We start from the raw sequence: 57,671 nt of genomic DNA, 5'->3' as shown, positions 1-57,671 counted from the left end.
CTGTGCTATAATGCAAATAGATGTAGGCCAAGGTGACAGCATTTTCATCATTTCACCTACTGGCCTTTACCATGCTTCTTAGAGCACATTGAGGTTGCTGGAATTCAAGTTTCTGAAAGTGTACAAGAACATCTAATCAAAGAGCTAGAGGGAACAAAAGAATCACTCAAATGGCATGAAGATATTATTAAAAACCTCCACTAAATTTAAGCGATCTCGCTAAACTTGGCGAGATAGTTATTGTCGTCTAGTCTATGAGTTCAAAGCATTTGTGCAAGAAAATATTTGAGATTAAAGATAGTTGCCATTATTTACGAGTGATGATTTAATTATTTTAAAATTTAAAAGCACCAGAACTTGATTATCTGGCGCTTTTAACGCGACAAGCTAATGGCCGGGCGGCGTATCCGGCATCTCTGTTGACTCACCTAAAGGCAAGCGCGTGGGGAACCTTTCCCACCTCAAAAGCTTGTCAATATAAACGTATGTCGTTCAACTTAATTTTAGCACTGTAAAATTTACTTTACAAGAGGAATTATTTGTAAGGAACTATCCTGCCTGTTCTTAATCTTTTCTGTATCTTATGTTCAGCATTGTCTAGATCGTAAAAAGAAGATAGATACAGGTACCCTTTAGGTGATAGTTTAACCGCAACAAGCAAGGTAGGATTCAATCTTTTATAAAGCTCTATACTAGCAGGCTCTTTAGGATTTTTACCTATGTAATCAGGAGCTACGATAATTTCAGGTATAAAGAAGTAATGGATTTCAAAAATATCTGCATGCTTCTTCTTGATATGTTTAATAGCGCCTGGGTAGATATACACCGTAGCCTCAGGGAACTGCACACCTACAAGGCTCTTTACTTTTTCTAGATCAAGTTCACCGACTATTTGAATATCTCTCGATGATGGATCGAAAATTCTTTTTTTCATTGCTATAGCGTACCTTTCCATAACTACTTAAATTAGTATACCATAGCAACCATCTGTTAAGAGCCCAAAAATTTTTGTGTAGCTCCGTGACATGAAAACTTTAAAAATACGAATTTATGTTTTTAGCTCCTTATTAAAACCTAAATTGCTTTACAAAGAAACATATAATCCGATAGAATGAAACAAATTATATGTTTATGGAGGTTATCATGGACAACAACGCTATAAAATTTATTGCTCATAATGTACTTACCCTTAACGACGATGGATACATATCGGTTATGAATGCAGAAAAACTTCGGGAGTATTGGGTGTCTGGAGTTATAAAATATAACCCAGAAATTCAACGAGGAGAAAAAGTTGTAAAACGCCGAAATAAAAAAGAAGAAACTGTTCCCGTTTTCAGTAGAACCAACATTAATAAGATTGCCGAACGTATGAAGGCCGGAAAATACAAGCCCGACACCATCATTCTTAATATCATGAATGATGGTGCAGAGAAAATAGCAGTCGTAGACGGAACTCTCACCGTGGAATCCGGTAACGTAGAGGTACTAGACGGTCAACATAGACTCCGTGCTTTAGAACGTGTTGGAGAGGCTGCCGAAAACATTGTTGAACCTTTCCCTGTTATGATATTGAATCTTTCTAAAGAGAAGGCACAGGATGCTTTTTATCAGTTTACCCAGGGTTCAAAAATTAGCAAGACAAGAGCCGAATACCTTAACAACGATCAGGGTAAGTATGAGAATTTAATAGCAAAAGAGATTCTTTCATCCAGTGATCTAGGAAAATATGTTGAAGTGGTCAAAAACAACGTTAGCAAAAATGATAAAAAGGCTGTTGTAACATTCAGTACAATTGTTGCCGCAATACAAAGTTCTTTAAGATACATGCAAATAAGCATTGATGGAAAAAATGAAGCAAAAGAAATAGCTAATTTCTTTGTACGTTATTGTGATGTATTGGTTTCAGTTATTGAAGAGATTCGAAACCCAGAAAAACGTCTGGAAGGAAGAGATGATTCATTAATTTGCGAAAACTTTACTTTCTATGGTTATGTAGCAGTAGGGGCTTATCTATATCAGAATCATAGAAATGATTGGGAAAGATTTGTTTCAAATCTGCTAGACATGGACTATAGAAAAGATTCTCCATTATGGGAAAGCAAGATCGTTCGAAAAGGGAAAGAAAAATACAGTATCGTAAACAGTAGTGACTCTAGAAATTATCTCATAGAAACCTTTGTTAATGAATTTAATAAGATAACAAAACCGAATAGTCAAAATAAAGAATCTGCTTAAGAAAAGTAAAAGAAGGAATAATATTTCATAGCAAAGAAACACTCATCTTAACGTTAGAAGAGTGTTTCTTTGCTTGTTTGAATTATTTTTAATATTGTTATTGTTGAAGATACAACGTAGAAAAGATATTTTAGGAAGGGAAATTTGAATGAAGATTAAAGCAACCATTGATCGTTTTGAGGGATACTATGCTGTTTTATTAGTCGGTGAAGAAGAAGGTATTGTAGACTGGCCAAAAAACATGCTCCCATCTGAAGCTAGAGAAGGCGATATAATTACCATCAGCATGACTATCGATAAAAATGAAACTCAGAGACAACGAAAACGAGTAGAAGGCCTACTAGAAAAGCTAAAAAATAAGAATCAAGGATAGTTGAGATACACTATGTTATTGCCAAAAGTATGCCCTTATTGCGGTCAGTCGTTCGAACCTAAAAATCCAAAGCAAATCACTTGTAGTCGGCCAGAATGTCAGAAAGCTAGACATAAAGAGAACCAAAAAGCATGGTGGAAAAAGAAAGTCAAAATAAATCAAAACATAAAAGGTATTTGTCCTTATTGCGGAAAAGTATTTCTTCCACATCCTCAGGGAAAAATTAAATATACCTGTGGTGATAAAGCTTGTGTCTACTCTTATCAAAAGGAATGGCGACGAAAAAAGTCCGAGGAAGGCATTTGTATCCGGTGTTTTCAAAGAGAAGCTGTTCCAGGCAAAAGGTATTGCTCTGTTTGTGCTAAAGTGGAGACGGAACGAGGAAAGGCTTTATTTCACGATCCGTCTGGTATCAGACGAAGCCAATTGTATGAATGGCAAAAGAAAAAATATTGGGAGAGAGCCTCTGAAGGAGTTTGTGTCAAATGTGCTTCACCTAGACTTGCTAGCTTACGGCTGTGCTTGACATGTTTAGGTCGTATGAATCGTTATTGGAAACGTATGAGTCGATTAAAACAGAGATATCCTAAAAATAAAGTTTTCTAAAGCTTAAAATGGTTAAAAAAGTCCATTGCGTACATATTCAATACATACTTGAAACTAGAAGTAACTGTACCTGCCTTTTATAAGGCAGGATTTTTCTTAAGAATTATTAATGTGATGGAGGAATCTTTGTATGTCTAAGCTGGACAAGGCTGAGTTAGAAAAGGCGATTCAAGAAACAGAGAAAGAAATCAATGGGTTGCAGCAGGAATTTAAAGATGCTCCTTTGCATAAGCAAAATAAGATACAGCGAAAAATGAAAGAACTGCAAATTAAACAGCTGTGGTATTTAGATCAAATTGATTTTTGGAATAATAAGAAGTAGAATCTTTCTTGTTTGTAGGAAAGCTGTAACAAACAGAGAATGAACTTGAGAAAAAGCGGTACGATAAAGCACATCATAATTAATAACCATGTGCTTTTTTTCTTTCTAATGACGTTAGTCGGAATCCTATCAAACCAAGCATAACACAAATTTAAATGCTAATTTACTTTCTACGAGCTAGTGATAACTAGTTTCTTCCTAAGAAGGAAAAAGAGCTTTTATCTAGAAATGGTAGTCTATAGGCGAACCTTATCAAAGGAGGTAGTATTTATGAGAAGTTATAGATGGTTTCTGGTAGTGATGTTGGCCGTCTTTCTATTTGCTACGCCATCGATGGCAAGTGGTATTTCGGTTATAGTCAATGATAGTCAAGTTGACTTCGGAGATGTACCACCACAAATCGTTGATAACAGAACCCTGGTACCCTTAAGAGCTACTTTTGAAGCGTTAGGAGCAAGTTTAGAGTGGATCGGGGAAGAACAGAAAGTAATTGCATTTCGAGGAAACAATCAAATCGAACTTGTAATTGGTGCTAATAGGGCATTTGTTAACGGCAACACAGTAAAGTTAGATGTACCTGCAAAAATTATCAATGGGAGAACTTTAGTTCCTTTGCGATTCATAGGGGAAGCACTAGGTGACGATGTGCGATGGGATGGACAAAAACGAGCTGCAATCATTACATCAAAAGCAGTTTTCATTGAAGCTCCTTCTTCCGGTGAAAAAGATAAGCTAAAAGATATGACAGTACACTTTATTGACGTTGGTCAAGGTGATAGTATTTTCGTCATCTCACCAAACGGAGCTACCATGCTAATCGATACTGGTACTCAAACGGCTGGCCAAAAAGTTGTTAGCTACTTGAAGAAAGCTGGTATAACGTCAATCGACAAGATTGTTGCTACTCACCCACATGCTGATCATATCGGTGGAATGCAAGCCATATTTGATAACTTTGAAGTGAAAAAAGTCTACGATAGTGGGTTTCCCCATACTTCGCAGACCTACGAAAACTTCTTGATTACTGTTGATGAAAAGAACATACCTTTTGAGATTGCTCATCGTGGAAACAAAATCAATCTCGATCCTGACTTAGACATAATGATACTTCACCCAGGCACTACAATGGGAGATGCAAACAATAACTCTATTGTATTGAAGGTTACATATGGACAAGTATCATACCTTTTCACTGGAGATGCAGAGAAAGAAGCAGAAGAAATAATGCTAGAGTACGTAGGGAACCAATTGAACTCTACGGTGCTAAAGGTTGGTCATCATGGTTCTTCTACCTCGACGACAAAACTTTTTTTAGATGCTGTTAAACCAAAAGTGGCAGTGATTCAAGTCGGAGAAGGAAACAGCTACGGCCACCCGACAAACGAAGTTTTGAATCGCTTGTACAACGCTTCAGTAAACGTGTTCAGAAATGATATACATGGCACTGTTGTAATTGCTACGAATGGCCAAACCTATAGCGTCAAAACGGAGAAACAGATCACTCAACCAGTACTGCCTGTCCAAGCACCTATCGCTCAACCGATTATTAATACGGATAGTGTCAGTGTTCCTTCTACACAGGAAAGACTAATTAACATCAATACTGCGGACTATGAGCTGTTACAAAAGATTACTGGAGTAGGTCCAGCTATTGCGAAAAATATTATTGACTATAGAGAGAAGCATGGAGCATTTACTTCGATTGAACAAATTAAAAGGGTTAGCGGTATTGGTGATGCTCGGTTTGAGGCTATGAAACACCAAATAACGGTGAATTAAATCTTTTTCTTAAAACCAATTAACAAAACAAGCCGTTAATATTTAGATGGTTTATTAATTACTTGCTTAGTCATATTCGCAAACAATTCAACTAATCTACATAATTCCTTGCCACCTAGTCCTTGCTGGGTGGCTATTTTTATCGCTTCATTCCACTGCGCATCATATATTTCTTTTGTGACGAGCAGATTATTATAATCTTCTGATGATGGAGGCTTTTTCAGAAGCATTACAACTTGTCCGATTACTTTGTAATGTGGACATAGAGGAACATCTTTGTATTTCGGATGAGCAGCTCTAAGATAGGGTTGCTCATTTTCATTAATAAAAAACTTTAAAGCAGCTTTTTTTTCTACAGCCCCAGTTATAACGGCAACAATAGAACCATGAGTAGGTTCGGGACACTGTTTCAGCAATGCAATATCACCTTCATGTATGCCAACCCAACTCATTGAATCACCTGTAATTTGAATTGCAAAATCAGCATCGATGCTTGACGAAATTTCTAATTTTTCTTCCAAGTTTGCTTGTTCTAAAACAGGAATATCAGGCTCAATGGTCTTGAAGATTGGGATGTAACGTTTTTTTGAACCGTAAGTAGTATCGGGCTTTTCAGTAAAAACATAGGTTTCTGTGGGAGTGATAGTGCTTGTAGTAGAACGACCAAAAAGATAGTCCATAGAAACGTTATAAAAATTAGCAATCTTTAGCAAGGTAGCAGGATCAGGATTCCTGGTGCCTTTTTCATATCTATTATAAGTATTTGGTTCAATACCTATTTTCAAAGCGGCTTCTTTTTGAAGCAATCCATGTTTTTCTCTAATTTCTATTAATTTTTCACTAAATGAAATCAAAAGTGTCACCTCCCTCTAGAAGTATACCATATTGGTAATCAGAATAAACACGCAGATACCGAAGAGGGAATACCGTATTGACATTCCCGTAGTGGTAGCTTAAAATAAAATTAAATTACCACCACGGGAATAGAGGTGTTTAAGATGGTGAATATAGCAAGTAGAGTGCGAGATATCAGAATAAACAAAGGGATAAAACAAGCTGACATCGCTGAGAAAATGGGTCTTCGACATGCAACCTATAATCGGCTTGAGACAGGTGCAAGGAGATTAAGGGCAGAGCATATTCCTTTAATTGCAGAAGCTTTAGGCGTAACTATGGCGCAATTATTTGGGGAAAACACAGTTGAAAGTGAGGAAACAAATAAATCTTGATTTGGATTGGATTTTAATCGCATGAAAGGGGTGATAGTTGCGTTATCTTATCTCCGTTAAGAGACAGCACATGGTAAGAGCTGTCTCTTAACGGGGATAAGATAAGCATGGGCAGAGGTGCAGTGGGAAGTGACGAGGACTCTTAAACACTTTAGGTGGTGATTATTTGAACAGCACAACATGGTTCGAAATGTACCAGAGTCTCAGAAAAGAGGAATCACGACTTCGCTCTATTAAGTTACACAAAGAAAACGAGCGAGCCATGAAAGTGTACGAAACTGATGAATACGAAGACAACATAGCCCATCAGCAAATTCGGCAAATTAGTTTCCTGTTAAGCAATTCGAGATTACAGGCAGATAGTGTGAAACGTCATGTAATGACGGAAGAAGTATACATGCTAGATCTCTCATCACGACAAAGAAAAGTACTTAATTGGAGGTTGAGTGGTGGTGATGTTGATACTGCAGAAAGTTATTTAGGAATGAGTAAAAGCGACATTCGAAAAGCATTTTGGGAAGCAATTCAAAAGATAGAAGAGAATGTGGGACAGTTTAGGAAAGCTATTGATGAATATGGCTTAGAGTACGATGATGCGCTACTTTATATGAAATTATCGCAAAAGGAAAGAGAAGCATTTTTGCTGGACAAAAGGGGCTTAAAGAGTAGAGAGATAGCTGAAGCCTTGGGGATATCAGCAAGTAGAGTTAGAGATATCAAAAGTTCCATCCGCCAAAAAGCTCTCGTAACTTTGTAAAGGAGGGCATCGGGTGCAACTACATCTTGTTAGTAGGGCTGAAAACAATGTAGACTGGTACGCCTGTCGAGTGATGACGGGGCAGGAAAAAGCAGTGGCCTCCTTAATTGCAGGAATTGCAAAAGAGAATCAGGCTCTTGGGATTGTGACCGTCAACTCCATTTGCAAAAAAGCTCTCCAGACTGGTAGGCGCGCCCGTGTTGTGGTGGAGCCCATCATGCCAGGGTACATAATGATCTCTTTAGCTTCTACGACTGACCCTAATAATATTAATTCGTTTTTGAAGCACGTAAAAAAAATACCAGGCTTTATTCGAGTCAGCCCTGTACCTTTGCCAGAAAAGGATGTTTCTTTGTACTTGTGTTTATCACAAAAAGTGCATCATGAGTTCAAAGTCGAACGGAATACCATACCTCACATAGGGGACTGGATTTTTCTGACTGAAAAAGAAACAGGAATAGGAAAATTGAGAGGACAGGTGATCAAAATCCAAAAAGAAGTTTTGGCATTAACAGTATGGGTGGAAGTTCCTACAGCAATCGGTAAGATCGTCTTGCAGGGGCAGAGTGCTTAAGTAATTACCCTGAGATAGCCAACTACATTAAGGGGCTACAACAATGATAATTCGTAAAAAAAATACGTCCTTTACCCTAAACAGAGCAATACAGAACGTAAATAAAGAAGAGGATAGGGTTAATGATTACGGATTTTCCCTGGTTCGCTTCAAAAGAAAAAATAAAGCTTTATTTAGTCAAATTATATCAGAAAATGTTCACTATTTGTCAATAAATAATTATCTTTCATCTCCAGAGAGAGCATTTCTTTTTTTCCTTTCAAGTGTACTGGAGATGCACTCTAACGCTTTAATGATTCCAATAGATAAGACTAAATATAAAAAAGAAGATAAGAATTCGCTTTTAGGCAAGTATATGACAATCTCTGATATTTGCAGAATTTTCAAAATATCAAGAACTCAAGCTAGTAAAAATATAAATGCCTTGCTCAAAAAAGGTATCGTTTTGGAATATGTAAACTCAAGTATGAAAGAAAAGCATGGGCGTGTCGTAGGAGAACGCCCACTTTTTTTAAACCCTGAGATCATTTTTGCAGGCGACAGAAACAGGATAAACGCTATTTTGGCTAAGCTTGTAATGGAAGCGGATGTACTTGAGCGAGAGAGTATGAAGCTCCCTTGGAAAGTATGGCTATCTCCTCATGATAAGTACGCTAGGCTTGTTACTAGGAAGAAATACTTAGAGTACAAAAAAGTACAACTATAAAAAACAATCCAATAAAAGGGTGTTTGATGCAAAAAACACCTAAATTTTTTCTTGTAGCTCAGAAATTCTGCAGATCTGTCCTTTGGGTTGGACAAAAATGTCCAACATGTGTATCAAAAATAAGATACATGTGAATCAAAAATGATACACCTAAAAAGGGCCGCAAAGCCTTATATATCAAGGGTTTGAGCGATTTTGTCACTTCCCCTCTATTCTCACTCTTTATTATTAAAATCCAAATACATTTTTAACCAAAAAAACATAATGGAGCTTTACATGAAAATAACAAAGACAGTAACAATGCTGGGAGGCTTGAACCAAGGAATTGTACAAGTATCGGCAAATATTAAATTTCTGATTGAATCAAATTATCTCTCAAGTAAGGACTGGGGGTATTGCATACAGCTTTGCCCCTATTTGAGCCCAAGTTCTAATCTCTTGGTTAGCGCCGAAGAGTACAGCCACGGTTACGGAATGATCACGGCCTTATCTCTTAACAAAATAGCTAACATTTACGGAAAGTCTAGAAGACAAGTTACCAGGGTAGTCAGTCAATTGATTAAAAAAGGTATTCTGCTAGAGAAGCTTGATTCCGCTGCAGAAGAAGAGAAAGAAAGACTAGGCAAAGTTGTTCGACAAAGAGAGATCTATATGAATCCAGAGCTGATTTATGCAGGTGACTTGCAACAGATAAACATGGGAACATGTTTATTACTAAAACGTAATGATGTAATTGAACAGCACAACATAAAGATGCCTTTAAAAGTAATTGTGAAGCAGGAAGAGGAATATGGCGTTCTTGTTACTAGAAAGCAGTATGAAGAATTAATGGGCATGCAGTAGTTGTTTTTCCAGTGAAAAGAAATTATTTGCCTTCATTATTCGCAAAAACGAAAAATATTCGAACTTGAAAGATATGTATTCTTTTCACCGGAAAAAAGATGAATTAGGAGTGGTAGGATTGTTTGCAGAACAAATAGAACAACAAACAAGTCAAGTTTCCACTGCGATTATAAAAGGAATTATAAAAAGAATTATTTTTCAAAAAGATGACTTTCACATACTGTCTTTCATGGCCGAAAAAACAAAAGAGCCAATTACGATTGTTGGAGATTTTTTCAACGTAGCTCCTGAAGACGATCTTACCGTTTGGGGTGAGTGGGAGAGTCATCCCAAATTCGGACATCAGCTTAAAGTTTCAAAATGGGAAAGGCCATTGCCTTCAACGATGGAGCAGATTGAGAAGTACCTTGCTAGTGGTCATATAAAAGGCATTGGTCCTGTAAAAGCAGCCAGGATCGTTCGTGAATTTGGTGAGCGTACATTGGATGTAATTCAAACTGGCCCCGATGTATTGGGCAATATTAAAGGCATTAATCGAGAACAAGCCCAACATATTCATCAATCCATTGTGGAGCGCATGGAAGAACAACACCTTTTGCTTAATCTTTTACACTTAGGCTTTAGTGCTAGTATGGCTAAGAGAGCCTATAAGCACTTCAAAAGTAAGACCGTAGATATCGTAAAAACAAACCCTTACAGACTTACAGAAGTAAACTTATTTGGTTTTCACAAAGCAGATCAGATAGCCTCCCATTTAGGTTTACCGACTGATTCTTCAGAACGAATACAAGCAGCCATCTTACATGTAACAGAAGAAACAACTAAGTCTACTGGACACTGTTGGTTGACTCGTGACGAAACTTTAGAAGAAGCATTAAAGCTACTCAACAAAAACAGCAATGTATCCTGGGAAAGTGCCGAAAAAGAATTAACTTATTTAAGTACATTGGATTCTCAACTGGTACAAATGGGAGAGCAAATATATCCCGGCAGACTCTTTCGGGCAGAGTCCATTGTTGCCAATCGTATTTCAAGCCTCGCAAGCTCTGTGCATACCAACAGGCATTTTCCCCTTCACCGGATGATAGAGCTATACGAAAAACGAAGCAAAATCAAACTGGCACAAAATCAGAGAGAAGCAGTAGAAGCCATCTTTCAAACGAACCTGCTGATTCTAACAGGAGGTCCTGGTACAGGAAAAACTCAAACCACTCGTGCCATCATAGATATTTTTGAACAGGTCAATACAAATGCAAAAATTGTTTTATCAGCTCCTACAGGAAGAGCTTCAAGGCGAATGTCTGAGGTGACAGGAAGAGAAGCCGGAACGATTCATAGTCTTTTGAAAATCAACAAAAGCGGCAAGCCAACATACGACACAAACAATCCTTTACCGTGTGATTTGCTGGTGATCGATGAATCCTCAATGCTGGATATTTCTCTAGCGAGACGAGTTTTTGAGGCTATAAGCGACGATACAAAAATATTGCTTGTAGGAGACATCGATCAGTTACCATCGGTTGGACCGGGAAATGTATTAAATGATTTAATCAATGCTGGAGTACCAACAGTACGCTTGATAGAAATTTTTCGGCAGGGAAAAGAAAGTCAGATCGTAATCAATGCTCACAGGATAAACCAAGGGAAAAATATAGACATTGCTGTGAACAAAGATGACTTTTTCTTCATAGCAAAAGAAGATCCAGAAGAGATTGCTCATCTCATTTTACGCTCTGTTAGAAGGTTGCTACAAAAAGGCATGACCATGGAAGAAATACAGGTCTTATGTCCAATGAAAAAAGGACCAGCAGGAACAACGAATTTGAATCGACTTATTCAGTCAACAGTAAACCCAAAAATATACGGAATGCATGAACTAGCGAGTGGCAATGAAGTCTTTCGTATAGGTGATAAAGTCATTCAGACAAAAAACAACTATGGAAAACAAGTCTTTAACGGTGATGTTGGAATTGTACAGAATGTAGGTTCTTTCTACGACGAAGATGAAGGTAGAGAAGTTATGAGTCTAACAGCTAGCTTTAACGGCGAGACTGTCCGATATCAAGAAAACGAATTAGGGCAACTGTCTTTAGCTTACGCGGTAACGGTGCACAAAAGTCAAGGCTCAGAATACGAGGCCGTCATCATGCCTGTAACAACGCAACACTATGTTATGTTGGCGCGAAACTTACTTTACACAGCCGTAACACGAGCAAAGAAAATGGTCATTCTAGTTGGCACACAAAAAGCTTTGCATCTAGCAATTCGTAATAATAAGATAAGTCAAAGAAACACAGGGTTAATTCATAAAATAGTAACAAAAGGTTGACTTATCGCTTAATTATTAGTATGATCTTTATAGGTTTAGAAAATATTCTTTAGATTAAAAAAGCGTCTTAAAAACAAGTAACGTTTTGACCCCCTAATAAAAGTCTGCCCTTTTTGAGAAACAACCCACCTTGTGATTTGCAAGGTGGGTTTTCTGCATTTAAAGGCATAGGGTAAGGGGGTGACATACCAATCAAAAAAACAAAGGCTATGGCATTTGTTGGAGCTGCGATTTGTACTCTACTGATTGTTAGTACAGCTTTTGCAAATGCGCCAACAAGCATTACAGAGGGTCTTCAAGGTCAAAGTCTGAATGATGCAGGCAACAAAATACTCAATGTAGTTAAATGGGTAATGGCAATCCTAACAATTGTTTGTGCTGTTGCCATGGCTGCTATCGGAGCTAAAATGGCTGCATTAGGTTCTAATCCTCAAAAAAGAGCAGACTTGATGACTGGTTTTCTTGTTGCCATGGGTGGTACAGCGATTTGCGGTGGAGCATGGTTCTTAACCAGTGTTGGACTTGGAATCTTTCAATAAGGGGGTGACCTATGGGGGGGACCTATCATCTTCCTATGCAACCAGAGGGAGAAGATAAGATTATTGGCGGTATGCTTAGCCTTCGGCAGTTTACTTTTTTGCTCGTTGGATTTGTACCAGGCGCAATTTTAGGAGTAATTCTATTAAAGCTCACCAAACTTATTTTTGTTGCGGTACTAATCTCATTACTTCCGTCGATACTTGGAGCATACATGGCTTTTTGGCGAATCGAAAAGCATGATATGACAGCCGATCAATACTGGAGATTCCGATTGCTTTATCAATATCGTGATAGAAAGTATCCCTATCGACAAGACAGGCTTGTCTCACAAATAGGTCATTCAAAAGGGGTCTGATTTTCACTGACTTATGTATTGGGCTTACTTAGTTTGTTGGCCGCCGTCTTTGGCGGCTTTTTTTTCTACGAAAAACATAGGCAGAAAAAAGAGAAAGAAGAAACTTTGCCGAGTGCCCAAGAATTTTTAAGGGTTGAAGACATTCGGTATAACACAATCTGTTTGGGTGATGGAGAGTACAGGGCTGCCATCGAATGTGGTTCCATAAACTATTTTTTGCTCAGCATGAATGAGCAGTATGCCATAGAGCAATCCTTTTCCCGCTATATAGCTGGCCTAACTAGAAATGTTCAGTTTCAAATTCAAACTCGTCAAGTAGATATGCGCTGGGCAATCACTCAGATCCGCGGGAATTCACAAAAACAAAACAATGCAGTCTTGCAGGGCTATGCCGATAATCTTGCAAAGTTTCTAGAAGACTGGTCAGCCCAAAGGTCTACTTTAATCCGAAAAAACTACATAGTTGTTTCGTCGAAAAACGAAAAGCCTGAAGAAGCTTATGGAGAGCTGAACAGGCTTGCTCAGACGACCATAGACGCTCTTAGTCGAATGGGAGTCAAATGCAAGGTCTTGAATACACAAGAACTTTTGGATGTTTTATATGTATCTCAAAATAAGGAAAGAGCATCTTATGCGCCTGGTCCAAGTAAAGCCGAAGAACTGGGTTACATGAGCTTACTTGTTGAAGGTAACAACCAAAGTAGGTGACAGCAAACATGCTTGAGTGGTTCAGGAAAAAAGAAAAGAAACAAAACCAGCAAAAAAGTAAGCTTACAAAACCGAAAACGAAAGAGGAACTTCAGTTCTCGTTAGAAAGCGAAGAAGAAATAGTTTTCGGACAATCCCTTAAAGGCTCGGTACCGTCTATTAAGGATCTTGTTGCTCCTGATGGATACAAAGAAACAGAGAACTACATGCAAGTAGGCTCCAAAAGGTATTCTCGTGTCTTTGTAATCGCGCAATTACCTAGAATCGTACAGGTTGGATTTTTAGAAATTGTTTACGGCTTAGGTGATGTGGATGTATCCGTTCACCTGTACCCGGTAAACGGAAAAAGCGCGGTAGAGCAATTGACAAGGCAGATAACGCAGTTAGAATCACAAAGAATCATCGAAGAAAAACGTGGTGATATCTATAACCTATCTTTGCTAACGGCCACTAGAGATGACCTTTGGCAACTTCGAGAAGCGATTCAAACAGGTAGAGAAAAACTATATCACACGACCATTTTAATCAATTTATCTGCTCATTCACCGGAAGACCTTGACCGAAAATCGCTAATTCTTGAAGAACGACTTGCTGGTAGAGGGATGGAACTACGCTCTATGTTTCTCAGGCAAGCAGAATCTTATCGAAGTACCTTGCTTCTTGGTAGAAATGAAGTAATGGACATATATCGCACGCTGAACATGGGTGGAGCCTTATCACTTTTTCCTTTTCTAAATCCAGAACTAACACATGATTCGGGTATTTTCTTAGGACGAAATTTTCACACAGGAGCGCCGATCTTTTTTGATTCTTTCAAAGGACAAAACTATTCCATGGTACTTATCGGTACGGCTGGCGCTGGAAAGTCAGTGACCGTGAAAGCAGTGATTAACCGAGGCGCCATTGAAGGAATACGCTCTTTAATCGTCGATGTAGAAGGCGAGTACAAAAACACAACTCTTATGATAGGCGGTGCTCATATTCCCTTGTATCCTGATAGACCTGCAATGTTGAACCCCTTAGAGATCGAAGTAGATATTGACGATGATACAGGTGAAGAAGAAGTTAGGGTAAGGGAAAAGGTTGTTCAGGTAGCCGACCTACTCACAATCATGTGTATGGGTACTCATGGTGAGGCTATCTCTGCTGAAGAAAGGGCTATCATAGAAGAAGCCGTTTTAGAAACTTATAGGGATGACTTTGGCATTAGCGAAAAACCAGATAGCCTTTACGAGGAAATTCCCATTGAGTCCAGTGAAGCAGAAGAGATCAATTTGGGATATCGAAGAAAAGAGATGCCTACGATTTCTAACGTTTACAATCGAATCGTTCAAAAAGAAGGGGCAATAAGGCTATCGAGGATTCTCAAACCTTTTTTACGAACAGGCACTATGGGAATGTTTGATGGCCCTTCTCAAATCGACTTAAAAGATGTGCCTGTTATTTGTTTTAACTTAAAGCCTTTGGGTGAAAGTTTTTTAAGACCGCTTGCAATGTATATCGTATCTACCTGGGCATGGGAAACATGGATTAAAAGAAATCGTCATGTACGAAAACGCTTTATAGCTGATGAAGCTTGGGTCATGATGGGATATGAAGAGATGGCTTCTTTTCTAGAGCTTCTTTCAAGGCGTGGTCGTAAATGGAACATTTCGCTCATGGTAGCCTCACAATCATTTGTGGAATTTGTTGAAAACCCAAAAGGAAAAGCAATCTTAACCAATGCCATGACAAGACTTCTGATGAAGCAGTCACCGACAGACATAGATGCTGTATGCGAAGTCTTTAAGCTCACTGAAGGGGAGAGAGAATTTATTGCATCTTGTGGTCAAGGTGAAGGTCTTCTACAGTATGACAAAGAAAAATTGGCCGTAGAGGTGGTGTGTACGCCTGAAGAGTTGGAGTTCTTTAACACAACACCACAAATTGCTTAGTATCACCCTACTAACAGGTGCTTTTTTCTTTGTAATAACGCCAGCATGGGCAAATGGTCCAACGATGCTCGAAAAAATGCTTGCATGGGTAGTCGAGGCAGTGACGACACCACTTACATTAACTTGGTTTGGCTTCAAAACACTTGGTGAGTTAGTGACAAATCCAGAATGGTTTCCAAGCGGTGTAAAAACAGTGGCTACGCCAGTTGTGACCACTCTTGCTGCATTTGCTACAGTAATCATTGCTTTATCTCTCGCAAACCAAGGACGCAAACTGGCAACATCAGCAACAAGTAACCCCCAAGAAAGAGCGACAATACAACAGGTGCTTCTTAATCACCTGTTAGCGATTGTTTTGCTTTTTCTTGGGGGTATTATTTTTGAAATCGTTCATGCTTTGGACCAATACCTTGTCGCTGTTTTTTTACAAAATGTAGGCTCAGATTCCATTAGCTATGCGGCTATGATGGGAGAAAACGCAGCAACGTTACAAGCGGAAAGCCCTCTTCTATATGCGTTAACCAATCTAGTACTAACTGTCTTTGGAATCATAATGAACTTCCTCTATTTTAATCGCGACTTAATGCTCTTTACCTTGTGGGTACTAGCTCCTCTAGCGGCCATCGGTTGGGCAGGAGAATCTCGACAAGGATTTATTGTTTGGCTTACAGAGCTATTAAGTTACGGTTTAATGAGTACGGGTCATGCAGCTGCTATCGCTATACTGGCGATGTACAGTAGCGCAAGCGGCTCTCCTTTCTGGCATGTTTTTATCGTGATTCCCTCTTTGCTTCTGATTACAGCATTTATGAGAACTTTTACAGTTGCCTTTTTGGAAGTGGCTGGTGTATTTCCTCGAAAAGGATTAGGAGCTGCAACAGGCCTTGCATCGCTCATGGCAATTGGCGCAGGTGGACTTAGTGCCGTAGGTGCAATGGCAAGTGGTGGCTATGCTCGTTCTTACAGTCCCATAAGTCGATTTGGAATGGCTGGTACAAACACTTCTAGTTTCTCTCAAAATGGGAGTTCCTTAGATTCATCACATGGGACTGAGTTTTCAGGAGCAGGAACAGGAGCTACTTTCGGAGGAAAAGTAGGTGGAATGGTTGGTGCAGGTGTAGGTTCCATCATAGGATTAGGTCTTGGTCCCATGGCAGGTGGGGTTGCAAGAACTTTCGGTGCTGCCGGTGCTCGTGTTGGCGGTGGTATCGGTGGAACTGTTGGTGCAACAGTTGGTGTAGCTAATCGTTTTCGTCAAAATGTATCGGGCAAAAGTTTAGAACTAGGTTCAAGTGATGGCTCACAAGGAACATTATTTCAAGATCCTAAGCCTACAACAGGAGAGGCTTTTAAGGATGCTCTTGGTCTTGATAAAAATGCAAGTGTTACGCAGGCTACAACAAGGTTGTTTGGCACAGTAGCAGGCGCTGGTCTTGGTGGATTATCTAGCACAAGAGGGGCTGAATCGGGTGCCCAAATGGGTGGTCGATTGGGTCAATGGACAGGAAGCGTTGCAGAAATTCCTGTTTCTAAGGCAATGGAAGTCGGTCAGAGAATTTTCTCGGGTAGTCAAAGTGGTGCTACACAAAACGATTCTTCCATGAGCGCGGTTCCAGATTTCAACACAAGAGCTGAAACGATAGGACAAGAGATCCAAGAGCTAAGGCAGTCTATGCCTTCACCGATAAATCAAGATGAACTTTTTTCTAACAATATGGAAGCAAGGTTGCCTTCCTCTGTAACTTTTCATGGAGGCGGTAAAATTGAAAAGAAAAAGTATGAACCACCTACTCACAAAGTCGATAAGTCTAGATATATTCCTGCAAGCTCCCAATCAGTTACCTCTGTACCTCAAAAAACTGTGAACTCAAGCCATCAAAACCACCCAAAACCGCAACAAAGAACAGGACAGCAGAAACGACAAAACAACAAGGAGACAATCATAAAACAAGAAAGTAACTCCGGTGAAAGAGGAAGTGGCAACAGGCCTGTTCAGAATGCGCCCAATCTATTAGACGGATACCGTCATCGGTAGGTGGGAATACAGTGAAAGATGAACAACAAGCAGGTCAGGTTGCACAAGAACTAATAAAATCAGGCTTATTAGTAGGAGGCAAAGTTGCGAATAAAGTAAGGATAGTCGCAACAAAAGCCCTATGGTTGGCTATAAAAAAAGCATTATTGTGGCTGGTAGCTCTTCTTGGGTTACCAGCTATTTTAATGATGATGCTAATCTTTTTGCTTCTTGGTGTTTATGCTGTCGTTGCTTCAGGAGATTTAAATTACAGCAAGACTACACTTGGTGAAGATGATAAGGAAATCGCCAAACTTTACTTTGATGTGACAGACGAAATGAATAGGAATGCAGATAGGGATGGTTTCTTGAGAACGAAGCCACCTATCTCACAAGGAAGTTTAGAAGAGTACTACTACCTTGACTGGGAAATCGTCTACTCTGCCGATCTTTACGAGATGCAAATAAGCAATCAGGGATTCAATCAAAAAGCGTTACAAAAAGCAAAGGTGTTACGACCTTACTTTAGTTATGAAAAGTCTACAGTTGTTACTTGTTACCCCTGTGGAGATGACGGAAGTACTTGCTGTGATATCGAAACGGTATATCTCCTAAAACGAGCAGATACCTATAAAGCTACATATACCCACTATTACGAACGAGTGAGCGAGACTGTCGGAGAGTACACGATCACCTATGATAAGCTGAATCGCATTGAAGAACTACCAGAGACGCGCTGGAAACGATTCGATGAAGCCTTGTCTTTATGGTACGGAGAAAGTGAGCAGGAGGCAAAAGAGGTCGCTAGAGAGCTAACTTTACAAGCTGCTGAAGGAGTTCGTATGCAGTCTACTTGGCTAGATTGGCTTGCTACGAAAGATCAATATGTACAAACAATTCGTGATACATGGATGGCAGAAATACCTCCTGTATATCTAGAGTGGTTTAAAGATGCGGCAATAAAGTACGCAAGCCATTTTAATGAACAGGGAGATCCCATAATAGATTGGGCCTTACTTGCTGCGATTGCAAAGATCGAAAGCAGTTTTAATCCTTTAGCCATAGGTTCACCTAATTACACGGGGGAGCTCGCCCAAGGACTAATGCAATTTCTACCTTCGACGTGGAAGAAGTTTGGCGTAGACGCTGATGGTGACAGTGTAGCCAATCCTTTTAGTCCAAAAGATTCAATTTATGCTGCGTCCAATTACTTAAATTACGAGTTAGGGGGTGATGATGAAACTTCTTTGAGAAAAGCTCTTTTTGCCTACAATCGTTCTAATCAATATGTCGATAAAGTTTTACAGATAGCAAATTCACTACGATGGCAAGAGAAGTTTGGCCATGGAAAATACACACATCCCGTAAAGGGATGCTGGGTCGTTAGTAGTGGTTATGGGGAAACCAGATCAACGGGTAGTCATAGTGGTACAGATTTTGCAGGTGAAACAGGTACACCAATTGTGGCTGCAGTAGGTGGTGAAGTCATTCATACAGAAAGCGGCCATAGAAACTACGGAAGTATTAATCAAAATGTCTATGGTAACGTCGTTTGGGTTCGTGGGCATGACGGGAATATCTGGATCTATGCTCATTTAGACAGTCCAGGTCCAGTAGTTTCTGTGGGGATGAACGTAGCCATGGGACAAGTGATTGGTTATCTAGGTAATACAGGCTACTCTACAGGACCTCATTTGCATTTAGAAGTTCGCAATGGCACGGGTGTAGGTTTAAAAGATCCTGAGCAGCTTTTATTTGGTCATAGAGCGTATCGAGGCATGAAGGGATGTAATTCATAACGATGAAAGGGGGTGAACGTTGTTCGGCATATCGGTTTTCTAAGACTCTTTTTATTTTTATTTTTATTTCAGTGCCTGCTTTTGCCAGCAAATGCTGAAACAAATGAAGTACAGACAAAGGTGGTAGATAACTTAACAACAACAGAGCAGATGTTACAAAAGGCTTCAGGCGGTCAATATAGACCTGTTAGCTTAGAAGAAGCTTTTAATGAGTTTTCGGATAAAGGTGGTACTTTAATCACTGGAATTACAGGCGTTACAGGAATCATTGCTGTACTCGGGATACTTGGAGGTACTATATTAGCGGTCGTAGGAATGTTATTCGGTATCGATAAAGTAAAAGGCGCCGGAATCGGTGCTATTTTTATGGGCTTTTTGGCTTTGTTTTTAGCAGGCAGTTTATGGTATTGGGTTGGAGCTACAATGAGCGTTATTCCGAACTAAATTTACATAATGGAGGATTTATTTTTAATGAGTAATTTAAAAGCATGGTTCAAAGATAAAGTTGGAGGACCTTCGATTGAGACAGTGGCTATTATCGTATTTGTTGTTTTAGTGCTATTCGGTGGCTTGCGGTTTTTAGGTTCTACTTTGAGTGATACATTGCAGGGGACAGCAGAAGCGATTCAGGAGCATGCTGAGTCGGGACTTAGCGTAGGTTCAGACCTATAAAATGGATGCAGTTAAAATTAGTTTCAGTGTAGTTTCACAGGGATAAAGAGAAAAGGCCGTTTCGAGGTACCTATAACTCGAAACGGCCTTTTATTTCTAATAAAGAAAGGTAGGGAGCGGTATTTGCAAAAACAAAAGGTCGTAAGGATAGTTCTTGCCACTGTGGTAGCTTTTGTAAGTTGGTATTTTGCTCTGACTGCAGAAGGTTTTAAAGACGTTGAAATTCGGCATTCTGTTGTCGTTGCAGTGAAACCTGTTCAGGCAGGAACGGTGATCAATAATTCAATGGTTACAGTCATAGATATTCCTCAAAGTTTACGGGTAACCGATTCAGTGAAAAGTTTAGATCAGGTTGTTGGAAAGGTTAGTACAATGCCTTTGGCTGCTAATGAAGTCGTAAGAGAATCACGACTAGAATCAGGACCCATCGTTTCACCAGAATACAGGATTATGCGACTTGGTGTTTCCATGATCACTTCAGGTACGACCATTAAGCCGGGAGATGAAGTAGACATCTTAGCCGTTTCTGATAACGAAACAGAAGTTATTCTGCCTGGTGCAAAAATTCGATTCGTTTATGACAAAGATGGCAAGACGCTTTATAACCTTGATGGTACTAAAAGTAAGGAAGCAGCCAATATACCTTCGTTCATCGAAATCTATGTACCTAATGTTTATACTGCCTTGAAAATTCGTCAGGCGATTAAAAATGGTTGGGATTTAAGCGTAGTTGGATATGGCATTTCAGCAATTGTCAATGATGAAAGAGAAGAGAATGAACAAGTCATGGATGCAGAAACAGAAATTGTCGAAGATCTAATTTAGAAGGAGAGGCCATGACCAATAAGATTGGATTAGCCATACCTTGGCTTGAAGAGTTTTCTCTAGTTTTTAAAGAAGCACACTTAGATTGGACAGCAGGAAGTCAGGATTCCTTAAGAAAGATCTTGTCTAGTGAAAAGAAAGATGATTGTGATATTATATTGCTTTCAAGCAAGCTTCCAGGGATTTTGGGTGCTGATGAACTGTTTGAGTGGGCAATGCAAATTAACTGCGTGAAAAGAGTAGCCTTATTGGAGAGCGACGAAGATGAGCTTGCAAGCAAACTACATAAAACCGGGTGGGAAGTGCTACAGAACGGCATCACACCAATAGAGAAAGTAACTTCTTTGCTCGGCTTACATTTCAAAGAATGCATAGGAAACATTGTGAGTGTATTTACTCCTGCTGGTTCTCATACAGCAGTTATTTCGATGGAGCTGGCTTATCAACTGAATCGAAGAGGAAACCGAACGTTATTGGTGGATAGTGGTAGCGGTGCGGAAATATCCAGGCGCTTAAAATGGAGTGAAGGCAAAGGGTTGGCTTATCTTATATCTGCCTATGAGGGGCAAGGAACCATTACGAAACAAGATATTGAGCAATCTTTAATCAATTGGTCTGGGGGCGTACTCATTCCGGGGTACAGTAGCTTGAATGACTTTAATCGACTTACAGAAGATTTTGCTATCAAGTTCTTCAAAAAAGCTCAAGAAATGTTTTCGTCGATTGTAGTGGATACTTCGACAATAGCTCTCTTACCGCTTACTTTTTCAGCACTTTGCTCATCAACTCATATTATTACACCTTATAGAGCGAAGTGGGTTTATGAAATCAACAATGAACAAGTAAAAGAGTTGAATCAGGTGAAGAAAGATATTGAGGAAAAAGTAATTCCTGTAGCTGTAAATATGGAAGCACTTTCGGCAAAGAGCGAAAGAGTTGTATTCGATATGGCCAGGTCAGATGAGCCGATAGAAAAGTGGACAGGATTTGGAGAGCCATTACTTAAAAGAATTACGTTTCAAGAAGGAGGTGCTAGTTTTGGCGCTGGTATCACTGAAGGAAAAAGTAAGCGTGGGTTATTCTCAGTATTTAGATCTTTCTAGCTGGGGTCATCAGAGAGAAGAAATTGTCTCTCAAGTAGTAGCACGAGTTTCATCAGAACATAGTCGTATGTTCAAAGACATTTTTGCCGGAAATATTGAACCCAAAGCTGCTCTTCCCTTTGTTGAAAAAGCAATAAAAGACTTGTCCGTAAAAACCAACTTGCCTTTTTCGTACGAAGTCATTCAGGCAGATGCCTATAAGCGTCTTTTTGGTTATGGTCCTGTCCATGATCTTCTTGAAGAAGTTAATGTTACGGATATTTTTCTGAACAAGCCCAACGAGATAATAAAGCGTGTCCGCGGTCGAGATGATATTAAGACCAACATTACTTTTTCACCGAAAGAATATGAGAACTTCATACGCTCCGTTGTTACCAGACTAGGTGGCAAAATTGATCCAGTAAACAACCTTCAAGACTTAAAAGATGGAGCCAATCGACTACGCATTAGTGTAGGATGGACTCCCTTGGCGGAATATCCTTGGATGAGCATTCGAAAACACCCTGAAGAACACTTTAGTTTAAAACAGCTAGAAGAATCAGCTATGTTTCCTGAAAAACTAGGTGAGATGCTTCGTATGTTTTTTAGAAATCCTTTTAATCTCCTTATTTCAGGGCCAACAGGTTCAGGGAAAACAACGCTTTTTACAGCAGGCGTGAATGAATGCGTTCCCAAAAGTGAGCGTGTTATGATCTGCGAATCAGAACGGGAAGCAGGGATTAACAGAGAAAACTGCTTACAGCTACAAGAAAAACGTATTGTTGATGAAAACGGAAAGGCCTTACAGGGTCATATAGAAATCAGCGACTTAATTCGAACTGGAATGCGTTCTGCCGTAAAGCGTATCTATTTAGGTGAGATGCGAGGAAAAGAAGCTTTAAGTCTTATTCGAGCTTTCGGGAGCGGTCACGATGGTGGAGCTGCTACTTTACATGCTCGGAACATTCAATCAGCGTTACACCAGGCGGCATTTATGTCGTTGTATGCTCAAACGCCACTTACATATGATCAGATTCTATTAATGATTGTAGATACCGTCGATATAGCCATACATCTTGAAAACTTCAGGATTATTGAAGTAGCTGAAATAGCAGGACTGAAAGGTCATGAGGTCTTGATTAACCATCTTTATAAGTTGGATATTGATGAAAAGACAGGTGAACCAACTCATCACTACTTCGAACCTTCTTCGGAATTTGCTAGAAAGCTACGATTAAGGAAGTTTGTACGCAAGGGGGGAGAAGGGTGAGCATGTACATAACCTCTTCCCTTGCTGCGGTTTCTACAGCTTACTTAATTTGGGCACTTTTGGAGAAATCAAGCACTGTATGGATTCCAAAGGTTAAAGAACCTTCTAAGCTAATAAAAAGCTACGAAAATCTAGAGTCATTGTTAAAAAAGTCTCTTATATTGCGGTTCAATGGCCATCCGATTCCCGGATGGGCTTTTTTAGTTTTATGTTTTTTTATAGGTGCCTTGGTAGGATGGCAATTTAAAGTTTGGCTGAATAACCCCATGGCAGGCGTTTTATTGGCAGGGCTTAGTGGATACATGGTTTTTCACGTTCTGAAGATAGAGTTACGATGGAATAAAGAGCGTATTGTGACTAGGCTTCCAAGGCTTTTCTTAACACTTTTAAATCATCATCAAGCATCAGGCAATCCTGTACAATCGATGGCTGAAGTTTCAGATTACATGGATGAGCCATTAAGAAGTCTAACAGCAAACATTGCTGGCATGATTCAGTCTGGCGTAAGTGTAAAAAAAGCAGTTCGACTGACACAGGAAAGAGTTGAAAACAGGCTTTTCGTAGAGTTCCTAAAAGACTATGGGCACATCGTAGAGTTCGGTGGTGATATGGCTTCTTGCATTAAAGCTTATGTAGAAGAAGCAATTGCTCAAAGCAACCGAGCGGAAAGTTATAAAACTGAAATGAGTGCCAACATAATGCTAGGATGGATTTTCCTTGGCATTACGATAGGCATGTTTTTTTACATGACAGCAACAAACCCTGAGATGATGAACCTGCTTAGAACATCTAATCTTGGTAAATGGGCTGTTGTCTCTATCATAATCATTTCGTCTTTCTCCATGTATATGACTTATCGATATGCGCGATGGGAGGGAGTAGGTTATTGAATGAAATGCTATTTCTCTTTTCGAAAATTATGGCATCCCTTTTTACAGGATACATTGTTTATGAACTTTCGGAAAAAAATCCATTAAAACAAAAGCTTTACAAGAAAAAAAGATTTTATTTTAGTCAAATGCTAGAAAGTATTCTCAAGCAAGCGGGGCTTTCATGGACGATAAAAGATTTAATTTCCTATCAACTGGGAGCTATAGGCATGTCGTTTCTAATCTTGATGATTTTTGATGGCTTGTTAGGCATGGTTATTGCGGGTCTTGGAATGATGTTGCCCTTTATCTATATCAGTGGACAAAGAAAAAAACGTATTACAGAAATCAGATTGCAAATACCATCAATGTTAAGAAGGGTGCAACGAGGTGTTGAACAAGGTCTTGGTTGGCGAGAAATATTACTTTCTTTACCAGGAGCTGTTTCAAAAGGGCCTTTACGAGACGAATTGACAAGACTTGCTTCTACTTATATAGCGACACCTGTCTTAAAGGAAAGACTCGAGGAGTTTGCCAAACGAATTAATATGAGTGAAATTGACAGTTTTGCCCTTACACTCGGTCAAAGTGAATCATCGGGTAGGATTGTATTGATGCTTCAAAAACTAGAAGAACTAATCAATCGAGAAATGGAGCACGAAGAATCAAGGAGGATGAAGAAAAAAGCCGAGATAGCCCCCATATTTCCAACGTTGATGGTGTTGAACATTGTTATCCTTGTGGGTATGCCGTTGCTACTAGCTTTTATGGGGATGGGAACTGTTTTTAGCGGAGATTTTACGCCATGATTTTTACAATAAAGTCGGTTCTTTTATTTTTGGGACTTTTTATTGCGGCTCTGATAGATAAAAAGACGTTTACAATTCCTAATTGGCTCACTATAACCATGATTGTAGTGGGTCTTTTCTTTGGCTTTTTACCTGAAGGTTCCTTCTCTGTAGAAGCAGGACTAATTCGTTTCTTTGAAACTATTTTAATCTTCGGCATGGTGCTTTTACCTTTTTTATTCAAGGTACCTTGGTTATTACCTGGTGGCGATGGCAAGCTTTTCATTGCTATCACTGCATTTAATGGAATAACTTTATCTGTCTATGCAGTGCTTGCAGGCTTGATTCTTGCAATTATGGAAGCTTTATTAATTAACTGGAGAAGAAACCTATCTTTTAAGGAGTTTAGGCAATTACAAATACCACTGGCTCCCTCGATTTTACTCGGTACAATTGTAATCTTTATTTACACGGTTTATTGAAAGGGGTAGCTGCCATGAGAATAATTAGCAGATCTTTAATTATAGGATACCTAGCTTTTGTCTTACTCGCCTCAATGTTGACGACTACTGAAGCAAGTTGGACAAGTAAGGCCGTTGATCAAAAATTTGAACAAGCAGCAAGAGAACTACATCTAAAAGATATAAACAAATGGACACCCGATTACGAGCCACCGAATGATGGGACAGAGTGGATGATTTATCGTATGGGTAATACATTAATGGTAGAGGACTCAAGGGCATGGAGACACTATGAGGATCATGCAGTGATATCCGGAATTACAAGTTCGCAAATTACTGGTTATAGAGCAGAAGTAGGTCTGATGTATCCTTCATACGATATTATCTCTATCAATGGTAAGCCTTGGAGGCTAGATGAAGAAAGAGCAAGATTAATTAAAGAAGCCGTTGCAAGCTCTAGTACAGGTAAAAACCCTGAAACGTACATGAATAAGGTATATCCTAAATTACCACCTGATGGAAAAACGACAATCAACATGCACCTTGGTTTAACGGCTACAAGTATTTGGACAGCCAACTCTGCCGATGCAACCTATCTTGAAACATCACCACAGAGAATTGGTCATGTTCTTTACTTCCCTGCAAATGCTTTACTCTTACTAGGTGCAAAAGTATGTTGGAATGATGAAGTACAGGCTATTCAAATATTCATTAATGGTCATGACGTGCAGTTAAAAATAGAGGATGATATAGCAACTGTTAATGGCATAAAAACGAGGATTCCTAAAGTTCTTACAAACAACGGAAGAGCTTTAATACCTTTAGATTTACTAAAACATATGGACTGCTCCTATGAGTGGACAGAACATGATTTTAGTTATAGCTCTCAATATGGTTACTGGCATACGGTTGAACGTTTATCAATTACAAACTAAGAAAAAACCTTCCTTTCGCTTTCGAGAGGAAGGTTTTTTCTTATAAGAGAAAGCATTATGGCACCGAAAGGGGAGAAAGCCCTTGTTTGTGTGTTAGTTAAAACTTTAGGAGAGGTGATGTATAACTTAAAGGGGAGATTCTTTGATGAGTCCATCAAAAAAGAGTATTATAACTTTTATTTCTCGACTACTAATTCTTTTTCTGTTGATAGGTATGTTACCGCTGCAAATTGTTGAGGCAGCAGGAGGTTACGATCCTCAGTTGCAGGGTTTTCCAGAAAGTTGGACTTTTTCCTGGCCCGAAAAACAAAACGGTGGATTTTATCTTTCTAATAAGAAAGGAAAAATTATTACTGTTCCACCTAACAGATTTCCTCATGATTTTGAAGTCCATCATACTTTAATCGAAATTCCAGCAAACAGACAATATGAGTCGGGGGGAGTAAGACGTGTTGATATTAATGGGCTCCAATACCCTGGTTACAACAACGATAAAGCATATGTTTTAAACCTGAACGAAGTAGGAAAAATTGCTGATGCAGGATACGCTATCATTCCACTCGTTGATGTAAAAGTTTGGTCAAAAAGATTGGGGGGGAATCCTGAATATGTTTATAGCCGAATTACTTCTAACGAAGCATACGTAATGAGTATCAATGGGGTAAAATGTGTCAACTTTAGTCTTGTTTATGCTCTAAGTGGAGCAAAAGCGGGCAAGCCATGGGACTGGGTACAATTTAGAGTACTCGATCACCTAACTACCCCGTTACCTACAGGTAACCTTACATTTGTTCAAGGTGGACCACAGGTTAAAGTTGGAGAAGCGGTACAGCTTCGCTTTGACGTAAATGCAACCAATGGTGGTGTCAACGTTGGGTATCTCGAGGTAAAGGCAAGTAGTAGTCCAAACACGAAAGCTATGGTAACAGATAAAAAAGATGGACCTTTTACTACAAGCAAAAGTGGTTTGACTAGTGTATTCAAATGGAATCAGCCCGGTCATTATGAAGTACGATTACATGTAACAGATGGAGTTCGAAGAAATAACAAAGGGATAGATTCAACTGAATGGTGGCATGGTGATCAGGGTTGGAAAGACAGTTTTGATTATATCGTTAAAGTAGCTCAAATTGTTGTTGTCGATCCATCGCAACCACCGACAACAGACGATATTAAAAAACCGACCATAACTCCCGATCCACCAAAACTAGTTTGTAATCCTATTGCAACATTTCTTCCTACGCAGAGTCAAGTGGATCTTGGTGGCTTTGAAAACTTTACCAATACCACACAAGAAGACAATATTATGATTGTAAAGTCAAAATGGCGTGTTTTAGATCCCACGGGAAAAGAAGTATACAACTCAGACCATACAGGTAAGGCGGATTTCTATTTCGATGGCTTTAAGATTTCTGGTATATATCAAGTTAACCTTAGTGTTATGGCAGATTGTGGTGCTTGGTCTACAGAACGAAAGGGAACTGTTACTGTAAGGCCACCACCAAATTATCCCCCTACAGCATTATTAGAGTATAAGACTGGAAATGGAGATCTTCCTAAAGAAGGTCAATGGTTAGCAATCGTGGACAAAAGCTTTCACCAGGGAGAAGATTTTGGGGAAAAGATTACAAGGTGGAAATGGAATATTGAATCTGGGGAACCAGGTAATTTTGAAAGTGAAAACGACTTTAAAAGTGGTGGGGATAAAGTAGTTCGATGGATGACACCAGGTACATACAACGTGATGCTCACAGTAGAGGATCAGGACGGTGAAACATCAACTACAACTTTACAAGTTCCAGTAGCCACTGCAGAACCAATTGCTAATATAAAAACAAGTAGAGACTTTCTTATCGTCAACCGGCCAATAGATATTACCGATGAAGGCTCTCGTGCTTTCGGAAACCGCTACATCAATGACTCGCTCAACAAATGGGAATTAATCAGACCAAACGGTACAGTAGCTTGGACTGGTATTCAAAAAGAACCGCCTACAAATGGAGAGCCTATCAATCCATATTTTTATGAGGAAGGGATATGGAAGATTCGTTTGCAAGTTACAGACAATGAAGGGTTAGTAAGTCGATGGGCTGAAAAGAATATACAAGTAAAATCTGAGGCTATGCCCGTAGCAGATTTTTTTGTTGATAACCATGCTTTGCGAGCCTCTGTGGAAGACTATACCGTAAAGGTAATAGATGGGAGTTATGTTAAAGGGACGGATTTAGCAAGTGGAGATGATATTGTTAAGCGAGTTTGGACATTGTTTTATGATAGCAATGGTGACGGTATGTATGATCAAACTATACTTGCTAACGAAAAGACTGACTATGCTCAATTAATTACAAAAAACGATAACGACACTGCACCTTCTATCCGCTTCAAGCATGTAGGCAAATACAAATTACACTTAAAAGTATACAAAGGATATGAGTATAATGGAGTTCTTTACTCAGAAACCTTTACACACATCGGAAGAGACGGTGTAAAGCGTACTGTTACAGTACCTGTGGCCAATACGGATGAAAAGAACATTGATAAGTCTGTCATTGACGTAGATAATTTGCCACCCTATGTAAGTTTTGAGTTAGAGAAAAAACCTGAAAAAATTGAGATGGTTTTCCTTCAAGCAGGCCTTAATCAAAATCAAAAAGAAACACTAGCTCAGGCAAATACAGATCTTAGGCTAGCATTGTCTAAGTTAGGTATGAACAAATACTCATCAGAAAGCAAAGAAATGGGTATTTCTGGTGAATTTTATGGTCAATGGCCCTGGGGCAACATTTCTATCGAGTACATTGCATTTAATGATAAGGTAGATGGACTTGTTCTTTTAGTAGGAAGAGACGCTGTAGCTTCCGCTGCTAGGATTGCCATACTATTGCCAAATGGAACGTGGAAGACATCATCAATTCCATTGGAAAATGGTGAGGAATATGAACGATTAAATTTTGCCGGAATGTTCTCTAATGGAAACATGGTCATAGGGATTGCAAGGTATGCTCATGACCATTATTGGGGGAACCATCGACATGGATACCAGAGGTTAATATTCCTTAACTCTAATGGTACGGTTTTAAAAAACTTGTCTCATGCAGGTTCTTGGGCTAGTTTTTTAGGCAGGTCCAATAAATTTCACCAACTGGTATCTATTGATCAAGAAATAACTCTTTTAGAGATACGAAGTGATAGTGTTTACAGAAAAAGTTTTGATTCAGCAGGAAATATTATTGTTAATACAACATTATACAATACTTGGCATGGCGTAGGTCTTTATCCGATAGAAGAAAAGTATGGAAGTCACTACGTCTATAACACTTATTCTTATCAAATGGATAAAGCAGCTTTTCACGAAAATGCAAGACTAACACATTACGCAGAATTTTCAGATGGTTCTTTTTTGGGAATAGATACTTATCTTTTTTATACCAACAGTGTGAAATTAAAATACTTTAAGAGCACTTCTACCTCCCCATGGGCAAATAAAGAATGGTATCACAATGAAAGAATAATTGAATATCATAGTAGTGATGCTGACACAGCTCTCCCACCGAATTTCTTTAATTGGCGGACTTTGACTATTCGAAATGACAGTAATATACTCTATACTCCTTACAATTGGCCTACTGGAACCTATTACAAAGTAGCCGCTGATTTAAAAACTAGAAAGGTAGAAAAAACTATTGAGTCTTGGCCTTTTGAAGGAAAGACTATTAAAAATGTTACACAGGGTAGAAAACGTGTGGCAATGAATGGAGAGCAGGGAGAATATTGGACTTTTGTAGAAGATCTAAATACACGCAGTTTATTAGATGAACTTCAAAAACTCTCTTTTTCACAGGAAGCCAATAAGTATGTCGTTTTATCAACAGATAAACAAATTCGAGAGGAAGATAATGTTACTTTTCAAAACATTCGTCTTTTTTTAGAAACGAATAAAATTCAGCTATTTTTAATCGGTTCACCTGAAGTTGTACCTAAATGGTTATATTTACCTTCAGGTGGTTTTCAGGTAAATAGCAACAATGACATGCGCATTCCAATGGGAGAAATTTCTGAACATATTCTATCGTTCTTTGAGCAGAAAAACACTCGTTTTGATACTGTATTGGTATATCAACCATTACACTTTAAGGTTAACGAAAATGACCCTGAACATGATCCTTTAGATCCTTCTAGCGGTCGTGAATGGTTATTTGAGCATCTTCCCAATAAAATAGACTTAGAGCTTTATCCTAGTTACAGCAAAGGTATTGTTGAAAACCACCTTGGCATAGACAGTTCTTTACATAACAAAACACTTGTTATGCCGCCAAGATGGTTTACCAAGCCAGGCTGGTATAATATCAAGTATCGAGTTAAAGATTTGCCTGGACTTCAAAATACGCCACCTACTCAATCTAATTTAATTGATCACTATTCTAAGTGGTCTAATGAAACAGGAGGAACAGTTCTAGTTCTAAGACCACCTGTAGCTGATTTTGAAGTTCGCTCAATTGATGGTACTGCAATAAGTCATGGAAAGCCTATTACAATCATAGACAAATCTGAATCTATAGATATCCGAAGCAGGCCCAACAAAGGCATTGTACAGTACGAATGGCGTATTCAGTTTAATAAGTTACCGAATGGAAACAAAATATCTAACTGGCATACCCACCCTTCTTTACAACAGGTATTACAAGAAAGCGAGGAAGGAGCGCTTTGGCTCACAAGTATTCCACCGTCTTTACCTTATCCGGGTGAATGGACATTTAGGCTCAGGGTAATGAATGAGTTTGGCTACTGGTCTACATGGACGATGAACAAAGTGATCGTAAAAAATGATCCGCCTGTGGCTAGATTTACAACAAGTCATTATCCAGCTATTGTTGGACAAGCAGTACAATTTATAGACCAGAGTATAGACCCCAATGGCGATAAAGTTACTAGGTGGCATTGGGAGATTCCTAGCAATGGTTCAGGAAACATAACTCACACCACACAAAATCCTATATTTTCTTTTACCACTGCTGGTGTATATGAGATAAAACTATGTGTTATCGACGTGTATGGCGATCCGAATATAGTTGACCACTGGGGTTGTACAACTATGACGCTACCAGTGACCCCACCTATAGAAAAGCCAAAAGCTCGATTTAATGTACAATCAATAATAGGTTCTAATGTAGTAATGGTTACACAACCCTACTGGACAGTAGATCAGTCTGAAGCCTTTCAGCCATTAGGTAGTCCCATTAGCAATAAGGTTGAGCGTTGGTATTGGGAGCTTTTATCGCCATCTGGTCAATTAATAGATAATTGGCTGATAATTCGAAGTGATTTATCTAGTCCAGCAGCTTCTTCTGGTCAATTTCCTATTGGTCCTAATCCGATTTGGCCCAAAATTAATATGCCATCTGAAAAACCATATAAATTAAGACTCAGGGTAGAAGATTCATGGGATCTTTCATCTGAATGGTTTGAACAATCACTTATGGTGATTGCACCATTAGACTTTGCCAAAGAACCAGTGGTAAGTCCTCAACCTGCATTGGCAGGAGAACGAATCAAAGTTTCGTTACAAAGCGAGGGGTATGCCACCCATGCATGGGTTTTAGTTCCTTATAATATGGTCGTTGAAGAAGGCAAAATGCTACCGCCTAGTAAAGGAAAAGAACAAACTCCTGCACCAACAGAAACAATTAACAGTATTGGGTATGTGCCCATTCCCCTAACGAAAGCGACGACGTTACCCCACGAATATCCTAGTGTAAACAATATTCCTTTTATGCGGAAGTGGGATGGTGAGTTTATCGTCAATGTATGGACAAAAGATGGCAAGTATCCGATCTACTATCGCATAGCAAGGCAAGAGCCACCAGGATTCGCGCCTGAAACAAAAATGACTCCAGCAAGAGATTTTGAAATTAAGTACAGTGTCTATGACTTAGTGAAGCCAAGAAGAGTGGTCAATCCAAAAGAATAGCTTACGTCGAAGCCCGAAGTCATTCAATGCCTTCGGGCTTCTTTTATGTGAAGCAAATTTTCTCAAAAGGTAGGTGAGCAAGTTGAAAGTGCTTCTGGCAACAGGAGTCAAGCAAATAGATAATGTCGTTTCCCTTTTCACTGGCTTAGAAACGGTTTGGGTTGGCTATAGGGAGAGCGTAGTATTAATGGCTAAGAAAGAAAGCGTTAATGTCGTAATACTATCAGCGTTTTTGCCAGGTAGCGAAGAGATTGAGTGTATCATTACATCCCTTAGACTTGAAGAAATTCGAGTTATTTTACTGGCAGGATCGATTGCTTATGATGCTCCTTTAGTCACAGAGGCCATTCGGTGCGGTGTTTATGATGTCCTTTATAACCCAATAACACCAAGTAAACTTAAACAAGCAATGGAGTCTCCAGCTACCTATCGAGATGCTATGTTGCGGCTAGAGAAAGAAACAGACAATACCGTGAAAGATGGTGGTGATAGAGACAGAAATGACAATAGACAAAAAGAAATATGCTTAAGCGATTTCCAAGAGCAGAGTAAAGCTTCTAGTAAGAAAAAAGACACGAGTGAATCGCCCAGTGAAAAAGAAGAGGTCGATTCAGAAAATTATGCTCTAAGAACATTAAACGGTACTACTCTAGCAAAAGAAGTCATTGTAATTGCCAGCCCAAAAGGAGGTACAGGTAAAACGGTAATGGCTGTCAATCTAGCTGCTGTAATCTATAAGATTACAAAACAACGTGTAGCACTTATTGACTTAGATCTACCCTGGGGCAATGTAGCGGCTCAACTACAGCTTTCTTTTGATGAGGACTTTTTTCTTTTGGAGTCATTGCCAGAAGTAATCCGAGAAAATGTTCTTTTGGAATTAATGCAAAAACACTCAAGTGGAATATACGTTCTTGCTAATCTTACAGGATTATCAGATGAGAAGTTCATAGATTCTAACGGGATAAAGAAGATTCTTTTCAACCTACCAAGGTTTTTTGACTATGTAGTCGTTGATACCGGATCAAATTTACAGATACATACAACGGAGGCTATTCGTTATGCTACGAAGCTTATTTGTATGAATGGCTTCGATACGGCCACTTTACACAATACTAGGAAATGGTTAACTCAATTAAAAGTAAGAGAGTTAATCGGTGATTTTAATGATGTTGGGCAAGTCTTTAATCGAATTACAGGTAAGGAAGGGATTGATATTTCCGATGCCGAGGATTTCCTTCAGTCAAAAGCATATGGAGCGGTTCATTGGAAACCTGATATACAGAGGATAATCAACCAGGGCAAGATACCAGCTCTGGTTGATTCTTCTTTTGGCGATGAAATAGAAAGAATTGCTAGGAGGCTTTTCACGCAAGTTGAGATGTCAAATGGTATCTTAGACAGACTGAAAAAGTTAGTGTCACGGTAGGGGGAAAACATGTTAAAAACCTTCTGGCGTAATGAACGTGGCGGTGGAGAAGCTCTATCTTTTGTAGCGATAGCTATCATTCTTGCTTTTTTCGTTTTGGCCATGGTAGAGCCTATTCATCTCAGCAGAACGAGCGACAAAATAAACGGCCTTGCTCGTTACGCTCTAGTTCTTGCTGAATCACAGGGAGAATTAAGCAGCCAAGCTTTACAGGACGTACGCTCTAGAGCAGTTCATCTAGGTCTTGAAGTAAGCGAATTAGAAATAGACTTTAGAGCTTTTCACGATGATGGAACGGAAAAACTTAAGGGCGAAAGAGCTGAATACGGGGAAAGGATCGGAGTGCAACTAAGTTACACAAAAAAGTATGACAGAGTAACACTAACAAATTTTGTTTTAGCTTCAGAGAGTAAGACTGTGAAAATTTCATCTCCAGCCATGTACAGCGTGTCAACAAGTCATAAAAGATAGTAAGAAAGGGGTGATGTTTTATTTGTTTTTTAGAAAGTTTATCTATGATAACCGTGGAACAGGCACAGCGTTGACAGGTTTGATCATTGTAGTGCTTTTGCTGATTGCATTCGTATCCATGGTAACGATGGCAGAGTATGTAACCAAGAGTAGAGTCATTTACAATGCCATTGATCATGCTTTGATGGCAAGCTACGGCAGTGTAAATAGAATTGATTTAGCAGACAGAAATATTTTCATAGAAGAGGATATGAGAAATAGCTTGAAGGCAGATGCTAGAGAGCAATTTGAAGAGATATGGAAAAAAGAATCTAAAGCGATAAGATATCTAACACTTGACGAAGAGCTAGGCGTTTCTAGTTTTGCTGTTTTTAACTATGATGAGGATGGGAGGCTTGATGAAACGGCTCCGGCTCCACATCTTCACCGAATCACGTCCCCTGCTGTCTACGTTCATGTTGAAGGCATGATAAAAATGACTTTCTTGCCCAGTATTCCATTAAGCCTACATGTCTTAATAGATGTTCCTGATATTCCTGAGAGTGAACTGTACAGGTTTGTACGATAGCAAAGGATGTGTTAGAGCTGCAAGTCAACCTACTAAGAAACCATGACAATCTTGTTGAATGTACATTAAATAATATCTACTGTCCAAATCGTTGGTTATTGTTTCGTAAGATACGAGATTGGGATACAGAGCTATTTTCTCATTCTCTTCGAGTTGCGGCATACTCAAGATTTTTAGTCCAAGAACTTTTTAATGAGGATGAAGAAACCGAATCGATCGTGACAGCAGGAGCTTTTTTTCATGATATTGGCAAAACAACTTGGCCCAATAAATTTTCTCACAAAGAACTAACAGAGAGAGATCGTGAAATAGTGAGGTGTCATCCGACTACTGGAACTTATATAGTAGAAGAACTTTGGCCAAATGTCCCAATAGAGATTCTGACAATCATTCAAGAGCATCATGAACGACCCAATGGACAAGGCTATCCTACGGGTAAAAAGTTGACAAACCCACTATCTCTCATTGTTAGCGCATCTGACATATTCGCTGCTTTGACAGAGCCAAGGCGGTATCGCAAAGTTGTTTATAATGCCGAGGCAGCGGCTCAAGAGCTAGTTCGGCAAGGTTACTCAACGAAAGTAGCAGAAGTTTTAGAAAAAGAATATGAGAGTATAATCGTTTAGAAGAAACACGCAAAAAAGACAGTTCTCCATGGTAGGAGTACCGTCTTTTTGCTTAGAAGAGCTAAATCAGAGGAGGAAAGATTTATGAAGCCTAGTATTGTAGTTGCGCCTCCTGAAGAAACCCAAGCAAACAAGATTTTCATGGAAAAAACATATGAGTTGTTGGCTCGTTGGGCTATGGAAGATTTAAAACAACAAGCAGAAAATCATGCGAAAGTGCTTGAGAAAAAAGCAGGATAAGAGAAATAGGACAAAGCTCTCTCTGCATAACAATAAACCACAACCCTTTATAATGGCGGTGGTTTATTGTGAAAAGGAAAAAAGAATGGATAAAATACCACTTATATCAATTGTTTCTAAAATGGGCTATTGAAGATAAAAATGATAAGCGGCGGTCAGGGTGAAGAACCCCGACTGCCTTTTTTTTTGAAGGACATATTTAATATTGCCGTTATGGAAATGAAGGGGATGTGTCAATTGGATAAACAAAAGTTTGAATTAGTTGATCCAAAACGTAATTACAAAAACATAGAGGAAATGCCACATTCCAAAGACACCTTAAATCAAAAAGGTATCGCTATTGGAGGTTATGTTCGTGTTTCTACGCAAAAAGAAGGTCAAAAGTCTAGTGTAGAAAATCAACAGAAGTACTTAACAGAATGGGCAGATGTTAATGGTTATAGACTGTTCAAAATGTATATAGATGTAAAAAGTGGTGAATACGCAAGTTATCGAAACGAACTACAAGAAATGATTCAAGATATTCGAGCAGGAAAAATCAGAGGTATTGTCACTAAAGAAATAGCTCGCTCTTCTCGGGATGTAATGGACATTTTAGAGCTTAAGCGAACTTTAGCCGATTATGGTGGCTTTATGATTAGTATACGTGAAAACTACGATAGCCGAACCGATGACGATGAATTTTTGTTGGTGATTCATGCGGCTATGGCACAAAAAGAACGAAAAACTACAAGTTCCCGAATTAAAGTAACACAAATTCTAAAGGCTAAGGAAGGTAAAGGAAATGTTAAGCCACCTTTTGGCTATCGATACAGTGAAACAGATAAAGGAAAATATGAACCAGATCCAGTTACAGGACCAATTTATAAAGAAATAATATCTCGTTTTCTTTCTGGACAAGGAAGAGACAGTATAGCTCGTTGGTTAAACAGTAAAGGCATAAAAACTTCAAGGGGTGGTATTTGGAGAGAGAGTGCTATAAAAGTCTTATTAGAAAATCCTGCATACCTAGGGTTTATGGTTTATAATACAACAACTCTGCTTCGAACTGCTACGGGTCAAAGAAAACGTGTTCGTCGCCCTATGGAAGAGTGGGTAATAGTAGAAGATGCTCACCCTGCTTTAATCACTCAAGAGGAATGGGATAAAGTACACGAGATTATGCTTTCGAGACGAAAAATAGATAATCGACGTCGAATCAGTTTTGAGCGAAAATACCTTCTAAGTACTCTGTTGCGGTGTGGAATTTGCAAAGGACATATGTATGGCTCAGAATTCAGATCAAAACACAAGAAAAAATCTGAAAACGGGCAAGAAGTCACTTATTATTACTATCGATACGTCTGTCAAGGACGTAATGGTCGGTGTGATTCGAAAACAAAGATTTATGAAATGGCACGAGTAGATATGGAAGTCTTTAAACTAATTCAAGATAAAGTTATTATGTTAACAAACCCTGATGAAATGGTCCAATACGTTCAGTCTAGAAAAGATATCTTCACCGATGGATTAGAGAGGGAACGACATAAAAGAGAAGAACTACAAAGTCAAATTAAAAGAAATGAAAAGGCTATAAAGCGTCAGCAAGAAGCTTATGAAGCCGAGGTAATTGAATTAGATGAATATCGAACTCGAGTGACCGAGTTGCGTACGGAAAAAGAAGAGTTATTGTTGACTCTTGATACACTAAACAGAAGACTAGCTGAAGTAGACTCAGCACACGAAACAATACTTAAGCTGGCAGAACTTATGACTATTTATGTATCTACATTGGACAATTTAAGTCAAGAGAGAAAGCAGGAACTTCTTCATCTCCTTGTGCAGGAAGTCTATCTTTACCCTGATTATGAGGTAGAAGTTAAATGGTCTTTCGAACCATAATTTTTTTAGGTACACCCCAGTAAGGACCGCCATATTGCGCGTAAAGATACTTTGCCATACCTAGGTCGCACTTTTCCACCCGTACAGGGTATTGTAGTTTTTTCTCATAAATCCACATGGGTCACAACTTACCTCCCCCGTTAATAATTCTAGTACTTAATCTCCCATGGCCATGGAGTTTCGATCCAGTTCCAGGGATAGCGCTCGGGGCAGTAGCCATAAATCGTTAAAAGGCCATACTTTTGCTCATAGGCCAACTTCAAACGCTTAACTTCTTCTTGAACTTTAGCAAAATCGCGTAAAGCGGCTTGATCATCGGGGTGAGTATCTAAGAAAAGATTTAACTCTAAAAGTACAAAGTCAAGCTCCATAATCCGCTTCAAAAGATCTCTATGATGATGTTGAGACATTCTAACAGTGCCTCCTTTCTAACACTTACGTCGATGCTTCTCCTTAACATAAGGACGATACAGTTCAGGGAACAAAGTACCTTTCTTTAGTGCTTCTGTAGGGGAGTAGAAGGGAGGACAATATTTCTGCCATAACACATAAGCCTCAGCTAGCTTGGGGGAATAAACATTAGGATCGTAGATAGGTTTTGTCACCTCGGGCAATAGATCAGGTCTATGCTTGCGTGGTGGCTTACAGACCGGTGGTTTGCAGTGATCCATAAAAAGTAGCACCTCCTTGTTTTCGCTCCATCATATGCCGATCATGTCAATTTGGTCCCGAAGAAAAAAGCATATTTTGGAGTAAGAACAGAAAAGCTAGCCCTGAGGTGAGAAAAATGAGCCACCAAAAAAATAATAACAACAAAATAGACACACGTAGTCAGCTAGACAAGTTGAACTGGGAAGAAGCCAAGAAAACAGGTTATACTGAACGTGGCGTTGATAATGACGCTTCTTTTACAGCTCGACAAAACTGTGAAACAGACCTTCGCCAAGCTATGGTCGAAGTAGCAGAAGAAGCAGAAGATAACAAAAAATAAAAGTATGTAGCCATAAAAAAAGAACCTTCAAGAAACTCATTAAGTGATAAAACTTCGTGAGCTACTTGAAGGTTACTTATATCTATTAGATTTTTTGTCAGATTTTTTCGCTGGAAGTATCTCTTAACATCATAAAAAGCAAAAGACCAACTACAGGAATCATAGCAGAAAGCAAATACATCAATTGAAAACCCCAGAATTCACTTAAACCGGCCCAAACTGCACCAGCTGAAACGCCAACATCAAAAAAACTTGTATAAACTCCCATAGCACTTCCGCGTGTAGAAGGAGGTGTTTTGGTAATTACCAGGGCAGTCAAAGCAGGATACATAAAACCAAAGCCTAACCCATAAAGAGATGCTACCAAAAGCAGATAAGGCAAAGAATCAGCAAAAGCAAGAGCAACCATAGCTATAATAATGACAAGCAAAGAAAAGACAATAACTTGATGGGGAGCAAACTTTTCCGAACGGCCCGTGAAAAGACGAGCTAGAATAACTGCGGCTGTATTAAAAACAAAAAAAAGCTCAAAAGATTCTATAGCCTGCTGTAGAGCAAAAAGAGGCAACATTGTCACAATAGCGCCGTTTGTAAAGGTAATCGTAAAAAGAGTAAGACCAGGTATCAATACATGGCGACTGCGCAAGGTTTGGAGAAAGGGAATAGGTTCAGACGCACCTGCTACAGGAGGTTTTTCTTTTAAAAAAGGCAAGATCAGGGCAGTGATTAAGGCCAGAGAAATACTGAGCCACAACAGTACAGGCAATCCTTGAAAATGAAAAAAAAGCAGAAGACCTAAAGCAGGAGCTAATCCTTTAGCAAGGACAAGAGAAATGCTGTGCACACCAATAGCTCGTCCCACCTGAGCAGAAGAGACATTGTCAGTAACCAAGGCAATAACCAAAACCGTAAAAGCTCCTATGGTATAACCAAAAATTAATTGGGCCAGTGCAACCATAGTTAAAGATGGAATAAACAAAAAGAGCGGTGCAATTAAGGATAAAAGAACGCAAGACCAGATCAAGCCTTTACGACCTCGACGATCACCTAGATAACCTGCATAGACACGCAATACAAGAGAAGTAACAAAGAATATAGCCATAAGAAAGCCAATTTCCAACTTAGAAGCACCTAGGTTAGCCATATGCAAAGGTAAGACAGAAAGAAGAAGATAATAAGTCCCGGTAAAAAGGGTTGTAGCCAATACTAATAAGGTAAAGTGCTTAGACCAAAGACTTTGCATTGCTTTATGACTCATTTCGACAGTAATACACTTTTCTTGTCTTCATAAACCTAGTATTTACTAAGACATAGAAAACAAACAAATAAACAAACATCTAGTGACTTATTTCGACAAAGAAAAAGCCAAATCTGTAGTAAAATTAAATAATACTGTATTATAGAGAGAAAGAAGGATGGAAAGTCTTGACATCGACGGAAAAAGACAAAACTTCGGAACAATATAAAAATCGCTTTTTTGACTTGTCCGTTGACTTACTGTGTGTTGCAGGCTTTGATGGCTATCTAAAGCAAGTCAACAAAGCCTATGTGGAGCTTCTAGGATATACAGAAGAGGAGCTTTTATCTCGACCTTACAAAGATTTTTTGCATGAAGAAGATCTGCAAAAACTGCAGAAGAAGAGCTTGACATGTACCAATCTGAAAAGTAAAAAGTCTCTAGAGTGTCGACACATCTGCAAAAAGGGCACAGTAAAATGGGTTTCTTGGACAGTAACCATAGATATGGAAGAAAATTTATTCTACGCCGTAGGTCGTGATGTGACGGAAAATAAAAAGTTAGTACAAATAAAAAGAGAACTAAATTCTATCGTAGAAGCTTCAACAGATGCTATAGTTGTTGCTGATAGAGAAGGTTATATTCGAAGTTGGAATGGCGCGGCTGAGAAGCTTTTTGGATACAGTCAAAGCGAAATAATTGGTAAAAATATAAAAATCTTTGTTCCAGAAGAAAGAAAAGAAGAATGCGACGATATTATAGAAAAAGTTCTAAACAATGGTGCTTTTGAGCACTTTGAAACGATTCGCTTGAGAAAAAACGGACAGCGCCTTAACGTCTTTAAGATAGTTACACCTGTAAAAGATAATCAAGGCAAGGTGATAGCTATCATTGCCCTGATTCGAGATAACACAGAGAAAAAAGAATTAGAAAATGAAATAGCCCATCTTGATCGATTAAATGTTGTTGCCCAAATGGCCGCTGGCATTGGACATGAGATAAGAAACCCCTTAATGACAGTAAGAGGCTTTCTCCAAATATTAGGTAGACAAAAGAGTTATAATGAAGATAAAGAATATTTTCGATTGATGATAGACGAGCTTGATAGAGCCAACACAATTATTACAGAATTCCTAGCTATGACCAAAAAGAAGCCTTCTAACCCTGCTCAAGGCAATATTAATCAAGTAATCGAAGAACTTATGCCCTTACTACAAGCAGAGGCTATTAACAATAACAAATGGATAATCAAAAAACTAGAAGCTACAGAAGATCTAATCTTTGATAGCAAAGAGATTAGGCAAATGCTGTATAATCTGGTGCTCAACGGTCTGGAAGCAATGGAGTCAGGTGGTAAGCTCTTTATTTGTACTTATATGGAAGGTAATGATGTTGTACTCGCTGTAAGAGATGAAGGCATAGGTATATCGACTGAAATCTTAGAAAAGCTAGGTACACCTTTTTTGACAACGAAAGAACAAGGGACTGGACTTGGTCTAGCCATGGTTTTCCGCATTGCTAGACAACATAAAGCAAGAGTCCTAGTAGATACGGGCATGACAGGAACTACCATATACGTAAAATTTCCTACTTTAGTAAGTTATAAAGAAAAACCTTCATATTGTGCAGGAGATTTAGAAGCTTTGTAGAAAGTTACATGCAACACAAAGCACAAGTGGCGCAAGCAAGGGAGGTGTGACCGTGTTTTGGTCTAAAAAAAGAAAAGAAATAGACGAAGCCCCTTCCGGAGACGTCTTAAAATCCTTTATTAAGCTTTACAATGCCTTAAGGGCAGAAAAATAGAAATAGAAAAAACTGCCTGTTAAGGGCAGTTTTTCTGTGTTTTTTATAAATACTTTAACAAAACTATGACTTAAGTGAAGGAATCATTAAGACAGGAATTAGAGATTTACGAACAACGCTGTAACTAACACTACCAAGCAAGAGCTCTTCAATAAATCCTTTTCCTTGACTTCCCATAAGCACAACTGAATACTTACTAGAACGCACTTTCTCTAGGATTAACTCTTTTGGCGAGCCAAAAGGGACTTCTATCTTAACATCTTGGGCACCTAAGGACATTAACTTATCTTTTAACGGTGTCATCTCATCAATAATAGCTCTGTTAATATCTTCTAAGCGCTGTAAATAATAAGTCTCAGAAATACTGCGATCTTGCACATGCAAAAGCGTAACAGGGCACTTTAATTCTGTGACCACTTTCTCTAGGTAGGTAAAAGCAACATTAGAAGTATCAGAAAAATCGGTGCAGAAAAGAGGTGCAGAGAAAAGCTCCTCAAAAGATTGTGACTGCCTATCTTCCTTATTAAGTTCAACTCTAATCAACAGAATTGGTCGTGAGGTCATATGTAGAACTTCTGTTGAAACACTACCTAAAGCCGCTTTCTTGAAGATACCTTTACCATGGGAGCCGACTATGATGGCATCTACCTCATGACGCTCAGCAACATCTGTTAATGTTGGAGCAGGAATACCATAAGCCATCTCCGTATGAACAACTAGTCCTTTGTTCATAAGCGTCTCTCTTTGACTTTGTAAACGAATCGTTCTTCTTTCTAGGAGCTCTGCTTCAAGAACGGGGTTATGGGCTGTATATATGGTGTGGACCAGCAAGACCTCTTCTAGACCTACTTGTTTTAACGTTTCTACAGTCTGAAGTAAAAGCTCTGATGGTGGTGATAAATCGGTACACAGCATCACTTTCTTGAACATACATAGCGCCCCCCTTTTTGTCGTTTTATAAATATTTTGATATTTTAATGGTAAAGGATGGAGCAACATTGTGTCAAGCTCTCTTTAGATCTTAGTGGAAATAGAAAAGATCTACCAATAAGATTAGTAAAATTAGAGTGTCGTCTAAATGAATAATTACTTTATGAGTTCTTTAAGGTCAGTAATACGTTGTCTGGCATGTTGATTCAAATCATCACTACCTTGTCTAGTAATGCCTCTTAGGAAGAATTGCCTTGCTTCATCATAGGAGTTATGCCGTAGGTGCAATTCGCCTAAAAGAATTACTAATCGTTGCTCTTCTGCGATTGATGCGCCAACGTTTTTGTCATATGCTTTTTCATAGTAGTCAAGAGCCTGCCGCGAAGCGTAATCAGACATTTCTTGATCTTCTACATCATCATAGAGCCAAGATAGGCAAAGCCATGTTTTTGCTAATTTAGCTGGACTACTAACACAAGCTTCAAAGGTATCTAGTAGTAGATAATAAGCGGGAAAAACCTCGTTAATATGACGAGGATTGCTAAAATTAAAAGGCTCAGTATCTTTTCTAGCTTTCATACGTTGGCGAAGCTTTTGTTCAACACTTTCAGCAAGCTTGCCGAATTCAAGATAAAAGTCAGCGTAAAAACATTGTGGACATACCCAGACCATATACCATAATGGCTCTATTTTTTCATAACGCTTTCGGAAATCTGCTTCTACGTTGTTCAAATTAAGTCGATGAGAGCGCAAGGTTTTAGAAGAAAAATTTTTGTCACATACAGGGCATTGTACTTTTTTGTCGAACAGATAATGCTCATCAGTCGAAGAAGCTTCTAGCTCGTAGCTCTTGTGGTTCTCTGGAAAAAGGACACCCGTTATCCCTTTATGAGCTTTTTTACGAGCGGCCGAGTCAACTACTTGCTCACACTTTAGTTGTGCAGAACCTGATTGGATACGACTGATTTCCTCGTTCATTTTTTTTAGACGTGTACTTAGAGAGTTAATAATTCTTACAACGAGGTTTGGTTGTACACGAATGACCTGCTCGAAGTTATTTTTCTTAATACATAGTAAGGTAGTGTCTTCTACTGCCTGTACAGTAGCGTTACGAGTACCTTCATCAAGCAAACACATTTCACCAAAGAATTGGCCCACATCAAGTTGAGCCACCTGAATTGGAAGACCATCGATGGAGTTCAATAGCACATTAACTTTTCCTGAGAGAATGATATACATCTCATCTCCAGGCTCACCTTCGACTACGATAATCTCATCTTTTGGGAAAGATTTCGTGCTACAATATCGAATCAACTCCTGGATGCTCAAAAAAAGCCCCTCCCCAAAATCAATCTTGTCATTTCCACATTTTTATAGCTACTATTCTAAAGTATGTATTTGATATCTTTGACGTAAGTCCTTCATGTAAAATGGTTGCTTTTTAGTTGAAAAGCTAAAAAAGCTAGAAAAGTTACAAAATATTGACAAAGCAAAAGGCAGAGTAGAAGTAGGGGATTGACTTTTTCTAGAATTCTGTTATACTTTAATGACCCTAAGAGTCAAGATTGGCTTGTTCTTCTAGGGACAATATATGGGGGCGTAATGGTCTCGACGGGGAACGTATTTGCATGGGAAGCGAGCCGGGTTGCCGCCAGGACCGTAAAAAGGGCGGAAGGCTTTAATTGCCGAAGATAACTACGCTTTAGCTGCTTAATTGTCGCTAACCTCCTACCTTCTGTGCTCTCGGTGAGGGATTTAGGGGGTCATTAATAGAGAGCTAGCTTCTCACCAATTCTCGGAGGTCTGAAGCGAACTTTATCGAGATAGCCTGACCAACGCTTTGTCTGTCGTGCGGAAGGAAGGCGAAATCTAAAACGAGAGACTACGCTCGTAGATGCCTATGTGGGTATTTCTTCGGACGCTGGGTTCGACTCCCGCCGCCTCCACCAAAACATAGCGAAAAGCCCATGAAATCGGGGTTCTGAAATCCAGTTTTTTACAGAAAAAGTGATGGTTTTAGGCGAGTTCAATTGACCAAAATGGCCACATTTTTGTCCTTCGGACACAAGGACAGTCCATCGGACACCAGTCCTTCGGACCCTAGCCTGATCATTCGGACACTGTTCAATAGAAACACCTTTTTGGAGGATCTCCAGAGAGGTGTTTTTTATGTTAGGCAACAGAAAAAATCGAGTCATGAAGTTAGTTTTTGAAGAGAAAAAGACTTGGGAACAAGCAGCGACAGACTTTTTGCTTGCGAAAAAAGCAGAAGGATCAGCACCGAGAATGATCAAGGATTACAACTATCACCTCATCAGTGTTCGTTTAAGAAAGTAATTTCCAGTTGTAAGGTATAAATTCCAGTTAGAATTTTTGATTTCTTTGTCGAATAACCTAAAAAAGAAGGTTGTTATGTGGAGGAATCAAGATGCTAGAGCTACCACGAGAAGAGCAAGCCATAGAAAAAAGATTGACAGAACTTTTCCCCAGAGAGTGGCTATTGAAAACAGCGGAAGAAGTAGGCTTCTTAAAGAGAGATCGTAAGGTTGATCCTGTTGTTTTCTTCTGGGCTTTAGTTTTAGGCTTTGGAGTTGACGTTCAAAGATCGATGGCTGAATTGAGACGGACCTACAAATCAATGGCAAGTCATACGATTGCACCATCTTCTTTCTATGACCGCTTTAAGCCCGAGCTAATTGAATTTCTAAAGCGTTGCATCGAACGTGCTACTTCTGAAGTTATGACAGATGCTACCTTAGAATTATCAAAAAAACTTGGAGGCTTTGTTGATGTATTGACATATGTAACCAATATTCCTGTAGAGTGCATGACAGCAGAAGATACAGCACAACTTTACAGCGCCAGATGGACTATTGAATTGGTTATGAAAGAATTAAAGAGTTCTTATGCTATCGACACCATCTCATCAGCAAAAGAAGAAGTCGTAGAAGCATTGGTTTACACTGCTATTCTAAAGTTGATAGTAAGCCGTCAGATTCTTCAAGTACTAAAAGAACAATATCCTTGCAATCGAAACGTATTACAACACTGCGGTGGTCGAGGATTTTTGCTGCATCAGCCCATAACATCCTTAATGCTGTATTGATTTACCAAGGCATCAATCCTAGAGGATACAACCCATTGACAGGTGCTTTTCTTGCCGAAGCCATCGATCCGAATGTTAACCGCAAAAGGTTATTAGACCCATGGATTATGTTTGATTGAATATATCAATTGGAATTTGCTGTCTTAAACGAACACTGATGAGAATTCCCTATACACGGAGAGTACGGCGAATAAATCCAAGCAAAAGCAAGACAGCCGGTATCCAATATTCAAACCAAAATGCAACAGGTGTAAAGACGTTAACAATAAATTCAGTCATTTCTACATCACTTTCAAAAATCAAAATACTTAATGCTGTCATAACAACTGCGGTAGCTGGAACGAAAGGTCGATAATCCTTAACATTCAATACTTGTGCGGCACCAAGGGATGCAGCAAATAAAAACATTCCAGCTTTAATAAACAGAGCTGGAACCCAGGCTAGCATAATAAAGGCATCAAAACGTTCTATAAATTCTCCGATGCTTACCAAGCGAGCGAGAAAAAAAAAGGGATAATTCATGCTTTCTGTCAAATTAGGACCATAAACCATTAAAATTCCGATTGTAGAGAAAGTCAGAATTATCCCCAGAATAATAGAAGACCACGCTACAACAGTAGCTGCTTTTTCCGGGCGAGCCAAAAAAGGAATTAACATCGCTAGCAAGATGAGTTCTCCACGCCATGCAAAAGGCGTGAATGAAGACTCAATAACAGGTTGCCAACCTTCAGCCAGAAAAGGTAGCAACAAAGTCATGTCAAAAAACGGTATAGAAAGCAAATGAAGACCTATAACGATCAAAAGAAAAAGGGGAAAGAACAACTCTGCCAATCTTGCATATACTTCAATACCTAATAAGAGAGCATAGATCAAAAGAACGGTGAGTGGAATAATAATTGCAAGCATCGGTGTTTTAGGAAAAAAGACATTGGTCATAAAACTACCAAACTCTCGAAGAATGATTGCATTGGTATGAACAAACCAAAATACATAGGCCGTCCCAATTATTTTGCCCAAGTATTTTCCTGCGATAGATTCTCCCCATTGAAACAAGGTTTGAGCTGGATAATATTTTGTAAAACCTTTGACTAGCAAGGCAATGAAAAAGCCCCCTAGCGTAGAGATAAGCGGTGCTAGCCAACTGTCTTGTTGGGCAATCTTCGCTGTCAGAGCTGGTAAAAATAAAACAGCTGTGGGAAGTACAACAAAGATCATGAGCTGAATAGCTTGACCAGAGGTTATTTTTTCTTTTACCAGTTCTTGTCCCACCTTCATGGATTGATAAATTGCCGATTCATTCCAGCTCTACGTAAAGTAACGGTAACAACTGTTTCAACAACTAATTTCTCTGCTAGATAGTCGCTCCATTCTGCTTCTAATTGTCGCCATGCACTGGGATCTTGACGGTATATAGTTCGTCCAAAGCCGAAAAAATCGCTTTGATATGCTCGACTTTTTTCAATCGCTAGGTTAAGTTCTCGTTGGATTTCTCGTTCTACTTCTTTTCCTAGCCATTGAAATGATTCAGTTGTTTCTATTTCGCGGTTTCCCTGATTTTCTATAATATTTCCTTCTGTTTCAATAAATATGGTGATCTTATGAGGCTCTACAGTCAAGTCAGCAACAAATTGTGATTCTCCGTCTAACAACTGTATAGAAATAGGTTTGCCGTCAGGTCCATCGATAAAAATAGCCCGTCGTTCTATGTCTCCAATAATCCAGTGCGCTCCAAGTGTCTCTTCTTTATCCAACCATCCCACCAGCTTACCTTCTTTTAGTACGGCACAGCCATAAACTTCTACACCTTTTGAAGGCGTAGGTTGTTGTCCTTCGTGTTCAAGATTGGCAGGGTGTATCTCAGCCGTTGTAACAGCAGTAATCAAGGGTTCTTTAGCTGGACTGTTTGAATTGCGCAATATTTGAAATAAGGCTGTTTTTTGTCCATGTGCCCAACCTTCTTGCCTCGTTATTAAGCCTGTTAACTCTGCACTAGCGCTTTTTTCTAACTGCGGTACAGATACAACAATGTCACTGGCGAGGCCTCGTGCAACAAGTATCCATGTATTGAGTCTAAGTTCAGGATATCTTGTTAGCATATCTATGACTTGGTGAACACCTTCTCTTGCCACTTCTTCTCCAATAACAATGATTCGATTTTGTCCCCAATAGGCTGTTCTTGATGCTCTGCGGTTAAGTTCTATTTCTGCTTCGTGAATGGTAGAACCGTAAGATAGAGCGATCCAAACACCATCCCCTGTCGCAGTGCTTGTTCCTCCATCTCCACCAGTTGCTGTCATAGCAACAGGTCGGATAATGGAAGTAGTCAACATATATTCTTCATCAACCTTATCAATGGCAGCGGCTGTAACGATCGATAATTGATTTAATTCTTGCCGATCCCAACAACCGTTAAGAAAACTAGATAAAAGAAGAACTATGGTAAGATACATTGTTTTTCTCATGCTATTTCCTTCTTTTGATAGGAGGTTTTGGCCTTTGGTTCGGAGCAACTCGCTGACGCTTATCAGCGTTTAGAAAGATGGCAGGTCGATGTAGCATGGCCCACCAGGGAACACGGATCAAGGAGTCTTTTAATCCAGAAGCATCAGAAGGTGCAATAGGATATAGGTAAGGCATACCAAAAGAACGTAAACCTGCTAAATGTATCAATATGGCCATATAGCCGAGAATGACTCCATAAAGACCAAAAACAGACGCTAAAAGCATGAGAGGAAAACGTAGAATTCTAATGGCAAAACCTAAAGTATAGCGTGGAATTACAAAGGATGCGATGGCTGTTAGAGCAACTACGATGACCATCGCAGGTGATACCAATCCAGCCCGAACAGCTGCTTCCCCAATTACTAAAGCACCAACAATACTCACAGCTTGCCCTGCAACACGAGGCAAACGTAAGCCTGCTTCTCGCAAAATTTCGAAAACAGCTTCCATGATAAAGGCTTCTATTAAAGCAGGGTAAGGAACTTCTTCACGTTGAATGGCGACGCTAATTAGCAACGGATTTGGTACCATCTCGTGATGATAGGTAACAAAAGAGATATACAACGCAGGTAAGATCAAAGCTATATGAAGTGCAATAAGACGTAGAAACCGAAGAAGAGTAGCGGCAATGGGAGGATCATAGTAGTCTTCCGCGGCCATAATATAATCGAAAAATACGGAAGGCGCCAAGAGCACCAAGGGAGAACGATCAACTACAATCGCTACTCTTCCTTCTAAAAGAGAAGCAGTACAGCTATCTACTCTTTCCGTTCTTCGCACGGTAGGAAAGATAGAAAAAGGTGAGTCGCGAATAAATTCTTCAATAACAGCACTATCTAAAACACCGTCTATCTGAATTCGTTGCAGACGTTTTTTTAATTCCTTCACGATTTTGGGGTTGACTATGCCTTCTACATAAGCAATGCCAACCATGCTTTTTGCTTCAACACCGATGATAAGGGTATTAATTTTAAGGTTTTTTGTCCGAAGCCTTTGTCGAATTAGAGAATAGTTTATATATAAGGATTCTGTAAAGGCTTCTTGAGGGCCTAATACAGAGACTTCTGTCATAGGTTCCGTGATAGGTCGCCCTATCTGCCTTTCCGTTCCTACGACCAAAGCTTCCCTAGAACCATCAATGATTACTACAGACATTCCAATTAACAGACACTCAACAATTTTTTTATAAGATGAACTAGTACTGATATTACCAATTGTTAAAATCTTATTTTTTAGTAGTTTTAGAACACTATCTGTTTGACAAAAGTTTGTAACAGTGAAATCACTGTCGAATCGTTCTGGACAAGTTAAACGTACTAAAGGGCGTACAATGCCATCATGAACGTTTTGCTCATCACTAATACCTTCGACGTAACAAAGAAGGACCTTTACTTGGTGATAAATTGTGAATTCCTTAAATACCACGTCAGCGTTGTCAGAGAAATCTTGAAGTAATCTATTGTAATTCTTGTTGAGTTCGGGGCGTAATTGATCTGTTTGTTGTTGCTTTTCGATTACTGTGGTTTTTAACGTCCGTGATAAAGTCAGGTTTTTCTTCCCCATAAGCTCTTTTGTCCTTATTTCTTTTAAGTATAATCTGTGGACTTTTTTGTTTTTTATACGTAAGCGTCAAACAGTACCCACGTTACTAAAGCAAAAAATCCCCACCTTGAAAAACAAGATGAGGATTCCGTTAATCTCTAAATTCCTATTTTGTTGCTAGACAGCTATTAGGCAAAGATTCTTTTGACCAAAACACGGAAAGAAGCCAGAAAAGCCGTATTTGAATACATCGAATAGAGAAACAATATGCACGGGAACCTTTTTGGAAACGAACATAGAACTATATTTCATAGTAATTCAAGAAAACTTGTGTCAGTGCGGTGATCCAAAATATAGTCGAGTTATGTATAAGCTCAGAAATGACTTTGAATTTAAGGCTTGCTCTTTTTTTTCAAGAGCTTTTTCTAGATCTCGTTTCAATGGGCATTGTTATGTCGATGATGTCTTGTTTTTTAAGGTCGTTAGATATCATTCAACATCACTTCCTTTGGAAAATTGTACCATGGAAGATATCTTTGCAAAAAAATATTACATATTTTGCCTTGAGTATAGTAACAAAGGAAACTGCAGGTTGATACTTGAAACTGTTTTGCTACAAAAAACAAAAGTTGCGCGCTTGATGTAGATGCTTTGTGGTATACTACACTTAGAAAAGTTTCCAAAGAATGGACTATAAGTTACCCTAAAGTTTGAGGTGATAAAAAATTGCTAGATTTAAGTAGCTTAAAAAAGGCAGTTGCATCACTAGAGCGAGCTCATAAATTTGCAAACGGTAGACTTGCTAACAACAATGTATCACTTGATGAGAAGGAAGTTATCCAAGCAGGGGTGATTCAAAATTTTGAATTCACCTATGAACTTTGTTGGAAATTCATGAAACGCTGGCTGGAATTGAACATTATGCCAGGTTTACTGGATGGCTCTACAAGAAAAGAATTATTCAGACATGCCATTGAGCAAAAACTAATCACCGACTTTTCAAAGTGGGTTAAATACCATGAACTTAGAAATACAACTTCACATACTTATAACAGAGAAGTAGCCGATGAGATTTACAGTATTAGCAAAGAGTTTTTAGAAGATGCTCTTTATCTACTAAAGGCATTAGAGGCTCGTAATGATTAAGTTAAGCGAAGAAGAGTTAAGGACCGTGAAAAACATCCTCAAAACCTATGCTTCAAACCTTGAAATTCTTGTATTTGGGTCACGAGTTACAGGAAAGACACATGAACACTCCGACTTAGATATCGCTTTAAAAGGAAAAGACAAACTCGATCTATTGCTGCTAGCCAACCTTAAGGATGACTTTCAAGACTCGGACCTCTCTTTTAGAGTAGATATTGTTGATTATCACAGAATATCACCTGAATTTCAAAAAGTAATATTAAAGAAATATGTTCTTTTGAATGTCTGAACTTATTAGGCCCAGCTTTTTGAGTAGGGGTGCTCTAATTCTTTATAAAGCGTCGAGAATTACAGACTGCCCGACGCTTTATATTTGAAAGAAGGCAATTGCTAAAGACGGTGCTTTTGTCAGGTAACTGGTCGCCTCCACCAAAAACCTTGATTTACAAGGCTTTGTGGGCACTTTGTTTGGTAAAAAAATCAACCTGTCCGAAAGACAAACATAACTACTAACACCCTACGTCAATGAAAAATGTGGGGTGTTTTTTATTATGTCTAAGAGGAGAAAACTGGACAAGATTACTATACAAAGAATCATTCGATTGGCAAGGTTCGTTAGTAACCTTACCAATCATCCTTATCCTATCAACTAGGGAATTGTATCCGAAAGAAAGTTGGGCTATAGTTAAAGTAGGGAAAAATAAGTGAGGAGGGACTTTGTTTTGAGCGTAACAATAAAGAACCTCCCCAAAAGTTTCCGAATTGGTAAGCCCAACTTCATAAATCAGAAGACTTTACAATTGCTCGGTTTCTCTCTCTTCTTTGGCTGGCTTTTAGCTGTACCCTTTGAGGGACAGGTATTGTATCAGCTTGTCGATCAATCAACCATAGAGGGAACAAATCATAATATGGTGGCTATCTTAGCGCACTTTTTGGGCTTGTTAATTAGTGGCTTTTTCATTAAGAAGCAAATCGTTGCGAAAAGGACCATGATAACAGCTACCCTCTGTTGCATAGTAGGAAGTCTTGTTTTTTTCTTGCCCTTTTCCAACTTCTGGTACATCGCACTGACGATAAGTTCTTTTTTTGCAGGGCTTTTTGTAGCCTCTTGGGGCTACTTCTTTAAAATCTATGCCTCACCAAGAGAACGCCTTAGAATAGCGGCCGACGTAATCATCTGTTCCAATCTGATCATGATACTGATCAATGTGCTAGCCGTAAACGCATCGCCTATGCTAGCTCTTGCTGTAGCGATTACGGGGCTTCTGGGCGCCCTGTTTTTAAGCTTCAGGTTGGAAGACTCTTCGATAGAAAAGAGAGATGAAAAAGCAATAGAAGGGGAGAAGACCGACAAGAAGGTAGAAGTGCATCCTAAGAAGGCCGCTACTGTTCTACCTCTGCTCTTGCTAAGCCTCTTTATTCTGATTATTACCATCAACTCGGGACTGATGTATCAAGTTGTTACTCCGGCTTTTTCTCACTTTCCTGTCCTGACTAGCTATTACTGGGCTTTGCCTTATATTGTAGCTTTACTCATCCTTAGAAAGGTAGCAACCAAAAGGAACTTAGCCTACATACTATATGTGGCTTTGGCTATGATCGGGATTTCCTACCTATTGTTTATGTTGCTAGACAGTTCCATAAGTAGTTACCTGCTGATCAATACGTTGATGCTAGGCGCTTTTGGCGTCTTCGACTTGTTTTGGTGGAGTATCTTGGGAAGCCTTTTAGAGTACTATGAAAATCCCGTACAAGTTTGGGGAATTGGCTTGTCCATGAATGTCCTAGGCATTCTCCTAGGTGGCTTGGTTGGTAACCTAATCATTGATGGTGCAACTTTTGAAGCATCCATCATTGCCTTAGTTATCGTATTAACAGTTATTATAATACTACCGATCTTGAACAACCAAATGGCGCGGATTCTAAAAAGCCATGCTTTTCTTATGACTGTTTCTCATCAAGAAGAGAAGAAGCAAGACGAAGCACTGTTAGAATTAAAAGAAAAAAAGCAACTAACAGAGAGAGAATCAGAAGTGGTGCAACTTCTACTTCGTGGTTACACCTACAAAGCCATTTCCAAAAGCTTAAATATCAGTGACAATACAATCAAGTACCATGCCAAAAACATTTATCAAAAGTTACAGATCAACAGCAAAATGGAGCTCATAAAACTCTTTGCCAAGGAAGAAAAAGAAAAACTCTGAGTAAGCATAGAAATAGAGATAAGAGATAAGAGATAAGAGATAGCACCTCACAAGGGCAGGCTATCTCTTTTTTTTTGCCACCTACCCCTTTTAGGTAGGGCTTTTTGGAAGCAAGACTACCCCTTTTGTGTGTTTTTAGAGCATAGAAAGAAAGGTAATCTAAAAAAAACACAAAGTTTTTTTAGAAAGGATGGATAGGATGAGAAGAAAAGTACTATCGCTACTCTTGGCCATGTTAATGTTTTTTGGCATGGCCACTGCCGCTACCGCGGCCAACGAGGAACATGCCTGGGTCTTGGTAGACACTCATATTTTCCCTGCCAACTTTACAGCTGGTGAAAGTGCAATTTACTCCGCTACTGTAAAAAATGGTACTATCGAAGTGAAAAGTACAAGAGGGGGACGGCTCGATCGGGATCCACCGATGAACATGCATGCCATATATACTTGGACGAATCCACCAAGCAGGATCAAGGCACTAGAAAAGGTAACTATAAAGATTAATCAAAATGTTATCAGCAACTCAGCCGGTGGATGGGCCGCCGCCTTTAGAGCCAATTTTTATATGGCACAAGACGGTTTAGGCATACACTATGGTCCTCGTACCCATGCCGAAGGTACTTATCCTGACGGTACTCCCGTGAAAAACATGGGCTTTGGAACTTCTTCAAGTCCACCACTTGATTCAGCGTCACAAAAGTCAGTAGCCGTCGATGTATCCTTGCAATTCCGAGATAAAGCACAAAAAGTAGGGGACAGACAGGCTCTGTATTTTAATGTGAACCTTGGATCTCCTGGGTCTGTGGGCGTTCGTTATAGCTATGAATGGCAAAAAATAGCCAGCGCTACGCCTGCACCTACAACACCACCAGTAACGACACCTGCACCAGTAAGTCCAGCACCAGCGCCTCCTGTCACTCCAGCACCAAGTACAAACCACTTTTCTGACCTAAATAGAAGCCACTGGGCTTATGACACAATTATGGAGATGGTAGAGCTAGGTATCTTAAGCGGATACCCCGACGGAACTTTCCGCCCCAACAACACAGTCACTCGTGCCGAGTTTGCTTCCATCATGGTGCGTACCTTAGAGCTGGAGACAACGACACCGGCTAGGGCAACCTTTACAGACGTGCCTACTAGTCACTGGGCTTTTAGAACGGTAGAGTCAGCTCGTGCTTATCTAACAGGTTACCGCGATACCAGAACAGGTGCACTTACTTTTGAACCAAACAGCGTCGCCGTGCGGGAGGATGTGGCTGTAGCCATTGTTAAGGCTCAAGGCTTAGCCAATGCCCGTGCCAACGTTAACTTGTTGAATCAATTTTCCGATCGGGGACAAATCTCGCCGGCCTTAAGAGAACAAGTAGCTATTGCCGTAGAATACGGATTTATGCAAGGCACAAATCAAGGCTTTGAGCCCCAGAAGGCACTCACCCGTGCAGAGGCTTGCGCACTCCTTTCCCGCATCCTCAAAGCAGGAGGAGGCAAGGAGAAAGTTACGATGTAACTTCTCTGAAAGCTAAAAAGTCAAAAAACATACCCTACTGTGCAAACCGACTCTCATACAAATCAGCATAAAAGCCTTTTTGTTCAAGGAGCTGATGATGAGTTCCCTTTTCGATAATATTTCCTTTATCCATAACTAATATAACATCGGCATCTTTAATGGTAGAAAGGCGATGGGCAATGACAAAGCTTGTTCGATTTTTCATCATTTGCTTCATCGCCTTTTGTATCTGAAGCTCTGTTCTTGTATCAACACTACTCGTTGCTTCATCTAATATTAAGATTTTTGGATCAGAAATGATCGCTCGAGCAATCGTTAACAACTGTTTTTGACCTTGCGAAATATTTGCTCCGTCTTGTTGGAGAACTGTCTCATAGCCATCTGGTAAGGCACGAATAAAATCGTCTGCATAGGCCGCCCGTGCGGCCGCTCGGATTTCTTCATCCGTTGCATTTTTCTTCCCAAAACCAATATTCTCTTTAATAGTACCGCTAAAAAGCCACGTATCCTGCAGAACCATGGCAAAGATATGGCGTAACTGTTCTCGTGATAAATCGGTGGAGTTCATTCCACCAATGGCTAACTTTCCTCGGTTAATTTCATAAAAACGCATCAGTAAATTGATAAGCGTTGTTTTTCCTGCCCCTGTAGGACCTACAATGGCAACCATTTGACCTTCTTTAATATTTACATTCAAATCATTGATTAGCAAGGCATTCTGCTCATAACCAAATCCTACATGCTCAAAGGATACATCAGCTTTAAGGGCATCAACATCAACAGAGATGCCTTCTTCCTTACTCTCTTCTTCTTCATCTAACAAGGCAAAGATTCGTTCTGCAGAAGCTAAAGCATTTTGAATCATATTGGCAATGCTTGCCACTTGGCTCATGGGCTGAGAGATTTGTTGGGTATATTGAATAAAAGCTTGTACATTTCCTATTAAAATGCTTCCATTAATCACAAGAAGGCCACCTACAATACTGACAAAGACAAACCCCAAATTCCCTATAAAGGTGATCAAGGGCATCATAATTCCAGAGATAAACTGAGCACGCCAACCTGCTGTATAAAGACGCTCGTTCATTTCATCAAACCGCTCTATTGCTCTTTCCTCATAACCAAAGGCTTTAACTATCTGATGACCACCATACATTTCTTCGATATGGCCGTTTAACTTACCTAACTCCATTTGTTGATTTCTAAAATATTCTTGTGAATAAGAAGCTACGATGCGTACAGCTAATAAACTTAGTGGAATCGTAATCACGATAACGAGCGTTAATAAGGGACTAATCAACAACATCATCACAATAATACCAACTACAGTAACAACGGAAGTAATTATTTGTGACAATCCCTGCTGTAAGGAATTGTTAATGTTATCGATGTCGTTGACAGCGCGACTTAAAAGATCGCCATGAGAATGTTGATCAAAGTATTTTAAAGGGACCAGCGTTAATTTATCGCTTATTTCTTTCCTTAAACTCGCAATTGTTCGTTGGGAGATGCCTGCCATTAAATATTGCTGTATAAAAGCAAAAAATGATGCAAAGAGATAAAGAACAATTAATGTCATCACAACTTGACCAATAAAGCTAAAGTCAATCGCAGTACCTGTTGTCACACTTTCAAAAATAGATGTAGTGGCACTCCCTAGAATGACAGGACTTAGTACATTAAAAACTGTAGATAAGAGGGCAAAGAGGGCTACCGCAATTAGCTTATTGCGCTCTGGTTTTAAGTAATTTGCTAAACGTCCAAGAGTTTTCTTGAACTCGACTGGTTTTCTTGTTGATTTGTCATCTTTTTCGTCCTTACTCATCTTCTCCCCCCTTCTTCGAAAAGTTGCGATTCTACGATTTCTTGATAGACAGTATTTTCTCTTACTAGCTCTTCATGTGTACCGATTCCAGCTATTTTACCCTGATCTAACACAATGATTTGGTCGGCATCTTGCACCGTACTGATTCGTTGCCCCACATAAATCATTGTCCCATCTTGAATATACTCTTTTAATGCTTTTCTTAGCTTTGCATCAGTTTGGTAATCTAGTGCAGAAAAACTGTCATCAAAAATATAGATCTCAGGCTTACGAAGAAGAGCACGAGCAATGGACAGTCGCTGTTTTTGGCCACCAGACAAGTTCGTGCCGGATTGTTGTAGTAACGAATTGATGCCCTCTTCTTTTTCATTAACAAAGTCAATAGCTTGGGCAATCTGTAGTACTTCGAGTACTTCCTCATCTGTTGCCTCTGGCTTCCCGAAGCGAATATTTTCAGCAATAGTTCCGTTAAATAAGTCTGCTTTCTGTGGCACATAGCCGATTTTTTGTCGCAAACTCTTTTGCGTTAACTGCTTCGTATCAACACCGTTTACAAGAACAACCCCTGATTCAGGGTCATAGAATCGAAGGATTAGTTGAATTAAGGTTGATTTACCTGCCCCAGTGCCACCGACAATAGCAGTTGTCTCTCCTGGTTTACAAAGAAAGGAGATGTTTTTGACAGCAGGTTTTTCTGCCCCACTATAGCGGAAAGTAACATCCCTAAATTCAACTAATCCTTTTTTTCCTCTATCCTTTACCTCTACGTCAGGATCTGTAATCATCGCTTGAAGCTGTAGTACTTCATTAACACGCTTAGCTGAAGCTTGTGCTCGAGGAATCATTACAAAGGTCAACGACAGCATAATTAAAGATATAAGAATCATCATGGCATATTGTAAAAAAGCCATCATATTTCCTACTTGCATAGCGCCTTGATCAATCCTAAGGGCACCAAACCATATGATCGCTACATTAGTAAAGTTCATGATGATCATCATGAAGGGGAAAAGGGCAGAAAGAATTTTATTTACTTTAATACCTGTGTCTCTAAAAGCCTCATTAGCGTCATCGAACCGCTTCTTTTCAGCCTCAACCCTGTTAAAAGCACGTATGACTCGGACACCCGTTAAGCTTTCTCTGATGACTAAGTTCAATCTGTCTGTCCTTTGCTGTAAAGTTGTAAAGAGGGGAATAGCATTACGAGCAATGAGAAAAATACCAAGAACCAAAAGCGGCAAGGTAACAAAGAAGATAAGGGAAAGAGTGGCCTCTCTTGTGACAGCTAAAATAATGCCTCCGACAAGCATTAAGGGTGCTCTTGTCATAACTCTGAGCGTCATATTTAAAACGTCTTGTATTTGCTTAATGTCATTCGTCGTTCTCGTAATTAACGAGGCCGGACCAATCTTGTTAAAACTCTCTAGTGAAAAATTTTCGACATGGACAAACAGATCCCGTCTAACCATTTTCCCAAATCCGAGAGACACCTTTGCAGATAAATAAATAACGGCAATGGTAAAGACAACGGCAAGGAGCGAAATACCAACCATTATCCCACCAGTATTCACGATATAAGGAATATCTGCATTCACAATCCCTATATCGACTACATTGGCCATTAACGTAGGTAGTAATAGTTCTAGTAACGTACTGATCAATGTTAGGATGACAATGAGTACAA

The 57,671-nt window shown here is 39.4% G+C and carries 53 protein-coding genes, 1 other RNA gene and 1 pseudogene (1 of these 55 only partly in view); 42 read left to right on the top strand and 13 right to left on the bottom strand.

Translation table 11 applies throughout. The features are described 5' to 3' along the window. Nucleotides 1-535: 535 nt before the first annotated feature. A complete protein-coding gene (locus F9B85_RS10685) occupies nucleotides 536-934 on the bottom strand; it encodes a PBECR3 domain-containing polyvalent protein (RefSeq protein WP_151620757.1) in 399 nt (132 codons plus the stop codon). A 209-nt stretch (nucleotides 935-1,143) separates the two neighbouring features. On the opposite strand from F9B85_RS10685, the gene F9B85_RS10680 reads away from it, so the two are divergent. The 5 genes from F9B85_RS10680 (at nucleotide 1,144) to F9B85_RS10660 (ending at nucleotide 5,318) form a co-directional block, all read left to right on the top strand. Next, nucleotides 1,144-2,238, top strand: a complete 1,095-nt coding sequence (locus tag F9B85_RS10680) for a DNA sulfur modification protein DndB (RefSeq protein WP_170270438.1) — start codon at nucleotides 1,144-1,146, stop codon at nucleotides 2,236-2,238. 148 nt (nucleotides 2,239-2,386) lie between these two features. Continuing rightward, nucleotides 2,387-2,611 (top strand): DUF3006 domain-containing protein, encoded by a 225-nt coding sequence (locus F9B85_RS10675; protein ID WP_151620753.1) that lies wholly within the window; start codon nucleotides 2,387-2,389, stop codon nucleotides 2,609-2,611. A 12-nt stretch (nucleotides 2,612-2,623) separates the two neighbouring features. Further along, nucleotides 2,624-3,217: a hypothetical protein gene (locus F9B85_RS10670; protein ID WP_151620751.1), complete on the top strand. Its 594-nt coding sequence runs from the start codon at nucleotides 2,624-2,626 to the stop codon at nucleotides 3,215-3,217. A 130-nt stretch (nucleotides 3,218-3,347) separates the two neighbouring features. Then, nucleotides 3,348-3,539, top strand: a complete 192-nt coding sequence (locus F9B85_RS10665) for a hypothetical protein (RefSeq protein ID WP_151620749.1) — start codon at nucleotides 3,348-3,350, stop codon at nucleotides 3,537-3,539. A 270-nt stretch (nucleotides 3,540-3,809) separates the two neighbouring features. Then, nucleotides 3,810-5,318, top strand: coding sequence for a stalk domain-containing protein (locus F9B85_RS10660; RefSeq protein WP_170270436.1), 1,509 nt, complete (start codon nucleotides 3,810-3,812; stop codon nucleotides 5,316-5,318). 35 nt (nucleotides 5,319-5,353) lie between these two features. Here F9B85_RS10660 and F9B85_RS10655 read toward each other — a convergent pair whose 3' ends face one another. After that, the gene (locus tag F9B85_RS10655; protein WP_170270434.1) at nucleotides 5,354-6,172 is read right to left on the bottom strand and encodes a helix-turn-helix domain-containing protein; all 819 of its coding nucleotides are present in this window, start codon (nucleotides 6,170-6,172) and stop codon (nucleotides 5,354-5,356) included. 144 nt (nucleotides 6,173-6,316) lie between these two features. Here F9B85_RS10655 and F9B85_RS10650 point away from each other — a divergent pair, with 144 nt between their 5' ends. From F9B85_RS10650 to F9B85_RS10520, 28 genes are all read left to right on the top strand, one after another. Continuing rightward, nucleotides 6,317-6,547 (top strand): helix-turn-helix domain-containing protein, encoded by a 231-nt coding sequence (locus F9B85_RS10650; RefSeq protein ID WP_151620743.1) that lies wholly within the window; start codon nucleotides 6,317-6,319, stop codon nucleotides 6,545-6,547. A 166-nt stretch (nucleotides 6,548-6,713) separates the two neighbouring features. Continuing rightward, entirely contained in the window at nucleotides 6,714-7,304 is a 591-nt protein-coding gene (locus F9B85_RS10645; protein ID WP_151620741.1) for a sigma factor-like helix-turn-helix DNA-binding protein, read from the top strand. 13 nt (nucleotides 7,305-7,317) lie between these two features. Continuing rightward, a complete protein-coding gene (locus F9B85_RS10640; protein WP_151620739.1) occupies nucleotides 7,318-7,878 on the top strand; it encodes a transcription termination/antitermination NusG family protein in 561 nt (186 codons plus the stop codon). Between the two features lie 43 nt (nucleotides 7,879-7,921). Further along, nucleotides 7,922-8,584: a MarR family transcriptional regulator gene (locus F9B85_RS10635; RefSeq protein WP_151620737.1), complete on the top strand. Its 663-nt coding sequence runs from the start codon at nucleotides 7,922-7,924 to the stop codon at nucleotides 8,582-8,584. Nucleotides 8,585-8,860: 276 nt separating this feature from the next. Next, nucleotides 8,861-9,427: a hypothetical protein gene (locus F9B85_RS10630; RefSeq protein ID WP_151620735.1), complete on the top strand. Its 567-nt coding sequence runs from the start codon at nucleotides 8,861-8,863 to the stop codon at nucleotides 9,425-9,427. Nucleotides 9,428-9,545: 118 nt separating this feature from the next. After that, complete coding sequence (gene recD2 / locus F9B85_RS10625; protein ID WP_170270432.1) at nucleotides 9,546-11,756, top strand: SF1B family DNA helicase RecD2; 2,211 nt, start codon at nucleotides 9,546-9,548, stop codon at nucleotides 11,754-11,756. A gap of 209 nt (nucleotides 11,757-11,965) precedes the next feature. Continuing rightward, the gene (locus F9B85_RS10620; RefSeq protein ID WP_151620732.1) at nucleotides 11,966-12,295 is read left to right on the top strand and encodes a hypothetical protein; all 330 of its coding nucleotides are present in this window, start codon (nucleotides 11,966-11,968) and stop codon (nucleotides 12,293-12,295) included. Nucleotides 12,296-12,306: 11 nt separating this feature from the next. After that, nucleotides 12,307-12,651, top strand: coding sequence for a PrgI family protein (locus F9B85_RS10615; protein WP_151620730.1), 345 nt, complete (start codon nucleotides 12,307-12,309; stop codon nucleotides 12,649-12,651). Nucleotides 12,652-12,684: 33 nt separating this feature from the next. Further along, nucleotides 12,685-13,359 (top strand): hypothetical protein, encoded by a 675-nt coding sequence (locus tag F9B85_RS10610; protein WP_151620728.1) that lies wholly within the window; start codon nucleotides 12,685-12,687, stop codon nucleotides 13,357-13,359. Nucleotides 13,360-13,367: 8 nt separating this feature from the next. Further along, nucleotides 13,368-15,293, top strand: a complete 1,926-nt coding sequence (locus tag F9B85_RS10605; protein ID WP_151620726.1) for a VirB4 family type IV secretion system protein — start codon at nucleotides 13,368-13,370, stop codon at nucleotides 15,291-15,293. Nucleotides 15,294-15,357: 64 nt separating this feature from the next. Beyond that, nucleotides 15,358-17,328, top strand: a complete 1,971-nt coding sequence (locus F9B85_RS10600; RefSeq protein ID WP_151620724.1) for an MFS transporter — start codon at nucleotides 15,358-15,360, stop codon at nucleotides 17,326-17,328. A gap of 11 nt (nucleotides 17,329-17,339) precedes the next feature. Next, nucleotides 17,340-19,106, top strand: a complete 1,767-nt coding sequence (locus F9B85_RS10595) for a peptidoglycan DD-metalloendopeptidase family protein (RefSeq protein ID WP_151620723.1) — start codon at nucleotides 17,340-17,342, stop codon at nucleotides 19,104-19,106. Between the two features lie 120 nt (nucleotides 19,107-19,226). Further along, nucleotides 19,227-19,550 (top strand): hypothetical protein, encoded by a 324-nt coding sequence (locus F9B85_RS10590; RefSeq protein WP_151620721.1) that lies wholly within the window; start codon nucleotides 19,227-19,229, stop codon nucleotides 19,548-19,550. A 27-nt stretch (nucleotides 19,551-19,577) separates the two neighbouring features. Further along, nucleotides 19,578-19,778, top strand: coding sequence for a Sec-independent protein translocase family protein (locus F9B85_RS10585; RefSeq protein ID WP_151620719.1), 201 nt, complete (start codon nucleotides 19,578-19,580; stop codon nucleotides 19,776-19,778). Between the two features lie 123 nt (nucleotides 19,779-19,901). Beyond that, entirely contained in the window at nucleotides 19,902-20,603 is a 702-nt protein-coding gene (locus F9B85_RS10580; RefSeq protein WP_170270430.1) for an SAF domain-containing protein, read from the top strand. Between the two features lie 11 nt (nucleotides 20,604-20,614). After that, nucleotides 20,615-21,706, top strand: coding sequence for a ParA family protein (locus F9B85_RS10575; RefSeq protein WP_151620715.1), 1,092 nt, complete (start codon nucleotides 20,615-20,617; stop codon nucleotides 21,704-21,706). Next, nucleotides 21,642-22,955, top strand: coding sequence for an ATPase, T2SS/T4P/T4SS family (locus F9B85_RS10570; protein ID WP_151620713.1), 1,314 nt, complete (start codon nucleotides 21,642-21,644; stop codon nucleotides 22,953-22,955). The genes F9B85_RS10575 and F9B85_RS10570 overlap by 65 nt, the downstream gene beginning before the upstream one ends. Before the next feature lie 2 nt (nucleotides 22,956-22,957). Then, nucleotides 22,958-23,845, top strand: a complete 888-nt coding sequence (locus F9B85_RS10565; RefSeq protein ID WP_243138160.1) for a type II secretion system F family protein — start codon at nucleotides 22,958-22,960, stop codon at nucleotides 23,843-23,845. 209 nt (nucleotides 23,846-24,054) lie between these two features. Beyond that, nucleotides 24,055-24,633, top strand: a complete 579-nt coding sequence (locus tag F9B85_RS10560) for a hypothetical protein (RefSeq protein ID WP_151620709.1) — start codon at nucleotides 24,055-24,057, stop codon at nucleotides 24,631-24,633. Then, nucleotides 24,630-25,094 (top strand): prepilin peptidase, encoded by a 465-nt coding sequence (locus tag F9B85_RS10555; protein WP_151620707.1) that lies wholly within the window; start codon nucleotides 24,630-24,632, stop codon nucleotides 25,092-25,094. The genes F9B85_RS10560 and F9B85_RS10555 overlap by 4 nt, the downstream gene beginning before the upstream one ends. Before the next feature lie 14 nt (nucleotides 25,095-25,108). Next, nucleotides 25,109-26,008 carry a stalk domain-containing protein gene (locus F9B85_RS10550; protein ID WP_151620705.1) on the top strand — a complete coding sequence of 300 codons (900 nt, stop codon included), beginning with the start codon at nucleotides 25,109-25,111 and terminating at the stop codon, nucleotides 26,006-26,008. A gap of 145 nt (nucleotides 26,009-26,153) precedes the next feature. Further along, entirely contained in the window at nucleotides 26,154-31,976 is a 5,823-nt protein-coding gene (locus tag F9B85_RS10545) for a hypothetical protein (RefSeq protein WP_151620703.1), read from the top strand. Nucleotides 31,977-32,064: 88 nt separating this feature from the next. Further along, on the top strand, nucleotides 32,065-33,405 hold the full coding sequence (locus F9B85_RS10540) for a CpaE/TadZ family protein (RefSeq protein WP_243138159.1): 1,341 nt from the start codon (nucleotides 32,065-32,067) through the stop codon (nucleotides 33,403-33,405). A 9-nt stretch (nucleotides 33,406-33,414) separates the two neighbouring features. Beyond that, nucleotides 33,415-33,876: a hypothetical protein gene (locus F9B85_RS10535; RefSeq protein WP_151620699.1), complete on the top strand. Its 462-nt coding sequence runs from the start codon at nucleotides 33,415-33,417 to the stop codon at nucleotides 33,874-33,876. A gap of 22 nt (nucleotides 33,877-33,898) precedes the next feature. Next, on the top strand, nucleotides 33,899-34,444 hold the full coding sequence (locus tag F9B85_RS10530; protein ID WP_151620697.1) for a hypothetical protein: 546 nt from the start codon (nucleotides 33,899-33,901) through the stop codon (nucleotides 34,442-34,444). An 8-nt stretch (nucleotides 34,445-34,452) separates the two neighbouring features. Then, the gene (locus tag F9B85_RS10525; RefSeq protein WP_170270428.1) at nucleotides 34,453-35,070 is read left to right on the top strand and encodes an HD-GYP domain-containing protein; all 618 of its coding nucleotides are present in this window, start codon (nucleotides 34,453-34,455) and stop codon (nucleotides 35,068-35,070) included. Nucleotides 35,071-35,154: 84 nt separating this feature from the next. After that, on the top strand, nucleotides 35,155-35,310 hold the full coding sequence (locus F9B85_RS14425) for a hypothetical protein (RefSeq protein ID WP_170270426.1): 156 nt from the start codon (nucleotides 35,155-35,157) through the stop codon (nucleotides 35,308-35,310). 237 nt (nucleotides 35,311-35,547) lie between these two features. Then, nucleotides 35,548-37,191 carry a recombinase family protein gene (locus F9B85_RS10520; protein ID WP_170270424.1) on the top strand — a complete coding sequence of 548 codons (1,644 nt, stop codon included), beginning with the start codon at nucleotides 35,548-35,550 and terminating at the stop codon, nucleotides 37,189-37,191. Nucleotides 37,192-37,213: 22 nt separating this feature from the next. Here F9B85_RS10520 and F9B85_RS10515 read toward each other — a convergent pair. The 3 genes and pseudogenes from F9B85_RS10515 to F9B85_RS10505 form a co-directional block, all read right to left on the bottom strand. Then, nucleotides 37,214-37,309 (bottom strand): annotated as a pseudogene (locus F9B85_RS10515) (manganese catalase family protein); the annotation flags it as partial. Nucleotides 37,310-37,340: 31 nt separating this feature from the next. Next, the gene (locus F9B85_RS10510) at nucleotides 37,341-37,601 is read right to left on the bottom strand and encodes a spore coat protein CotJB (RefSeq protein ID WP_151620691.1); all 261 of its coding nucleotides are present in this window, start codon (nucleotides 37,599-37,601) and stop codon (nucleotides 37,341-37,343) included. An 18-nt stretch (nucleotides 37,602-37,619) separates the two neighbouring features. Further along, on the bottom strand, nucleotides 37,620-37,862 hold the full coding sequence (locus F9B85_RS10505; RefSeq protein WP_151620689.1) for a spore coat associated protein CotJA: 243 nt from the start codon (nucleotides 37,860-37,862) through the stop codon (nucleotides 37,620-37,622). 116 nt (nucleotides 37,863-37,978) lie between these two features. On the opposite strand from F9B85_RS10505, the gene F9B85_RS10500 reads away from it, so the two are divergent. Then, the gene (locus tag F9B85_RS10500; protein ID WP_151620687.1) at nucleotides 37,979-38,182 is read left to right on the top strand and encodes a hypothetical protein; all 204 of its coding nucleotides are present in this window, start codon (nucleotides 37,979-37,981) and stop codon (nucleotides 38,180-38,182) included. 97 nt (nucleotides 38,183-38,279) lie between these two features. On the opposite strand, the gene F9B85_RS10495 is transcribed toward F9B85_RS10500, so the two are convergent. Then, nucleotides 38,280-39,440 carry an MFS transporter gene (locus tag F9B85_RS10495; RefSeq protein WP_151620685.1) on the bottom strand — a complete coding sequence of 387 codons (1,161 nt, stop codon included), beginning with the start codon at nucleotides 39,438-39,440 and terminating at the stop codon, nucleotides 38,280-38,282. A gap of 167 nt (nucleotides 39,441-39,607) precedes the next feature. On the opposite strand from F9B85_RS10495, the gene F9B85_RS10490 reads away from it, so the two are divergent. Continuing rightward, the gene (locus tag F9B85_RS10490) at nucleotides 39,608-41,068 is read left to right on the top strand and encodes a PAS domain S-box protein (RefSeq protein ID WP_151620683.1); all 1,461 of its coding nucleotides are present in this window, start codon (nucleotides 39,608-39,610) and stop codon (nucleotides 41,066-41,068) included. Between the two features lie 217 nt (nucleotides 41,069-41,285). Here F9B85_RS10490 and F9B85_RS10485 read toward each other — a convergent pair whose 3' ends face one another. Together F9B85_RS10485 and F9B85_RS10480 are read right to left on the bottom strand one after the other, a co-directional pair. Then, a complete protein-coding gene (locus tag F9B85_RS10485; RefSeq protein WP_170270422.1) occupies nucleotides 41,286-42,152 on the bottom strand; it encodes a universal stress protein in 867 nt (288 codons plus the stop codon). A 156-nt stretch (nucleotides 42,153-42,308) separates the two neighbouring features. Next, complete coding sequence (locus F9B85_RS10480) at nucleotides 42,309-43,481, bottom strand: DUF2225 domain-containing protein (RefSeq protein WP_151620679.1); 1,173 nt, start codon at nucleotides 43,479-43,481, stop codon at nucleotides 42,309-42,311. Between the two features lie 264 nt (nucleotides 43,482-43,745). Here F9B85_RS10480 and ssrA point away from each other — a divergent pair. The 3 genes from ssrA (at nucleotide 43,746) to F9B85_RS10470 (ending at nucleotide 45,258) form a co-directional block, all read left to right on the top strand. Further along, nucleotides 43,746-44,101, top strand: a transfer-messenger RNA (tmRNA) gene (ssrA, locus tag F9B85_RS10475). 220 nt (nucleotides 44,102-44,321) lie between these two features. Beyond that, nucleotides 44,322-44,489, top strand: a complete 168-nt coding sequence (locus tag F9B85_RS14420) for a hypothetical protein (RefSeq protein WP_170270420.1) — start codon at nucleotides 44,322-44,324, stop codon at nucleotides 44,487-44,489. Nucleotides 44,490-44,580: 91 nt separating this feature from the next. After that, the gene (locus F9B85_RS10470) at nucleotides 44,581-45,258 is read left to right on the top strand and encodes a transposase (protein WP_151620677.1); all 678 of its coding nucleotides are present in this window, start codon (nucleotides 44,581-44,583) and stop codon (nucleotides 45,256-45,258) included. Nucleotides 45,259-45,426: 168 nt separating this feature from the next. Here the strand turns inward: F9B85_RS10470 and F9B85_RS10465 are convergent, their stop codons facing one another. From F9B85_RS10465 to F9B85_RS10455, 3 genes are read right to left on the bottom strand one after another with little or no spacing between them, the layout of a single operon-like run. Then, nucleotides 45,427-46,533 carry a GerAB/ArcD/ProY family transporter gene (locus F9B85_RS10465; protein ID WP_151620675.1) on the bottom strand — a complete coding sequence of 369 codons (1,107 nt, stop codon included), beginning with the start codon at nucleotides 46,531-46,533 and terminating at the stop codon, nucleotides 45,427-45,429. Then, a complete protein-coding gene (locus F9B85_RS10460) occupies nucleotides 46,530-47,720 on the bottom strand; it encodes a Ger(x)C family spore germination protein (protein ID WP_151620673.1) in 1,191 nt (396 codons plus the stop codon). The genes F9B85_RS10465 and F9B85_RS10460 overlap by 4 nt, the downstream gene beginning before the upstream one ends. A 1-nt stretch (nucleotide 47,721) precedes the next feature. Beyond that, nucleotides 47,722-49,323, bottom strand: a complete 1,602-nt coding sequence (locus F9B85_RS10455) for a spore germination protein (protein WP_151620671.1) — start codon at nucleotides 49,321-49,323, stop codon at nucleotides 47,722-47,724. Nucleotides 49,324-50,028: 705 nt separating this feature from the next. On the opposite strand from F9B85_RS10455, the gene F9B85_RS10450 reads away from it, so the two are divergent. From F9B85_RS10450 to F9B85_RS10435, 4 genes are all read left to right on the top strand, one after another. Beyond that, on the top strand, nucleotides 50,029-50,448 hold the full coding sequence (locus F9B85_RS10450) for a nucleotidyltransferase substrate binding protein (RefSeq protein ID WP_151620669.1): 420 nt from the start codon (nucleotides 50,029-50,031) through the stop codon (nucleotides 50,446-50,448). Then, nucleotides 50,441-50,737: a nucleotidyltransferase family protein gene (locus F9B85_RS10445; protein ID WP_151620667.1), complete on the top strand. Its 297-nt coding sequence runs from the start codon at nucleotides 50,441-50,443 to the stop codon at nucleotides 50,735-50,737. The genes F9B85_RS10450 and F9B85_RS10445 overlap by 8 nt, the downstream gene beginning before the upstream one ends. Before the next feature lie 433 nt (nucleotides 50,738-51,170). Then, nucleotides 51,171-52,652: a LuxR family transcriptional regulator gene (locus F9B85_RS10440; protein WP_151620665.1), complete on the top strand. Its 1,482-nt coding sequence runs from the start codon at nucleotides 51,171-51,173 to the stop codon at nucleotides 52,650-52,652. 199 nt (nucleotides 52,653-52,851) lie between these two features. Then, on the top strand, nucleotides 52,852-54,162 hold the full coding sequence (locus F9B85_RS10435; RefSeq protein ID WP_170270417.1) for an S-layer homology domain-containing protein: 1,311 nt from the start codon (nucleotides 52,852-52,854) through the stop codon (nucleotides 54,160-54,162). 34 nt (nucleotides 54,163-54,196) lie between these two features. Here F9B85_RS10435 and F9B85_RS10430 read toward each other — a convergent pair whose 3' ends face one another. Together F9B85_RS10430 and F9B85_RS10425 are read right to left on the bottom strand one after the other, a co-directional pair. Further along, nucleotides 54,197-55,987: an ABC transporter ATP-binding protein gene (locus F9B85_RS10430; RefSeq protein ID WP_151620661.1), complete on the bottom strand. Its 1,791-nt coding sequence runs from the start codon at nucleotides 55,985-55,987 to the stop codon at nucleotides 54,197-54,199. Then, nucleotides 55,984-57,671 carry the 3' portion of an ABC transporter ATP-binding protein gene (locus F9B85_RS10425; RefSeq protein WP_151620659.1) on the bottom strand. 43 nt of this gene lie beyond the right edge of the window, so only the last 1,688 of its 1,731 coding nucleotides appear in the window; the start codon falls outside the window, past its right edge — the gene reads right to left on this strand; it ends in the stop codon at nucleotides 55,984-55,986. The genes F9B85_RS10430 and F9B85_RS10425 overlap by 4 nt, the downstream gene beginning before the upstream one ends.

Source organism: Heliorestis acidaminivorans (assembly GCF_008933955.1).
Taxonomy (GTDB): Bacteria; Bacillota; Desulfitobacteriia; order Heliobacteriales; family Heliobacteriaceae; genus Heliorestis; species Heliorestis acidaminivorans.
The sequence above is the reverse complement of the archived record's forward strand: the minus strand, read 5'-3'. Positions and strand labels throughout refer to the sequence as shown.

Bases quoted from the DNA above. Each gene is read 5' to 3' on its own strand.
- F9B85_RS10620 (WP_151620732.1), top strand. From the start codon at position 11,966: ATGGCATTTGTTGGAGCTGCGATTTGTACTCTACTGATTGTTAGTACA.
- F9B85_RS10535 (WP_151620699.1), top strand. From the start codon at position 33,415: ATGTTAAAAACCTTCTGGCGTAATGAACGTGGCGGTGGAGAAGCTCTA.
- F9B85_RS10485 (WP_170270422.1), bottom strand. From the start codon at position 42,152: ATGTTCAAGAAAGTGATGCTGTGTACCGATTTATCACCACCATCAGAG.
- F9B85_RS10470 (WP_151620677.1), top strand. From the start codon at position 44,581: ATGCTAGAGCTACCACGAGAAGAGCAAGCCATAGAAAAAAGATTGACA.
- F9B85_RS10635 (WP_151620737.1), top strand. From the start codon at position 7,922: ATGATAATTCGTAAAAAAAATACGTCCTTTACCCTAAACAGAGCAATA.
- F9B85_RS10455 (WP_151620671.1), bottom strand. From the start codon at position 49,323: ATGGGGAAGAAAAACCTGACTTTATCACGGACGTTAAAAACCACAGTA.
- F9B85_RS10680 (WP_170270438.1), top strand. From the start codon at position 1,144: ATGGACAACAACGCTATAAAATTTATTGCTCATAATGTACTTACCCTT.
- F9B85_RS10575 (WP_151620715.1), top strand. From the start codon at position 20,615: ATGACCAATAAGATTGGATTAGCCATACCTTGGCTTGAAGAGTTTTCT.
- F9B85_RS10500 (WP_151620687.1), top strand. From the start codon at position 37,979: ATGAGCCACCAAAAAAATAATAACAACAAAATAGACACACGTAGTCAG.
- F9B85_RS10465 (WP_151620675.1), bottom strand. From the start codon at position 46,533: ATGAAGGTGGGACAAGAACTGGTAAAAGAAAAAATAACCTCTGGTCAA.
- F9B85_RS14425 (WP_170270426.1), top strand. From the start codon at position 35,155: ATGAAGCCTAGTATTGTAGTTGCGCCTCCTGAAGAAACCCAAGCAAAC.
- F9B85_RS10505 (WP_151620689.1), bottom strand. From the start codon at position 37,862: ATGGATCACTGCAAACCACCGGTCTGTAAGCCACCACGCAAGCATAGA.
- F9B85_RS10565 (WP_243138160.1), top strand. From the start codon at position 22,958: ATGTACATAACCTCTTCCCTTGCTGCGGTTTCTACAGCTTACTTAATT.
- F9B85_RS10550 (WP_151620705.1), top strand. From the start codon at position 25,109: ATGAGAATAATTAGCAGATCTTTAATTATAGGATACCTAGCTTTTGTC.
- F9B85_RS10430 (WP_151620661.1), bottom strand. From the start codon at position 55,987: ATGAGTAAGGACGAAAAAGATGACAAATCAACAAGAAAACCAGTCGAG.
- F9B85_RS10685 (WP_151620757.1), bottom strand. From the start codon at position 934: ATGAAAAAAAGAATTTTCGATCCATCATCGAGAGATATTCAAATAGTC.
- F9B85_RS10670 (WP_151620751.1), top strand. From the start codon at position 2,624: ATGTTATTGCCAAAAGTATGCCCTTATTGCGGTCAGTCGTTCGAACCT.
- F9B85_RS10630 (WP_151620735.1), top strand. From the start codon at position 8,861: ATGAAAATAACAAAGACAGTAACAATGCTGGGAGGCTTGAACCAAGGA.
- F9B85_RS10445 (WP_151620667.1), top strand. From the start codon at position 50,441: ATGATTAAGTTAAGCGAAGAAGAGTTAAGGACCGTGAAAAACATCCTC.
- F9B85_RS10495 (WP_151620685.1), bottom strand. From the start codon at position 39,440: ATGAGTCATAAAGCAATGCAAAGTCTTTGGTCTAAGCACTTTACCTTA.
- F9B85_RS10615 (WP_151620730.1), top strand. From the start codon at position 12,307: ATGGGGGGGACCTATCATCTTCCTATGCAACCAGAGGGAGAAGATAAG.
- F9B85_RS10650 (WP_151620743.1), top strand. From the start codon at position 6,317: ATGGTGAATATAGCAAGTAGAGTGCGAGATATCAGAATAAACAAAGGG.
- F9B85_RS10435 (WP_170270417.1), top strand. From the start codon at position 52,852: ATGAGAAGAAAAGTACTATCGCTACTCTTGGCCATGTTAATGTTTTTT.
- F9B85_RS10675 (WP_151620753.1), top strand. From the start codon at position 2,387: ATGAAGATTAAAGCAACCATTGATCGTTTTGAGGGATACTATGCTGTT.
- F9B85_RS10600 (WP_151620724.1), top strand. From the start codon at position 15,358: ATGCTCGAAAAAATGCTTGCATGGGTAGTCGAGGCAGTGACGACACCA.
- F9B85_RS10555 (WP_151620707.1), top strand. From the start codon at position 24,630: ATGATTTTTACAATAAAGTCGGTTCTTTTATTTTTGGGACTTTTTATT.
- F9B85_RS10510 (WP_151620691.1), bottom strand. From the start codon at position 37,601: ATGTCTCAACATCATCATAGAGATCTTTTGAAGCGGATTATGGAGCTT.
- F9B85_RS10560 (WP_151620709.1), top strand. From the start codon at position 24,055: ATGTCGTTTCTAATCTTGATGATTTTTGATGGCTTGTTAGGCATGGTT.
- F9B85_RS10545 (WP_151620703.1), top strand. From the start codon at position 26,154: ATGAGTCCATCAAAAAAGAGTATTATAACTTTTATTTCTCGACTACTA.
- F9B85_RS14420 (WP_170270420.1), top strand. From the start codon at position 44,322: ATGTTAGGCAACAGAAAAAATCGAGTCATGAAGTTAGTTTTTGAAGAG.
- F9B85_RS10585 (WP_151620719.1), top strand. From the start codon at position 19,578: ATGAGTAATTTAAAAGCATGGTTCAAAGATAAAGTTGGAGGACCTTCG.
- F9B85_RS10660 (WP_170270436.1), top strand. From the start codon at position 3,810: ATGAGAAGTTATAGATGGTTTCTGGTAGTGATGTTGGCCGTCTTTCTA.
- F9B85_RS10605 (WP_151620726.1), top strand. From the start codon at position 13,368: ATGCTTGAGTGGTTCAGGAAAAAAGAAAAGAAACAAAACCAGCAAAAA.
- F9B85_RS10460 (WP_151620673.1), bottom strand. From the start codon at position 47,720: ATGAGAAAAACAATGTATCTTACCATAGTTCTTCTTTTATCTAGTTTT.
- F9B85_RS10665 (WP_151620749.1), top strand. From the start codon at position 3,348: ATGTCTAAGCTGGACAAGGCTGAGTTAGAAAAGGCGATTCAAGAAACA.